The following is a 55,067-nucleotide window of genomic DNA, read 5'->3' as shown; positions in this document are numbered from 1 at the left end:
TGAGCGCGTGCACAGCGCCCGGCCAGGCAGCGTCGCCCCCACCAACCGTCCTTGAGGAGGAAGCGTGAAGCGCTCCCCTGCCCTTGTCGTGTCCGTTCTCGCCCTGGTCTCCGGTACGGCCGTGGCCGCCAACGCGGCCGGCACGCTGCACAGCGGCCCGGCCGCCGCTCCCCCACGGCACGCGTTGTCCGCGGATGCGGCCTGGTGCGCGCAGCAGGGCGGCAAGGCGGAGACCCGCGTCCCCTATTACACCGGCACCGGCGAGAAGATCACCCCGCTGGGCGGTGCGCGCGACATGTGCCTCTTCACCGCAGGCGACGGCAGCCAGATCATGATCGCCGCGGACACGCTGGCCGCGGACAAGCCGACCCTGGCGGCGCTCGCCTACGTCCGCAAGCCCAGCGGCCCGAGCAGCCCCGGCAATCCGTCCATCGCCTACTGCCAGGGCATCAACGGCACCGCCATGTTCGGCAACAAGCCCACGGACGGCGGCGGCTGGGGCCCCAAGAACGAGACCGACCCGTCGAAGGCGATCTCCGCCTGCATGTTCGCCGACGGCTCGGTGATCGACGCCTGGGGGCTGAAGTACCACGAGGGCGGGGTGATCCGCGGCGCCGATCTGACGAAGAAGTTCCGCGCCGCCATCCCGGGCGCCTGACGGCGAGCCGAGCCGCACCGGGCGACGGCGGCGCGGGAGTGGCGTACCGGGCGGGCTCGCTCGCAGGGCCCGCCCGGACCCGCCAAACAGGCGGAATACCACGGGCGGCACTCCGCCCCGCCGGATGAGATCCGGCCGGGCGGAGTGCGCCGACCGCGGGCGGTTCAGTGGCCCAGCGCCCTCAACACCGCTTGGGCCATGGCGTGTTCACCGGTGGCGTTGGGGTGCAGCGGCGCGGCCGGTGAGGTCGGTACGAGCCCCTCGATCCAGGGGGACGCGGAACAGCTGTCGTGGTCCTTGGTCGGTCCGAGGGTGTCGACGTACGCGGCGCCCGCCGCGGTGGCGGCCCTGGCCACCTTGTCGTTGAGCTCGCCGATGACGGAGCGCAGGAAGCGGAGGTCGCCGGTCGTGACGGGCATCTTGCCGAAGCACTTCTTCGGGTCGTCGGGGAGCACCGAAGGGTAGCCGACGACCACCACCTTGGCCTTGGGGGCCTTGGCGGACAGTTTGCGGAGGCCGTCGGTCAGCCGCGCCGTCCCCGCGTCGAGCCGCCTGCCGAGCGTGTCGCCGTAGAAGTTCCGGCAGGGCGCGCCGAAGGGATCGGTCACGGCCAGGGCCGTGCAGGCGACCACGACGTCCACGAAGCCGACGTCGGAGGTGCCGAGGTCGTTGCCGCCGAGGGTGAGGGTGACCAGGGACGTGTCGGGCGTGACGGCGTCGAGTTGGGGGCCGTTGACGACGATCCCGGCGTCGGTCTGGGGCGTGGTGAGCGCGCTCACCTTGGCGCCGGCGCAGGTCTTGTCCACGTACGAGGACGGGGCGAGCGCGGCGGCGACGAGGTGGCCGTAGTTGCGGTCGGACCGCAGGCACAGTCCGGCGGATTGCCGGGGGACGCCCGCCCCGGCGGCGTAGGAGTCCCCGAGGGCCACGTACTTCCCGGTCCCGGCCGGGGCCGGGGCGTGCGCGGCGGCGGGGGTGGTGGCCATCGTGAGGGCGGACGCGAGGAGCGCCGCGCCGGTCAGTACGGACGCGCACCTCCCGGTGCCTGTGATGCGCACGGCGTCGGCGGTCCCGGCAGTGCTTGCGGTGCGGGTTGTCGCGGCTCTGGGCACGGTTCCTCCTGGGGCGGCAGGACGAGGGAAGACGGTTCGATACCGGCCGGTAACGTCCTCGTATCGTGGCGTTCGGGCACCACACGGGCCATGTGCCGACGCACAACACCTCACCTGCCCCTGTTGTCCCGGCGCACAATTCGCCCGCGCCGCCACCGGCCCTTTGTAACCTGCGGGTATGAGCCGCACGCCCCAGGCACCTGCCGAAATCGCCCCCATAGCGGCTTCGTTGCTGACCCGCAGCGAGGAACTGGGCACCCGGATGGCCCGTCGTATCCGCGCCCAGGTGACGTACTACCGAGGTGACGAGCACGTCCCCTTCGAGGAGTTGGCCGCATCGTACCGACGCAACTGCGAGCAGGTGCTCCGGCAGCTGGTCGACGGACGCGGCGGGGACATGGCACCGGCGCAGGAGACCGGCCGCGAACGAGCGCGCCGGGGAACCCCGTTGGCCGAGCTGCTGCACGCCTACCGCGTCGGGTCCGAGGTCCTGTGGTCCGCAATCGCCGCCGAAGCCCGTTCCGCCCAGGGCCTCACCACCGAAACGATCATGTCTCTGGCCGCCTGGTGGGTGAACGGAGGTCTCGCGGCGGCGGCCAGCGATGCGTACCGCGAGGAGGTCTCCGAACTCGTGCTGCAACGCGAGCGGGAACGGTCGGCCCTGGTCGAGGCGCTGTTCACCGGCCTGCTCACCGACCGTACGACGCTCTGGGAAGCCGGCGACGTCCTGGGCCTGCCGACCGGCGGACCCTATGTCGTGGTCGCCGCCGAGGTCCCCGGCCCCGGCCGGGAGGCGCTGCCCGGCATCGAGGCACGCCTCCATGCCGAAGGACTGCGGTCGGCCTGGCGCCTCCTGCCGGACCTGCACGTCGGCGTGGTCGCCGTCCAGCATCCGGAATCCGACGAGGCGGTGCTGCGCGTCCTGGAGCGCTCGCTCGCCGTCCGGGTGGGCGTCAGCCCCGCATACCACGACCTACGGGAGACCCCCAGGGCCCTCCGGCTCGCGCGGCTGGCGCTCACCGGTGCACGCGGTCGCCCCACGGGCATCGCGCGCTTCGACAACAGCCCGGCCGCCCTGCTGGTGGCGGCGGCTCCGGACGAGGCGGGGCGGATCGCCCGCGCCGTCCTCGACGGGGTACTGCGACTGCCGGCCGGCGAGCGGGACCGCCTGCTGGAGACCCTGGAGTGCTGGTTCGCCGCGGCCGGCTCGGCGGCCGCGGCGGCGCGGCTCCTGTACTGCCACCGCAACACCGTCCGCTACCGGCTGCACAGACTGGAGGAGTTGACGGGGCGCTCGCTGCGCGATCCCCGGGCGGTCGCCGACCTCGCGGTCTCCTTGCATGCGCTGCGACTGACGCCCGGCGAGTAGGACGTCACCGCCCCCTCCCCCACAGGCGGTGGTGCGTACGGATGCGGGGGATCACGTCCGACGGCGAGTGGCGCGCAGTGCGATCCGCGGCGCCAACAGCGTCTCGGGGCGACGGTTGAGCGAGAGCACCGCGAAGAACGCTTCGGACACCACCGGGTCGGTATTGGCCGCAGCCACCACCCGGGCCATGTAGTCCTGCTGCATCCTGCCGAACGTGCCTGGCTTCGGACCGTCCGTGCCCGGATACCGGGAATCCTCTCCCGTCGCGATCGCCCAGGCTGCCTGTGGGCACTTCGCCACGGCCTTCTGCATCTCCCGCGCCCGGGCGGCGATCTCCACCGGCTCGCGCACCGCGATCTGCTCGGCGAGCACCTGGGCCTGCAGCGCCGCAACCGTCATGCCGTGCCCGTAGACCGGGTTGAACCGGCACAGCGCGTCCCCGATCACGAGGAACCCACGCGGCCACCGCTTCGCGCGCTCGAAGTGTGTCCACTCGTTCGCCGTCGCCCGGAAGGCCACCGCGTCCGTCAACGGCTCGGCGTCCGTGAGCGCCTCCGACAGCTCATCGGAACGCAGTGACGAGGCGAAGGCCAGCCAGTCCTTCTCCTCGACCGGCGGCTGGTGTTCGCCCTGCCCGATGAGCGTGACCAACCACCGCCCGCCCTCGATCGGCACGATCACCCCGCCGCGCGGCACGTCCGGGTTGCCCTGCACGTACATCGCCTTCCAGCGGCCCTCGGCGGCCGGGCGGCGGTAGTACCGGGAGGAGTAGCCGAGATGCGCGTCGAACCGGTCCGTGGCCGGCGTCGGGTAGCCGAGCCGCTGCAGCCAGTCAGCGGCGCGGGAGCTGCGGCCGGTGGCGACCACCACCAGCCCCGCGTCCACCGTGATCTCCCGCCCGTCCCTGCCCCGCTCGCGCAGCCGTACGCCCCGCACCGCCCTGTCGCCCTGCCCCGCAACGAGTCCGGTCATCTCGTGCCGGGCCAGGAACGTGATCGTGGACCGTTCGGCGATCCTGCGGCGCAGAGTCGACTCCAGCACCTCGCGCGAGGCGGAGAGGAAGTGCGTTCCCGGCACGCCGGTGAACCACTGTGCGGGCGAGAGCCAACGCATCTGCTCCGGAGCCTCGATGACGACCGCTCCGGCCCCTTCGAGGTCCGTGACGACGCCCGGCAGCAGCGCGTCCAACGCCGCCAGACCGCGCGACCACAGCACGTGCACATGCCGCGACTGCGGAACCCCGCCCCGGAACGCGGCCGCCCCCTCGGCGAATTCGTCCCGCTCGACCACCGTCACGCGCTCGAAACGCCTCGCCAGCACCTCGGCGGCGAGCAGACCGGACACCCCGGCTCCCACCACCACCGCATTCCCCATCGCATCGACCGTCAACGCGCACCCCACCCTCTGTTGATTGCGTTCCGCATCATCCCGCACACCAGGAGTGAGCAACAGGGTGCACCGTCACGAAGCGGTGCCGGCGCCGGGCGACCGTCGATTCGGCATTGCCGGATCGATGCCGTAGAGTTCAGCGTGCCGACGCGGGGTGGAGCAGCTCGGTAGCTCGCTGGGCTCATAACCCAGAGGTCGCAGGTTCAAATCCTGTCCCCGCTACTCGAAAGTGAAGGCCCGGTTTCCACCGGGCCTTCACTGTGTTTGAGGGCCTTTTCCGGGCCCGCCCCGCGGCCCCTGCCCGGAGCGGCAGCGAAGCGAGGGGCGCCCTAGAAGTGCTTCGCCCCCTCCGCGATGGCCTCGCGGATGCGGTGGTAGGTGCCGCAGCGGCAGACGTTGCGGATCTCGTCCAGGTCGGCCTCGGTGATCTCGTGGCCGGCGGCACGGGCCTGCTTGACCTTGGCGACCGCGGCCATGATCTGGCCGGGCTGGCAGTATCCGCACTGCGCGACGTCGTACTCCAGCCAGGCTTCCTGCATGGGGTGGAGGTCCTTGCCGACGGTGGCGGGCAGTCCCTCGATGGTGGTGATCTCGTCGTCCGGTCGGACGTTCTTCACCGGTACGGAACAGGGGTTGAACGCCTTGCCGTTGATGTGGCTGGTGCATGCCTGGCAGACGCCCAGGCCGCAGCCGTACTTCGGCCCGGTGACGCCCAGGACGTCGCGCAGCACCCACAGCAGCCGCACATCGTCCTCGACGTCCGCCGTGACGGGCTTGCCGTTGAGGATGAAGGTGTGTTCGGGCACGGTTGCTCCTTGCGCTCCTGGTGGGCCACTTCCAACGGGCCGCTTCTAGTAGGCGCGGTCCAGGCCGTCGGTCGGCGATTGCGGGATCGGGGGGACGGCCGGCAGCGGCTCGAAGCCGAGCGGGCCGGAGTGGTTGAGGGGGAACGTCGTCGGCATGGTGCCGGTGGCCGCGCCGTACGCGCAGGCGACCGCGGCCGCGGCGGCGCCGACCGCCAACTCCCCCGCGCCGCCGGGCTCACCGCTGGTCGGCGGCATGACCACGATCTCCAGCTCGGGCGGGGCGTTCCACTGGCGGGTGTAGAAGTAGTTGTCCCAGCTGCCCTCCAGGAACTTCCCGTCCTTGAGGTGCAGACCCGAGGTGAGCGTGATGGCGATGCCGTCCATGATGCCGCCCATCATCTGGGCCTGGAGGCCCTTCGGATTGACGGCCAGGCCGACGTCGACGGCGCAGACGACCTTGGTGACGCGTGGCCCGGTGTAGGCGTCGGGGATGTGCCGTCCCGTGGTCTCCGGGCGGCAGTCGATCTCGGCGAGTACGGCGACGACCCCGTGGTATTCGGGGTGTACGGCGATGCCCTGCGCCACACCGGCCGGCAACTGCCGTCCCCAGTCACCGAGTTCCGCGACCTTGTCCAGTACGGCCCTGGCCCGGTCGCCCTTGACGAGCTGCCGGCGGAAGTGGAGGCGGTCCTTGCCCATCTCGTCCGCGAGCCGGTCGATGATGAGTTCCTGCGCACAGCGGACGTTGGGCGAGTAGATGTTCCGCATGCTGCCGGTGTTGAAGCCCTTGTCGACCTCGTTGAGGAGCTGGGTGGTAAGGCCGAGGTCGTAGGGCGACTGCTGGGTGAGCGTGAACATGGTCTCGGAGAAGGTGAGGTCGCCGACCGGCAGCTTGGCGGCCGACGCGGTGATGATCTCTCCCAGGCCGTGGCCGAAGTCGGTGGACACGGAGGTGTGCCGCTGTTCGTAGGTGAGCACCTTGCCCAGGGCGTACGTCGCCCGTACGCGCGAGGTGGCCATCGGATGCGTACGCCCCTGCCGGAACTCATCGGTGCGGTGCCACATGAGCTTGACCGGCTTGCCCATCGCCTTGGAGATCTCGGCGGCTTCGAGTGCGGCATCGGAGAAGAGCTTGCGGCCGAACGAGCCGCCGCCTTCGGTGACATGCACCGTGACCGCACCCGGCAGCAGGCCCAGCTTCGCCGCGATGGCCTCCTGGGCGACGATCGGTGACTTCAGCGCCGCCCAGATCTCGGCCCGGCCCGGCCGCACGTCGGCCACCGCGCAGTTGGGCTCCAGCGCACTGTTGCTGGCGAAGTGGAAGGTGAAGGAGCCTTCGACGGTCTTGGCCAGCGGGCCCAACTTCGGTACGACCAGGGGGATTTCGGCCGCCTTCAACTCCCGCAGGACGGTGTCGTCGGACGCCCGCTCCGCCGTCCCCGGGCCCCAGTCCACCTTGAGCGCGCGCACCGCGTCGATGCACTGCCCGAAGGTCCGGGCGCGTACCGCCACGCCGGTCGAGATGGTCGCGACGTCGGTGACGCCCGGCATCGCCCGTACCGCCGCGAGGTTCTCCACGGACCGCACCGTGCCGTTGATCGTGGGCGGCCGGCACACCATGGCCGGCGAGGCGCCCGGCACATGCAGGTCCATCGCGAACTGCTTGCGGCCCGTCACGCTCGCCAGGGCGTCGACGCGGTTGCGCGCGGTGCCGATGACCGTGAAGTCGGAGCGCGGTTTGAGGTCGGCGGCCACCCGTACCGTCGTCCGGCTCGCGGCCTTCTCCGCGAGCGAACCGTAGGTCGCGGTGCGGCCGTTCGGGGCGGTGATCACACCGGCCTTGCTGGTCAGCGTGGTTATCTCGGCGCCGAGAAGTTCTGCCGCGGCCTCCAGGAGGCGCTTCCTGGCGATCGCGGCGGCGACGCGGATCGGCGTGTAGGTGGAGATGGTGGTGTTGGAACCGCCGGTGAGCTGGTTGAAGAGCAGCTCCGGGCGGGCGTCCGCGAGGGTGACGCGGACCTTCTCCAGCGGCAGGTCCAGTTCCTCCGCGATCAGCATCGCGGTGGAGGTGGTGATGCCCTGGCCCACCTCGGCGCGCGGCAGTGCGAACGAGGCCGTGCCGTCGGCGTTCACGTGGATGGTGATGAGCGCGGCCGTCGGCAGCGCCGCGGCGGTGAGCATGTCGTTGAGGTCGAACAGCTCGGTCAGTTCGGGGAGCGAGCCGGCCGCGGCGTGCGCCGGAGTGGGGCCGACCGCCGCTTCGCCCAGTTGCGCGGCGACCGCCAGGGTCGGCGCCGCCAGGATGTAGCCGAGAAACCTCCGGCGGCCGACGCCGGCCTGGGCGCCCTGCTCGTCCGAGGGGTCCTGGGTGCCTGGGGCAGCGACCTCGGCGTGCTCCTGTGCCAGACGATCGTGAACGTCCATCATCTGTCCTCTCGCGGAGCATCATTGACCGGCCTACCGGATGGTAGCGAAGGCATGCGCACGACAAAACCGCGGGGCCGCAGGCCGATCTGGAACGCTACGCCGAGCCCGACAAGGGAGGGGAGGACCGCGCCGCGGACCTCCCCTCGCAGAGTGCCCGGGTCGCCGAACGCCGGCGCGCCGAGGCCGAAGTCGCCCACCGCGGGCACTGGGGCCCGCGCAGCTGACAGAACCGGCTGTCAGCCGTCCCCGCTCTCGCCCTCACCCTCGCCGAACAGCAGGCGCAGGGCCACCGCGCGATAGTGGCGGACGTGGCGCAGCGACGCGTCGGCCGCCGCCTCGACGTCCCGGGACGCGATCGCCTCGGTGAGGGCACGGTGCTCCTCGTACAGGGCGCCCGGGTCGTCGATCTGCTGGAAGAGCCAACGCAGGCGCCCCTCAAGGGACTCCAGCGTGGCGGCGAGCAGTTCGTTGCCCGCGAGTTCCACGATCTGGTGGTGGTAGGCGAGGTTGGCCCGGTTGATGCGGTCGGCCCGGCCGGTCGAGGTGGCCCTGTGGGCCGACTCCAGCAGCCGGGCGAGTTGGTCGAGCCCTGCCGGTGAGGCGCGTTCGGCCGCGCGCCGGGTGGCGAGCACCTCCAGGGCCTCGCGCATGTCGAAGAGGTTCTCCACGTCGCGTCGGGACATCTCCTTGACGACGATGCGGCGTGGCGAAAGGGCCTCCAGTACGCCCTCGTTGAGCAGAATGCGGATCGCCTCGCGGACCGGCACGCGGGAGACCCCGAAGCCGTCGGCCAGATCCCGTTCCACCAACCGGTCGCCCGGCTTGAACCGCCCGGTGGCGATCCCGTCGCGTAGCCCTTCCAGGACCTGATCGCGCAACCACATCGGGCTGGTGGGCACGGCGTCCGTCCTCTGCGCCCCCGATTCGGTCCGGTCCACATTCCCTCCAGGTCTGCGGTGCCGCCATGTTGCGGAAGCATCACGGTATACCAAACCCTTGACGCGCCCCTGAGGCGTCCGCATTCTTTGGTATACCAAAACGCGGAGCCGTTGCCTCCGTGTGTGCTGCTCACCCTTCTGACCAGGCGAATCGAGGGCTTGGCATGAGTATGTTCACGGCGCGAAAGGCCGCCACCAGAAGCACCGGACACGATGACTCCCGCCCCACACGGACCCGCTGGGCGATGTTCCTGCTCCTCCTCGGCATCGTGGCCCTCAACTACATCGACCGCGGCTCGGTCTCGGTCGCGCTCCCCCTGATCACCAAGGACCTCGGGCTGTCCAAGGAGACGACCGGCCTGGTCCTCAGTGCGTTCTTCTGGACGTACGCGCTGATGCAGATCCCCGGTGGCTGGCTGATCGACCGCTTCGGCCCACGCGTCATGGTCTCCGCCTCGTGCGTCGGCTGGGGAGCGGCCCAGGCACTGACGGCGGCCGCCACCGGTATGGGCTCGCTGCTCGGCTTCCGGCTGCTGTTGGGCGCGGCCGAGTCACCGGTGATGCCGGCCGGCGGCAAGCTCAACGCGCAGTGGCTGCCTGCCCGGGAGCGCGGCCGGGGCGCGGTACTGCTCGACGGCGGCGCCCCGCTCGGCGCCGCCATCGGCGGCATCACGATCTCCACGCTGATTGCCTGGACCGGGAGTTGGCGGATCAGCTTCCTCGTCGTGGGCGCCGCCACCGTCGCGGTCGGCCTGTACGCCGCCCACTTCATCCGCAACCGCCCCGCCGACCACCCCCGCGTCAACCGCGCCGAGGCCGAGTACGTCGAGCAGGCGCACGCCGAGGAGGACACCACCGCCCCCACCGACCGGCGCACCGGACTGCTGCCGTACCTGCGCCATCGCTCGTTCTGGGCCATGTGCCTGGGCTGGATGGGCTTCAACGGCGTCTTCTACGGACTGCTCACCTGGGGCCCGCTGTACCTCTCGGAGAGCAAGGGCTTCAAGATCCAGACCATTGGCTGGTCCACGCTGGTGATCTTCGGGGCGGGGTTCGTCGGAGAACTCTGCGGTGGCTGGCTCTCGGACCGCTGGCAGGCACGCGGCGGACGGGTCAACACCGTGATGCGCACCCTGATGGGCATCGCCGGATGCGCCGTCGTCGCCGGGATCCTCGGCGTCGTCCTGGTCCCGGACGCGATGACCGCGGTCGCACTGCTCTCCGTGGTGCTGTTCTTCCTGCGCTGGGCCGGCCTCTACTGGTCGCTGCCCTCGATCCTCGCCGGACGGGCCAACGCCGGTGTGGTCGGCGGCGCGATGAACCTCGCCGGGAACATCGCCGGGATCGTCACACCCATCGTGGTCGGCTTCATCGTCGGCGGCACCGGCTCCTACACCTGGGCGCTGCTCTACTTCGTCGGCGCCGGAGTGCTGTTCACGGCCGCCTCCCTGCTCATCGACTACAGCAGGCGACTCGCCGTCTGACACCGAGACCCGGACTCCGAGCCACCGACTCCGAGCCACCGGCACACCGGCACGGAAACCCCGCCGCGCAGACACCGGCACACCGACACACAGACACCGACACCGACACCGACACACAGACAAGCGCCGGAGACACGGAGAACACCCCAGACATGTACCGCATCGGAATGCTCACCCCGTCCTCCAACACCTGCCTCGAACCGGTCACCGCCGCACTGCTGCACGGCAGCGGACTGGCGAGCGCCCACTTCGCCAGGGTCCCGGTCACCCGGATCGCCCTGGACGACGGTTCCGTCGCCCAGTTCGACGCCGAGCCGATGCTCGCCGCCGCGCGGCTGCTCCGCGACGCCGAGGCCGACGTGATCGCCTGGAACGGCACTTCGGGATCCTGGCTCGGCCCCGACCGCGACCGGGCCCTGTGCGCCGCCATCACCGCCGAGACCGGCATCCCCGCCACGACATCCACGCTCGCGCTGCTCGACGCGTGCGCCGCGTACGGGGTGACCCGGCTCGGCCTGGCCCTGCCCTACACCAAGGACGTGGCCGACCGCATCGCCGCCACCTACACCGCCGAAGGTGTGGAATGCCTGGTCGCCGAGCCGCTCGGCATCGACGACAACGCATCCTTCGCCCGCGTCCCACCGGAGCGGGTCGCGCGGCAGATCAAGGCGGCCGCCCAGGACACCCACGCGGTGGCCGTCGTGTGCACCAACGTCCACGGCGCCCACCTCGCCGCGGGCCTCGAAGAAGCCCTCCACCTCCCGGTCCTCGACAGTGTCACCGCGACGCTGTGGAAGACCCTGGACCTGGTCGGTGCCGCGCCCGCCCTGCCCGGTTGGGGCACCCTGCTGCGCACCGGCAGCCTGCGGGCCCGGCTGCAGGAGGCCGTGCGCGAGCTGCTCGCCGCGACCGGTGCGGACCGCACCACACTGCGCCTCGACGTGCCGGAACACGGGCTGCACGTCGACCTCACCGCGGCCGAGGCGCTGCGCCCCGGCGTACGGCCCATCCGTCGCGACGCCTCGCTCGACCAGCGGCGACTCAACACCGTCGAGTGGTTGGAACGGCACCGGACCCCGCTCGTCCAGCCGCACTTCCAGGCGGCCCCGCACCCCCCGCAGGCACTCGTCGACGGGTACGGCGTGCATGCCCAGCTGCTCGGCCCGGTCGTCCGGGGAGAGGCCATGACCGGCTGGTTGTCGGTCCACAGCCTCCACGAGCGCGCGTGGACCGACGGCGACCGGACCGCGCTCGCAGCGGCCACCGCCCGGGTCCACAGCGCCCTGGACACCTCCTCCTGACCTCCCTCCCATCTGCTCTTCGCTCGTCAACGCCCGCTCCCCGCTCGGCGGCGGGGGCTCATCGCGCTACCGAAAGGTCCACCCCATGACCAAGGACATCAAGATCTGCCTCGGCGTCGACGTCGACGCCGTGGCCGGCTGGCTCGGCTCGTACGGCGGTGCGGACTCCCCGAACGACATCCAGCGCGGCGTCTTCGCCGGCGAGGTCGGCATCCCGCGCATGCTCACCCTCTTCAAGCGCTACGGGATCCGCACCAGTTGGTTCATCCCGGGCCACTCGATAGAGACGTTCCCGCAGCAGACCCGGATGATCGTCGAGGCCGGCCACGAGGTCGGCGCGCACGGCTACTCGCACGAGAACCCCATCGCGATGACGCCGCGTCAGGAGGAGGACGTCCTGGCCAAGTGCGTCGAGCTGATCGAGGAGTACACCGGCCGCCGCCCGCGCGGCTACGTGGCGCCGTGGTGGGAGATGTCCCCCCACACCGCGGAGCTGCTGCACAAGTACGGCTTCTCCTACGACCACAGTCAGAACTACCGGGACTTCACGCCCTTCTACGCCCGGGTCGGCGACAGCTGGACGAAGATCGACTACTCGCGGGACGCCAAGGACTGGATGAAGCCGCTCGTCCACGGCAGCGAGGTCGACCTGGTGGAGTTCTGCGGCAACTGGTACGTGGACGACCTCCCTCCGATGATGTTCAACAAGCACGCCCACAACAGCCACGGCTTCGTCAGCCCGCGCGAGCTGGAGCAGACCTGGCGCGACCAGTTCGACTGGGTGCACCGCGAACTCGACTACGCCGTCCTCCCCGTCACCCTCCACCCCGACGTCAGTGGGCGCCCCCAGGTCCTGCTGATGCTGGAGCGCTTCATCGAGTACGTCGGCGCCCACGACGGCGTCACCTTCTGCACACTTGAGGACGCCGCCGACGACTTCCGCCGCCGCTTCCCGTTCGCCGGCACGGAACGCCCGGCCGATATGCGCTGAGCCCCGATGCTCGGGCCCGGCGCCGCCGACGCGCCGGGCCGGAGCCCCCTCCACCCGAACGGCACCGCACTTGGCTTCGGGCCGACCGGACGACAGGCAGTACCCACGCGCCGGCGACGTCACGCACCACGGTTGAATGCTGTTCACCTCGTGGATGACGAGGAACGCGTGCGGGCAGGCCGCACGTCTACGGCGGAGGGTGAGGATTTCGGTGGCACGTACGAGGCTGCGGGACCGGTTACGGTACTGGTTCGACGCCACGATGGACCGGGGGACGCCGGCCCTCATCGGCTGGCTGGGCCTGGCCTCGGTGGTGTTGATCGTCGCGGTGACCGCGCTGGTGACCCTGTTCGCCCGCAAGGACGCCGGGGAGAACGGCGGTTGGCCGGGCATCGCCTGGATGAGTCTGCTGCGGACGCTCGACCCCGGCACGATGGGCGGGGACTCGGGCGGGCCGGTGTTCCTGGCGCTGATGCTCCTGGTGACCATCGGCGGGATCTTCATCGTCAGCGCGCTCATCGGTGTGCTGACGACGGGGCTGGAAGCCCGGATCCAGGAGCTGCGCAAGGGCAGATCACGGCTGATCGAGCGCGGCCACACCATCGTCCTGGGCTGGTCCGAGCAGGTGTTCACGGTGATCGCGGAGCTCGTCGAGGCCAACCAGAGCGAGCGTCGGTCGTGCGTGGTCATCCTCGCCGACCGTGACAAGGTCCAGATGGAGGACGAGATCCGCCGCCGGGTCCCGGACACCGGTCGCACCCGGGTGGTCTGCCGGTCCGGGAGCCCCCTCCAGCGGGCGGATCTGGAGTTGACGAGCCTGGATTCGGCGAAGTCGGTCATGGTGCTGCCGCCGGTCGGGGACGACAGCGACACCGACGTCATCAAGGTGCTGCTGCTCCTCAACAGCCGTTCCTGGAAGGGCACCCGGCGGCCGCATGTCGTCGCCGCGGTGCAGAACTCCCCCAACCTGGCCGCGGCCCGGCTGGCGGCGGGCGACACCGCGCTGGTGATCGACGCCGACGACATCGCCGTACGGCTCATCGTGCAGTCGCACCGCCAGTCCGGCCTGTCCACGGTCTTCGACGAAATCCTCAGCTTCACCGGCAACGAGATCTATCCCTTCGCCGCCAAGGCACTGCACGGCACCACTTACGGGGAGGCGCTCAACAGGTTCGACCTCGGCGCTCCGGTGGGGTTGCGCACGGCCGCCGGCGACACCCTGGTCAACCCACCGATGGACACGGTCATCGGCCCCGGCGACCAGGTGCTGGTGCTCGCCGAGGACGACCTCGTCATCCGGTTGGCGAACGCCCGGCCCGCGTTGACCGAGTCGGCGATCACCTCGACTCCGGGCCGCTCGCCGAAATCGGACCGCACCCTGGTGATCGGCTGGAACTCCCGCGGGGCGAAGATCATCACGCTGCTGGACCGCCTGGTGGAGCCGGGCTCGCTGGTCGACATCGCCGCCCCGCGCCGCCCCGCCGAGGACTTCCGGGACGCCGGCGTGCAGAACCTCACGGTGGGTTTCAAACCCTGTGAGCCGACGCTCCGCCCGTCCCTGGAGGCATTGGACCTGGGCGGCTACCGGCACATCATCGTCCTGACCGACGACGACATCCACCCCGAACGGTCGGACGACCGCACATTGGTGACGCTGCTTCACCTACGGGACATCGCCACCCGGTCCGACTGCCCCTATTCGATCGTCACCGAGATGAACAGCGACGCCAACCGTGAGATCGCCCAGGTGACCAAGGCGGACGACTTCATCGTCAGCACCAAGATCATCAGCCTCCTGCTGACCCAGCTGACCGAGGACCGGGAACTGTACGCCGTCTTCAGCGACCTCTTCGACCCGGCAGGTTCGGAGATCTACCTCAAGCCGGCCGTCAGTTACGTCGTGCCCGGCGCGACGGTGAACTTCGCGACGGTCGTCGAGGCCGCCCGGCAGCGCGGCGAGACCGCCCTCGGCTACCGGCTCGCCGGCCAGAGCGACGTTCCGCCGCGGTACGGAGTCGTCCTCAACCCGTCCAAGACCGCACCCCTGTCGCTGAGCGACGGCGACTCCATCGTGGTACTCGCCGAGGACGGTCGGGTGCACCCCGGTCTCCCGGAAGCCAGGCACGCCCCCGACGTGGAGCACGCGGGACCGGACGCGGCGGCACTCTCGTAGGGCATGCGTCCCCCGCCCCCGCACCGACGCCGAAGAGGACGCCACCCTCCGCCGTCGGCGTCCGTCACCCCTCGCGGCCGGAACGGCGGGCCAGGGCCCGGCCCGCGCCCTGGTCGGCAACGAGGGCGCGCAGAAAGCCCCGGACGGCGTCGAGGTCGTGGCCGGCGGCCCCCGGCCACGCCCGGGTCAAGGTGCTGGCCGCGGGCGTCGGCCTGACCGACCTGATGGCCCGCTCCGGCGACTACCTGCTGCAGCGCAGGACCCCGTTCACCCCCGGGTACGAACTCGCCGGCGAGGTCCTGGACTTCGCGACCGCGGACACGCCCGCGCCCTCCTGGCTGCGGCCCGGTGCCCGGGTGGCAGCCGCGCTGACCCGGATGGGCGGCTACGCCGAGTACGTCACCCTGCCGCTGTGGCAGCTGGTCCCCCTACCCGACGGCCTGGACCCCCACACAGCCGCCGCCGTCCCCCTGGACCAACTGACGGCGCTCAGTCTGCTCGACACCCACGGCCGCCTCCGCCCCGGCGACACCGTCCTGATCCAGGGCGCGAGCGGCGGCGTGGGCCGGGCGGTCGGCGCGCTGGGGGCGGCGCGCGGCCTGCGGATGTACGGCACGGCCTCCGCGCCGGGCGCCCGGGAGGCACTGGCCCGAAACGGCGTGGAGTTCATCGACTACCGGCGCGAGGACTTCGAGGCCGTCCTCAACGAACGCGAACCGGGCGGCGTCCAGGCCGTCTTCGACCACATCGGCGGCCCGACGCTGCGCAAGGGCTACCGCGTGCTGGCCCCCGGCGGGGTGCTGGTGAGCTACGCGGCCAGCGGCCGGCCCGGCCGGATGGTCGCCGACACACTGCGGGCGGCGGCCCGGGTGACTCTGATGAACCTGCGGGCGGCGGCCCGGGTGACTCTGATGAACCTGCGCCCGGGCCGCCGCACCGCGCTGGCGATGGTTCCGCGGGAGATCCGCGCCGACCACGCCCGCTATCGCGCCGCGCTGACCGAGCTCCTCGCCCTGGCGCACGCCGGCACGACCGCGCCGCAGATCACCACTGCGCCACTGGCCGAGGCCGCGGCTGTCCACGCCGACCTCGAACGCCGCGCCCTCACCGGCAAGGCGGTCCTCACGGCAGGCGGCTGAGCTCGGGGGGCCGCCCGCGACCGCGACTCAGACGGTGGTCCGGGGGTGTGCCGGGTCGAGGTACTGCACGGCGGTCCGTTCGGCGTGCGGGGTGAGGAGGGCCTGGAGTTCCTCCGCCGCGGTCGTGAGGAGATGGCCGTCGCGGGTGGCGTGGAGGGTTTCGAGGACGAACGTGACGTGGGTGGAGTCCTCGGTGACGCGGGTGCGGTGGGCGTCGCGGTGGTTCCAGTGGCGGGTCAGGACATCGGTGGTGTCCGCGTAGATGATCTCGCCGGGCTTGGGGTTCTCGACGGTGCCGGGTTCGCCGAGCGGGGTGAAGGACTCGGTGCCGTCCGCGTGGCGGATGACGATGTCGCCGGTGACGTGGTCCAGGTCGAAGGCGCCGGCAGGCAGGCCGTGACGGACGGAGACGGCGTTGTAGGCGTCGACGGCCGGGTTGATGCGCGGCAGGGTGCCCTTCTTGGCGAGGCGGCGGCCGAGCGCGTCGACGCTGGGGCGGATGCGGCGGGGGTTGGTGCCGAAGGAGCGGTAGGCGGCGTGCCAGGCATCGATGCGGGGGTCCGTCTCGTCGGCGGGACTCCAGCTTCCGTCGGCGAGCCGCCGCTCCAGTTCCTCCAGGGCGACGGCGGCGTGCGGCCAGGATTCGTGGCCGCGCAGGCCGGTGGCGGTGACCAGGGCGATGCGGGCGTCGGGGAAGGCGTCCGCAACGGCGGGCGTGAGGTGGAAGGCAGGCATGGGCGGCGTTCCGTTTCCTGTGTTCGGGCGGGCGGCGCGGCCTTGAGGGGCCGAGGCGGCATCTTTCGTGGGCAAGGAGGTGGGGCCCGTCGTGGGTGACGTGGCGGTGGCCGTCGCGGGTGACGCGGAGGGGGACGGCGAGGGGCGGGCGGCCGGGCAGGCCGTTGCCGCGGGCTTGCTCAGGTCAGGGCGAGGAGGCTGACCGCGACGGCGGCGGTGCCCAGGCCGACGAGCTGGCCGCGGTGGATGCGTTCGGCGAGTACGCCGCGGGCGAGCAGGACCGTGCCGGCCGGGTAGAGGGCGGTGATCACCGCGACGACGGTGAGGTCCCCGCTGCGAGCGGCGAGCAGGAAGAGCAGGTTGGCCACGGAGTCCAGCGCACCGGCGGCTGCCGAGATGCCGTACGCGGGCCGCTCGGAGCCCAGTCTGCGGCGCATCAGTCCCGCCGCGGCCAGGATGACGGCGGAGGAGACCGCCCGGCCCACGATCAGCGGAGCCACCCCGCTGTCGGACGGTGCCTGGTGCAGGCAGACCAGCTGAAGGGCGATGGCGGCGCCGGCACCGAACGCCATCAGCAGCGCGGCGCGGGAGGGACGCGCCGAACCCGCGCCGTGTCCGGCGCTGACCAGCACCACCGCCACCAGCGCGAGCGGCAGTCCTACCAGTCCGGCGGCGGCCAGATGCTCGCCCTGGAGCAGCCCCACGCCGACGGGCAGTGCGGCGGACACCAGCGCGGTCACCGGCGACAGCACGTTCATCGGACCGATCGCCAGGGTGCGGTAGAGCAGGGCGAACGCGGCGGCCGAGGCGACCCCCGAGGCGGCGCCCCATCCGAGGGCCCCGGCGCTGAACGACGCGCCGAGCACCGGCCACAACAGCAGCTCCACCGTGAGACTGGCCGGCGCCGCGACCATCACGGTGCGCAGCACATGGGCCTTGCGGGAGCCGAGGCCGCCGAGGAAGTCGGCGCACCCGTAGGCGAGTGAGCTGCCGAGGGCAAGCAGCAGAGCGATCACGGCACATCCCTTGCTATTCATTGGAGCGACCACACCGTACAATGGAACGACCGGGCGATGTCAACCAAACGACCGGGCGGTGCATTCAAATGATCCAGCTCGAAGGATGGTGACCTGGTGGCCGAGACAGCCGCAGCCCTGCGGGCGGTCGCGCACAACGTCAAGGCGGCCCGCCTCCGCGCGGGCCTGTCCCTGGACGAGCTCGGCAGGCGCGCCCAGGTCAGCAAGGGCGCGCTCGTGGGACTGGAGAAAGCCCAGGGCAACCCCAACCTGGCCACCCTGGTACGGCTGGCCGACACCCTGGGCATCTCGGTATCCACCCTGATGCAGGGGCCACCCGAAGGCCGCGTCCGGATCACGGCCGCCGACGCCGTGGCGCCCCTGTGGACCGGAGCGCGGGGCAGCCAGGCCCGGCTCATGCTGACGACCTCGGGCCCGGCCCCCGTCGAGGTCTGGCGCTGGCAGCTGGAGCCGGACGAGGAATACCCCAGCCACCCCCACCAGGCCGGAGTCGTGGAAACCGTCAGCGTCACCTCCGGCCGGATGACCCTGGTCGTCGACGGCATCGAGCACACCGTCGAAGCCGGCCAGACCGCCACGTTCGACGGCGACGCCCCGCACGCCTACCGCGGCTCGGGCACCGGAACCTGCGACCTGATCATGACGGTCCACCTGCCGCCCAACCCCGCCTCCGCGAACTGACCCCCGCGGAACGCCCGGAGGTCGCGCCAGGGCGACGGCGGCCGCCGCCCTGGGGCCGCACCGCGCCACCATCAGCCCTCTTTGCCCGACAGTTCATTTTTGTCTGAAATTTCACATAAAATCCTTGTTAGTGGTATGCGCCCGACGTAGTGTCGATAGCGTCGCGGCCGCAGCGCACGCCGGCACAACCCCCGAGGGGCCGCCCCGACGAGCGCGCCGTATCGCCATCGATCCGGGGAAGCCGCGGCGCAACTCCACGCACAGGAGGCGAAGATGACCTTCAAGGTGTTCTTCCCCCGCAGCCGCAGAAGCGACCGGGCCCGTCACGGCCGCGACTACGGAGACTGGGGTGACTACGGAGACTGGGGTGACTACGGATACGGCTACCGCGGTCGGGGCCGTGGCAACGTCGTCATCATCTTCGGATAACGGCCTGACCCGTTGGGATCGCGTCGCATCGCATCGCGTCGCATCCCCTCTCTGACAGGTCTCTGCGGCAAGTCTCCACTGCCCGTTCGAGGGACCTGACGCCCGACCCGAGGCGGACTCGCAGATGCCACGCGAGCCCGCCTCACGGCTGCTCGCGGCAGCGGTCGCCCGGGGCGGATTCAGCATGGTGCGTCAAGACCGTGGCAGTGACGCGACAACACACGGTAGGTTTCCTGACGGAGTGCCGGGAAGTCTGGTCGGCGGCGGTTCAGCGACACCGAAGCCACCGGAGACGAGCCCGTGACCGACCTTACTGCCCTGCTCCTTCTCGTCGTGTTCGCCACGTTGGTGGCCACCGGCGCTCGCCACTGGCGCATCCCCGCTCCCTCGTTGCTCGTCGTCGGCGGCCTCCTCATCGGCGTACTGCCCGGGATACCGGCCGTCCGGGTCGCGCCCGAAACGATCAGTGTGCTCGTGCTGCCGCCCCTGCTGTTCGCCTCCGCCGAGGAGATCCCGTGGCGCGAACTGCGGCTGGTGTGGCGGCCGGTGACGGTCCTCGCCTTCGGCCTGGTACTGGCCACCGCGGCCGCCGTCGGTGCCGTGGCCGCCGCACTGACCCCGCTCTCCCCCACCATGGCGTTCGTCCTGGGTGCGGTGCTGGCAAGTACCGACCCGGTCGCGGTCACCGCCCTCGGCCGCAAGATCGCGCTACCGCCGCGCATTCAGGTGCTGGTCCAATCCGAGAGCCTCTTCAACGACGCCACCAGCCTGGTGCTGTTCAAGGTCGCGGCGGGCACCGCCATAGCCGCCCATGCGGTCAGCCTGCCCGCGGCCGGCAGTCAGTTCCTGCTCCTGGGCGGCGGTGGGGCGCTGGTCGGCGGCGCCGTCGCGACCGTGGTGGCGCTGATCCGGCGGCGCACCGAGGACCCGATCCTGGAAACGGTGATCGCCCTGGTCACCCCGTACGCGTCGTACGTCCTCGCCGAGGATCTGCACACCTCGGGCGTCACCGCGGTGGTGGTCGCGGGGGTGGTGCTGGGCAGCACCGGGCACAGGCTCACCAACGCCGCCATCCGCCTCCAGGTGCATGCCGTCTACGGCACGGTGGTCTTCCTCCTGGAGAGCGTCGTCTTCGCCCTTATCGGCCTGGAACTCCCCGCGCTCGTCGGCCAGTTGACTGCTGACGAGGACACCTGGCCGTTGGGTGTGCTGGCGGTGGCCGGCACCGTGATCGCCGTCCGGCTCCTCGGGGTCCTTCCGCTCTCCGCCGTCATGCAGCGCCGCCGCGGCAACGGGGCGGTCACCTGGCGCATCCCCACGGTGGTCTCATGGGCCGGTACCCGCGGCGTGATGCCGCTGGCCGCCGCGCTGTCCATCCCCCTGGCCGCGCACGACGGCAGTCCGCTGCCGCACCGTTCGCTGATCCTCGTCCTCACCACCGGCGTGGTCGTCTTCACCCTCGTCCTCCAGGGCTTCACGCTCGCCCCGGTCGTCCGCTGGTCGAAGATCGCCCTGGAACCGGAGCACACCGCCCGCGAAGAGGCCCGGGCCCGCGCCGGTCTCGCCACGGCGGGACTGGCCTGCCTGGACGAACTCGAAGCCGCCGAGGCCGCACCCACTCCCCTCCTCGACCAGCTGCGCCGGGGGCTGTTGGCCCGCCTGGACCAGGCCGACGCCGACCAGGACGACGGCACCGCCTCCTCCCCCTGGGCGCCGGCGACCACCTACCGGGCCCTGCGCCGCACCGTGATAGCCGCCGAATCCGCCCAGCTGCAACGGCTGTACGCGGAGAACCACATCAGCGACACCACCCGGCGCCGTCTGCAACGCGGTCTGGATCTGGAGGAGGCCGGGCTCGGCGAGGAGTGACCCGTTACGTACCGGCGAGATACGGCACGTGTTCAAAGTCGGCCGGACGCCGGGGTGTTCGCGGGGCCGCCCGCCGACGTCCCCGGCGGGCGCACCATGAAGACGTCGATCGGGTCCTGGGACTCCACTACGAAACCGTGGCGCTCGTAGAGCCGACGGGCGGCGCTGCCCTGCAGGACGTTCAGGCTCACGGTCATGCCCTGCGCGTCGGTCCGTTCAAGTACGTGGCGCAGGACGGCGGATCCCAGTCCTCGGCCCTGACGGTGCGGAGCAAGGTAGAAGTGCTCCAGCCACTGTCCGCCGTCGGCGGGCCGGATCGTGACGCACCCGCTGAGTTCGCGGTCGATCATGATGACCGACGTGTGCCGTGGGGAGAACGAGTCCCGCAGCCGCTGCCGTACCCGGTGCTCGTCGTAGCGCCCGAGGCGTTCCAGGTCCGCACGCATGACGGTGGCCCACAACTCCGCGATCACCTCGACGTCCGCCGGCACCGCCGAACGCAACAGCCGGCCTGCGGCCCGCGCGGGCACCGCCCCGTCCGGTCGCGTACCGCTGCCCGTCGTCCCCGCATCCATGGGCGGAGTATCTCAATCCGCCTCCTGTGAGCGGACGATCGGGACCTGGTACGGCCGACGGCCGGGGAGCGCGGGCCGGTGTCTGCGCCTCTGTGGTGGGTGGCGGTGTCATGGAATCGTCAGGGTCTCCCCTCCCCGCGCAAGGGAAGCGCCAACGCCTCGCGATCGCTTCGTCCAAGGCGCTTCGATGGAACGAGGTGATGTGGCACAGGCCGAGGAGTTGACCCCATGAACAGACCTGGCAACCGCGTCGTGGCGGGGGTGAGTGGTTCGCTGGGCAGTCTGACCGCTCTGCATCGGGCCGCTTCCGAGGCACGCGCCACCGGCGCCGCGCTGTGGGCCGTGCTGGCCTGGGAACCGCCGGGCGGCGACATCCCCCATCGCGGCGGGGTCTGCCCGGCGCCCAGGACCGCCTGGCGCAGCATGGCCGTCGACCGTCTCGCCGACGCTCTCGACACCGCTTTCGGAAGTGCCGGGCCCGGGGTACCGGTGGAGCCGCTCGTCGTATACGGCAAGCCGGGCACGGTCCTGCTGGAGGTCGCCGATCGGCCCGAGGATCTGCTGGTGGTGGGGGCCGGCGCCCGTGGACCACTGCGCCGGGCGCTGTGGCCCTCCGTATCCCGGTACTGCCTCGCCCGCGCTTGCTGCCCGGTGCTGGCCGTGCCGCCCTCGCCCCTCCACCGCGCCCTCGACGCCGTGCACCGCCGAAACACCTGGAAACTCCCCCTCACGACCGAGGGATTGGCCGGAAGGCGCTGACACCGGACCGGACCGCCGGAAAACGGCGACGCGTCGTGCGACCAGCGTGCAGTAAGGCGCCTGGACGTCGTCGCGCAGACGCAGGCCGAGGCAGGTCGCGGTCCTGCCTCGGCCGTCCTCCTCGGTGGGCAACCACACCGGGTGTCCGACGTTCCCCACCGGGACACGCTCCGCAAGGGACCGGATGGCCCTCCCCTCGCTACCCCGTCCGGACCTTGGCCCGGGGTGCCCGTTGCCCCGACGATGGCATGTACGCGGAATGGTCCTCCGCTGCCGGAGCGGGCGTCCTCCAGGACGGCCGCCCCGGCTTCTCGGGCGGCGAGGTGGTCGGGCGCAGCGGGCCGTGGCCGATTCGCGCTTCGGGGCTCACGACGTGATCGTCAGGACCTCGTCCACCGGTCGGCGCGGTGTGCGCGGCCCGTCGGGGCCGTAGCCGAGGCGGAGGATCATCTGTACGCAGCCGGTGCCGGAGAGCGGGTCGCGCAGCAGCCAGCGCAGGTCGGGCCATTCCAGGGCCTGGGTGGCGAAGGAGCTGGCGAGTCCCTGGCGGGTGGCCAGCAGCAGGACGCGTTCCAGCGCCTGGCCCGCGCGGAGCCAGTCCGCAGGATCGTCGTGGGCGGTGCTGAGGGAGGCCAGTTGCGGCCGTTTCTCGAAGTCGGCGTAGGCGCGTCCGGGGACCGTGCGCCGACCGGCGAAGTCCCGTACGGGCGCCGTGCCGCCGCGTTTCGCCGGACCGAAGGCGTACTCCGGGATGCCGTCCGCGGGGGCTTCGGTGGAGGCGTCGCGGGTCCATCCGCGCTGTTCGGCTTCGCGGCCGTCGTCCATGCGGTCGTAGCCCTCGGCGTGCAGGATGAGGTCGAGTACCGCCTCGCGGTGCGGAGTGGTGAGGAAGGCCAGCCGGGCCCCTTCCCTGGCCGCGGCCTCGACGAGGGCGGCGCGGAGGCTGTCCGGGATGCGCCGCTCGGTGAAGGGGTGGCGGCTGGTGTGCCGGTCGGCGAGGGCCGAGTAGAGGCCGGAGAGCGCCACGTCCAGCGGCTCGTGCGGCACGTCGAGCCGTACGGAGGCCAGGAGCGTCGGGGTGTGGGGAGCCGGCAGCAGGGTGGTCACGGTGCGGTGGCCGGCATGCGCGGCCGCGGCGCGGAGGTTCAGCAGGGCCGCCCCGCAGCCGAGGTGCAGTCCCCGGGTGGTGGGGTCGGCCAGCGGCATCGCGCGGTCCGGGTCGGCGAACAGCAGCATGGTGCGCGACGCCCGGGAGTACTCGAAGTGCCACGGCTGGGCGTTGTGCATCGAGGGCGCGGTGGTGGCTTCGGCGACCAGCGACCTGACGGCCGTGTCGTCGAGGGTGCGGTGGGTGAGCACCGGGGGCCTCCCGGGCGGATCGGACCGCGTCCGATCCGGACGCGGACGGTGGAGTCAGCGGGTTCCTCCAGGGTCGCGGGGCTCCGTCGGCGGCATCAGGGGCCATAGGGCCCCGGCTGGGGGCCGGTCGGCCTGCCGGGGACGGCCGGGCCACGGGGCGGGGCCGAGTGGCTCATAGCGGTCCGTTCGCCGGCCGGGCCACGCTGGGAGTGCGGCCGCGCCGCCGGCCGCCGTGGTGGAAGGAGCCGGAGATGGAGCACCGCACGATTGGTGAGCTGATGACCCGGAAGGTCGTGAGCGTGCAGCTCGACACCCCCTTCAAGGAGATCGCGCAGACGCTCGCCGACCACGCGGTGAGCGCCGTCCCGGTGCTCGACAGCCTCGGCCGGCCGGCCGGCATCGTTTCGGAGGCCGATCTGCTGCGGAAGGCGGCCGACCGGTCCGATCTGTCCGGGCGGACGCCGCTGCCGCACCTGGAGGCGTGGGAGAAGGCGCGGGCGGAGGGCCGTACCGCCGGAGAGCTGATGTCCGCTCCGGCGGTGTGTGCCCACCCGGAATGGACGGTGGTGGAGGCGGCGCGCCTGATGGAGGTGCAGCAGCTCAAGCGGCTTCCCGTGGTCGACGAGGCGGATGCCCTGCTGGGCATCGTCAGCCGCAGCGACCTGCTGCGCGTCTTCCTGCGCAAGGACGAGGCGATCCGGGAGGAGATCACCCGGGAAGTGCTGGGGCGCACGGCGCGGCTCGGTGCGTGGGACGTGACCGCCGACGTCGAACGGGGACAGGTGACCCTGCACGGCAGGGTGACGGACCCGGTGCTCATCCCCGTGCTGGTGCGGATGTCCGCGAGCGTCGACGGCGTGGTGTCGGTCTCCCACGACGTGCGGGGCTCCGATGACCTGAGGGCCGCTCCGGCCACCGGCGGCCGGGCCGGCGGGGCGGACGAAGGACGGTCGGGGCGAAGCCGGTCGCCGTCATGAAGTACCTCGTCACCGTCGGTGTGGACGGGACGTCGCAGGCCCTGGCGGCAGCTCGGTGGGCGGCACACGAGGCGCGGCTGCGGCAGTCCCGGCTGCGGATCCTGACCGCCTGGCCGCCCCTCGCCGCAGGGCCGCGCGGCGCACCGCGGTCGTCGGAGCCGCCGCACTGGCCGGACCGGATCATCGAGGAGGCCAGGTCGACGGTCGAGTCGACGGAGCCGGGGGTGCCCGTTGACGTGGCTCTGGTGCGCGAGCAGCCGCTGGAGGCCCTGGTCGAGGCCGCCGCGCAGGCTGATCTGCTGGTCCTGGGGTCGCGGGGGCTGGGCCCGGCGGCGCGTTTCGCGCTGGGCGAGACCGGCCTGGACCTGGTGCCGCGGATCACGATCCCGGTCGTCCTGGTCCGCTCCCGGCAGGACAGCCCCGCGGCCGAGAGCAGCAGCAGCGTCGCGGTCGGTGTCAGCCTGCACGCGCCCTGCGAAGGGCTGTTGGCCTTCGCCTTCGAGACCGCCGCCCGGCGAGCCGTCCCGCTCTGCGCCGTACACGGCAGGAACCTCCCCGCCGTTCGCCTACGACCGCGGCGGTGGCGCGGAGCGGGACGCGGCGGACGACGCCGCCCGGATCGCCCGCGAGGAGCTGTCCGAGGCGCTGCGCCCGTGGCGGGAGAAGTTCCGGGACGTGCGGGTGGAGGAGCAGGTGGTCATGGAGAGTCCGGCGCCCGCCCTGCTGCACGGCGCGGCGGGCGCGCAGCTGCTGATCGTCGGCCGTCGGCATCTCGGCCGTGCGGTCCCGCGCATCGGCCATGTCGTCCACGCGGCCGTCCACCACGCGCCCTGCCCCGTGGCGATCGTGCCGCACGGGTGACCGCTCCGCACGGGTGGCGACTGCGCACGGGTGGCGACTGCGCACGGACACGCCGGCCCCGCCGGCAGAAAGGACGTGTACGCGATGACAACCGACCGAGCAACGGGATCCGGCGCCGAGCCGGCACGGGACCGCAGCGACCTGGGCCGACGCGCCGCACTGCGCCGGCAGCAACTGGGGCTGACCCGCGAGGAGGTCGCGTCCCGGGCCGCCGCCTCGCCCGGCTACCTCCAGTACGTCGAGGAGCACGGGGCCGAACCGAGCATCGGGTTCCTGCTACGTCTGGCCGGTGCGCTCGACACCACGGTCGCCGAACTCACGGGCGGTACCGCCGACCTTCCGCCGGGCCTCGGCAAGGCCGGCGCGCACCCCGAGGTGTTGGCGCTCGGCCCGGACGAATGCCGGGAACTGCTTGCCACGCACGGTGTCGGCAGGGTGGCCGTCACGCTCGACGAGGCCCCCGCTGTGTTTCCGGTCAACTACACCGTCGTCGACGACGTGATCGCCTACCGCACCCAGGCGGGCTCCGGTCCCGCCGCGGCCGCCGGGCACGAGGTCGCGCTGGAGGTGGACCGCATCGACGAGGCGTTCAGCCAGGGGTGGAGTGTGCTGGCCGTGGGGCCCGCCGAGGTCGTCACCGGCTTCTACGCGTCCCGCAAGTTCGAGGAGCAGGCGTACTCGGCTCCCTGGGTGGGTGGTGGCCGGTATCAGTGGATCGCCATCCGGCCGACCCGTCTGAGCGGGCGGCGGATCCGCGTGCCGGGGGCGCCGACGCAGCCGACCGGCAGCACCGACCACGGCGCGGGCGCCTGAACGGCCCGGCCCCGCCGCGTGCACCGCAGGGCCGCGTGCACCGCAGGGTCGTTCAAGGCGGTGCGGGCCGGACGCTCGCGCCCGCGCCGCCCAGGTCGATCAGCCGGTGCCGGGTGGCCTGCAGCCGGCGGGCGACGACGTCGAGGACCTGGCGGGTCACCGCCAGCCCCAGCACCGGGTCCGCCTCGCACAGCGCACGCACCGCGGTCGCGTCGAACTCGTGGGCCCGGACGAGGGTGAACGCCTCCGCGCCCATCCGCCAGCGGTACGGCGGCACCAGCCACGACCAGCCCAGCAGGTCCCCGGGGCCGAGCAGATCGACGACCGCCGGCCGCCGGCCCGCCACGTGCACGTCGAGGTTGACCGAACCGGTGCGGAGGATCCAGAACTGGTCGGCGGCCCCGCCCTCCTCGAAGAGGTGGGTGCCTTCCGGGAACGTCACCTCGTGGGCGAAGGCCAGCAGGCGTTCCCGTCCGTTGGGCGGGAGTTGCTGGAGCAGCGGTGTGGTGGCCATGACGGCCCTCCTCGTCACCTTCAGGGAAGCGCGGGGCGACGCCGGGGACGAGTCCCGGTCGGCCCCGTCCCCATGGGCCGAACGACCCTTCAACCAGGCGATTCGCCCCATGCCCCGCCGACGCCGCCGGTGGCAGGTTCGGCACTGGACACCCGTGCGCGAACGAGGTGAGGGCGGTGCAGGCACACCTGGGCGATCAGCTCGTGGTCGGCTGCCCGACCACGGGGACCACCCGGCGGGACGGGGAGGTCGTCGGCCTGCACCACGAGGACGGGACCCCGCCCTACGACGTCCGTTGGTCGGACACCGATCAGATCTGGCTCTTCTTCCCCGGCCCCGGCACCCTCGTCCGCCACACCGCCTGCCTTTCGGGGGCCGCACCGCTGCGGACCGCGACTCCGGCGGAGGTGTGACATGGGCGGCCCGGTCCTGGTCGGGCTGGACGGCACCGGCAACAGCGTCCCCGCGGTGCGCTGGGGCGCCGAGGAGGCGGCCGTCCGCAACCTCCCGCTGCACCTCCTGCACTCCTGGGTCTCCCCGCCCTGGCCGGCGTCCTCCGATGGGGAGGCGGCCGACCGGCGCAGGTACGGCTCCGACATCCTCGACCGGGCCGAGGCCATGGTCGAGGAACTGCACCCCGGTATCCCGGTGAAGGCCGAGCAGGTCGCCGAGGAGGCCGCGGACGCGCTGGCGGAACGCAGCGGGGAGTGCACGCTGCTGGTGCTCGGATCGCGCGGGCACGACAGCATCGCCGGCTTCCTGCTGGGCTCGGTGAGCCTGCGCGTACTGGGCCGCGCGAAGTGCCCCGTGGTCACCGTCCGCGAGGAGGAGTCGTCCGTCGGCCCCGGCCCCGAGATCGTCGTCGGCGTGCAGGAGCCGGGCGCCGAAGGCGACACCGTGCTGGCTTACGCGTTCGCGACGGCTGCGGCCCACCGCACGGGGCTGCGCGCGGTACACGCCTGGCGGTCCGCGACCGTCCTCGGCGCGGACGCCGCCCGTCCGCTGGACGAGGTGGAGTACGCGGCAGGCGAGCGGGAGTTGCTCTCCACACGCCTCGCCCCGTGGCGGGAGGAGTTCCCCGGCGTCGGGGTAATCGAGCAGGTGGCCCGGGGCAGGGCCGTGCCCGTGTTGCTGAGTGCCTGTGCGCGGGCCGGGCTGCTGGTCATCGGGCGCCGGACGCAACGCACCCCGCTGCCCCTCGGGCCGGCCGTGCTCGCCGTGCTGCACCACTCACGGTGCCCGGTGGCGATCGTTCCGCGGGGGTGAGCGCACGACCGGGGCTTCAGGCGGCGTGGGACCGAACGACGCGCGACGGCCGCCAAGGTCCTCGACGTCAGCTCCCAACTTCTCCGACGGCACCAGGAAGGAGCCGCGGACGCCCACGAACGCGGGGAGAACACCCGCCAGTTGGACGTGACCTACCGGACGACCGCAGGCCGGATCGTCGCGGGCGACCGCGCGCCGGACGCCCCGTCACCGGCGCCGACGGCAAGACCGTCCGACTCTTCGACCTCTACCGCGGCCCCCATGCCACCCACCTGACGTTCGGCGCACCGGCCCCGGACCGGCCTCACGCCTACACCGTCCTGCGCCCCGGCCACACCGCGCCCGGCCCGCACATCATCGACACCCACGGCCACGCCTACCGCGCGTACCACGCCTCGGACGGCACCTCCCTCCTCATCCGCCCCGACGGCTACATCGGCCGGCGCCAGGAACAGCCCCGGACGGCCGGAGCACGGGCGGTGCCGCACGGCACACCGCGGGTCGCCCTCGATCGCGGCCCGGTTCCCGGCGATCGGCGCACGGATCGCGCGGGAACTCACAGTCCGTGGCGCGGCGGTGGCGCGCCCCGGCGGCAGCCCGCGGGGGCCGCCGCTCGCGAGGTGCGCTTCGGCTCCTCGCACTACCGTGGGTGGTGTGGCCGGGCCACGGATGCCGGCCGTGGTGGAGGCTTGCCGTGGGCGAGGACTACTGCCGTACGGAGGAGGGAATGCGTCCGCTCCCGCACGGACTGCCGGACGAGCTGGTGGAGCGGCTGCGTGCGGTGGAGAAGGCGAGCAGCCGGTCGCAGCACCTGCTGCTCGAAGCGGTGCTGACGGTGGGCGCGGGGCTGGAGCTGCCGCAGGTGCTGCGCCATATCGTCGAGGCTGCCGTCGTGGTGACGGACGCGACGTACGGCGCGCTCGGCGTGATCGGCGCGGATGGCAGGCTCACGCAGTTCCTGCCCGTCGGGCTGACCGAGGAGCAGTTCAAGGCGATCGGCCCGTTGCCGGCCGGCCACGGGATCCTCGGCGAGTTGATCCGCCACCCCGCGCCGCTGCGGCTGAGCGAGCTGGGCGACCACCCCGCGTCCTACGGATTCCCGCCGAACCACCCGGCGATGCACTCGTTCCTGGGGGTGCCGGTCAGGGTCCGGGACGAGGTGTTCGGAAATCTCTACCTGACCGAGAAGCGCGGTGGCGAGCCGTTCACCGACGACGACGAGACGCTGCTGTCGACGCTGGCGGTGGCCGCCGGGGTGTCCATCGAGCACGCTCGGCTCTTCGAAGAGGCCCGCAACCGCCAGGAATGGCTGGAGGCCAACCACGAGATCGTGGCCGGGCTGCTCCCGGGCGCGGAGGAGCGGGACGTGCTCCCCACGATCGTCGACCACGCCGTGCGGATCCTCTCCGCCGACCTCGGGGTCCTCGCCCTGCCGGCGGAGGGCGACTGCCTGCGCATGGAACTGGCCCGCGGCGTCGACTCCGAAGCACACCGCGGCCTGGTCCTGCCCCGCCTCGGATCGTTCGCCGGCGCCGCGCTGGCCGCCGGACGCCCGCTGATCAGCACGGACGTCGAGCACGACCCCAGGATCACCACCGGCCCGCCCCGCTGGTGGGGGCTGGGGCCGGCCGTGGCGGTGCCCATGGCGACCGGCAAGAAGGTCCGCGGGGTGCTGCTCCTGGCGCGGCTCCGCGGGCGCGCCCCGTTCACCGAACCCGAGACCGCGCCGTTGCTGACGTTCGCGGGGCAGGCCGCGCTCGCCATGGAACTGTCCGAGCAACGAGCGGCCGCGGAGCAGGTGCGGCTGCTCAGGGACCGTGACCGCATCGCCCGCGACCTGCACGACCTGGCCATTCAGCGGCTCTTCGCGANCTTCGCGATCGGCATGACGTTGCAGAGCGCGGTGCGCTTCGTCGATCACCCGGAGGCGAGCGAACGGCTGCTGCGCGCGGTGGACGACCTGGACGAGACCATCAAGATCATCCGGTCCACCATCTTCGGACTGCGCTCCCGCGACGCGTCCCGCGAGCGGCAGGGGCTCCGGGCCCGGACGGTCGCCGCACTCGAAGAAGCGACCCGCACACTGGGATTCACGCCGTCCCTCCACATGGAGGGCCTGCTGGACACGGACGTACCGGAGGCCCTCGCCGAGCACGTCCTGGCGGCGCTCGGGGAGGCGCTCAGCAATGTCGCCCGGCATGCCCGGGCGAGCGCGGCGGACGTGTCCCTGAGCGCCCGTGCCGGTCGACTCACCCTGACCGTGACCGACAACGGCGTGGGGATTCCCGAGGACGGCCGACGCAGCGGTCTGCTCAACCTCGCCAAACGGGCCGAGGGCGCCGGCGGCGGGCTGACCGTCGAGACGCCGGCGGACGGCGGCACCCGCCTGGTGTGGTCGGCCGCGCTGCCCGCCTGACACCGTACGGAGCCGCGGTACGGAGGCGCCGCCGCGCGGAGGGCACTTGCTTCAAGTGCACTTGAAGGCTCTAGCGTGTGCCGCATGACGGTGATCGACAGCTCCCCTACGACGTCGCCCCCGGTGGACGCCTGTGTGTCCGCGGGTCAGACCCACCCGCGACCGGACGGCCAGGACCGCTACACCATCAGCGAGGTCGCGGCGTTCACCGGGCTCAGGGCCCACACGCTGCGCTGGTACGAGCAGATCGGCCTGATGCCGCACGTCGAGCGGTCGCACAACGGCCAGCGCCTCTTCGGCAACAGGGACCTGGACTGGCTGTCCTTCGTGGGCAGGTTGCGGCTGACCGGGATGCCGGTCGCCGACATGGTGCGCTTCGCGGAGCTGGTCCACCAGGGCGAGGTCACCTTCGGCGAACGGCGGGAAATCCTGGAACAGACCCGGCACAAGGTCGCCGCGCACATCGCGGAACTGCAGGACACCCTCACCGTCCTCGACGCCAAGATCAACTTTTACACGGGCGCCCACCGGGCGCCGGAAGGGGCCTGAGCGCCATCATGAGCAACGCCATCGAGCAGATCAGCAAGGTCGAACTGGGCACCGGCGGCCCCCTCGTCGGCGTCCAGGGCTTCGGCGCCATGGGCATCAGCGCCGCCTACGGGGCAACGGACGACGCGGCGGCCCGCGACACCCTGGAGGCCGCCGTCGAGGCGGGCGTCACCCTCGTCGACACCGCCGACATGTACGGCATGGGCGCCAATGAGGAGTTCCTCGCGCCGTTCGTCGCCGCGCACCGCGACGAGATCACCCTGGCCACCAAGTTCGCCTTCGAGTTCCGCGCCGACGACCCGGGCCACCGGGCCATCCGCAACGATCCCGCCTACATCAGGCAGGCCGTCGAGGCGAGCCTGCGCCGCCTGGACGTCGAGGTCATCGACCTCTACTACATGCACCGCCGCGACCCCGACGTGCCGCTCGCCGAGTCCGTCGGCACCATGGCCGAACTCGTGCGGGAGGGCAAGGTCAAGCACCTCGGCCTGAGCGAGGTCACCGGTGCCGAGCTGCGCGAGGCGCACGCCGTCCACCCGATCGCCGCCCTGCAGTCGGAGTGGTCGGTCTTCAGCCGGGACGTCGAGCACAGCGCGGTGGGCGCGGCCGCCGAACTCGGGGTCACCTTCGTGCCGTACTCGCCGCTCGGCCGCGGCCTGCTGACCGGCACCTTCACCGACGCGGGCAAGGAACTCTCCGGCGGCGACTTCCGGCAGCTCCTGCCGCGCTTCACCGGCGACAACGCCAAGGCGAACGCCGCCCTCCTGGCCCCCCTGCACAGGATCGCGGCCGACCACGGCGCCACCACCGCGCAGATCGCCCTGGCCTGGGTGCAGCAGCGGGCCCAGGTGCACGGCCTGACCGTCGTGCCGATCCCCGGGACCCGCAAGCGCAGCCGCCTGCTGGAGAACACCGCGGCCACCCGGATCACGCTGAGCGCCGAGGAGTTGGCGCTGCTGGAGCCGATCGCCGGCCAGGTGGCGGGCGACCGGTACTCGGACATGTCACTCACCTCCATAGGCCGCGAGGCCCAGGGCCCGGCATCGGAGTGAGCTCGGGCACCGTGGCATGCTCCCCCTATGGATGAGGACCTCCGGGGAGAGCCGACACCCGGATTGTGGGGGCGCGTCGCGGGTGCCTGGGCGGTCGCCTTCGGCGTGCTGCACTTCTACTGGGCGCTGGGCGGCAGTTGGGGCCTCGATGTCTCGGCGGGGCCGCTGGCCGAGGACCGCCCCGGATGGTTCGTCGCGGTGGGCCTGTGGGGTGTGGGGATGCTGTGCCTTGCCGGCGGTGTGCTGGGATGGCTCCTCACCAGGCCGCGGTGGCCTGGTGCGGCCGGACGCGCGGTCGCGGCCTTGGCCTGGTGTGCCTGTGCCGTACTGCTGGTGCGCGGGGTCGCCGTCGAGGCGCTGCTGCTGACCGACGCGGCGGGCGGCGAGGTGAACGTGAGCGCGGATCAGCGGTTCTGGACGCTGGTGTTGTGGAACCCCTGGTTCCTGGCCGGTGGTCTCGCCTTCGGCCTGGCCGCTCGGAGGTTCGGCAGAGCGGAGCGCCTGCGGGCAGGGGCCGCCTGACAGTGCGCAAGGCACTGCGGGCCGCCCCTGACGGCAACGCGGGCCGGTGACCGGTCACCTGAACTCCCGCCCACGTCAGGCGCGTCGGGCGAACGAAACCCCTGGTGGGGCAGCAGGTACTGGTGGAGACTTCGGTCATGGAGTTCTTCTGCTACCACCGCGACCGACCGGGCTCCTTGGCGCTGCGCGAGGCGCTGCTGGAGGAGCACTGGTCCTACATGGACCGGTACGGGGCGGAGATGATCGCCCGTGGCCCGACCTTCGCCCGCGACGACGGCCCCCCGACCGGCAGCGTGCACATCCTCGACCTGCCCGATCCCGCCACCGCTCGCGCGTTCGCCTTCGACGAGCCCGGCTACCAGGCAGGCGCGTACCGGGACGTGCTGCTGCGCCGATGGCACAACACGCTGGGGCGCACCATGTGGGACTTCCCCGGCGGTCGGACAGGCGGCAACCGCTACCTGGTGCTCGGCCTCGGCACGGGACCGGCAGCCGACGTCACCGCACCGCCCGACCAGGACGAACTGATCGCGTACGGCCCGCTGTCGTCCGACGACGGCGCCACCTGGCTGGGCACCGCGGCCCTGGTCCGGGCGCCGGACCCGGACGCGGCACGCGCCGTCCTGACGGCGGACCGGTACGCCGACATCGAGGTCCACGACTGGCAGTTCGGCGGGCGCCCGTCCTGAAGGGAGGCGGCGCCCGCCCGCCGCGTCCGCTTTCGCCTGCGCCGCTTGCAGCATCCGGTCGAACCTTCCGTCGCCGGCGAATGCCGCGGAGGCTCCTGGCCCATCCGCACGCCCCCGTGAGCTGAAGGCCGACTGAACAGGCTGTTTGCACCTGACGGGCACATGGTCCTTGACCCGGCGGGCTGATTGGTCCCGGCTGCCTCACACATCCGAGGCAGCCGGGATCGCTGTTCGGGAGCTGCTTCCTCGAAACGCAGAAAGTGCCCGCCGCCTGAGCCCGAATCCGATCGCGCAGGCCGGGCTGGTCCCGGTGATGCGGCTGGCCGAGCCGGGTCAGCCCCAGAACTCCCGCAGGGCGGCGTTGACGGCGGCGGGCTCCTGGGTGTGCGGGTAGTACCCGGGCACCCGCAGCAGGCGACCCCCGAGGGAGTCCGTGAGGGACTCGGCCACGGCCATGAGAGGGAGCCCCACGTGCTCGCGGTACGCGGCCGGCGCGCGCTCCCAGGTTCCGCAGATCACCAGAATCGGCAGGGCGGCGTCCCGGATCGCCTCCAGCGGGATCTCCGCCTCCCAGATGGGCCGCTCCCTCATGGAGGTGGCAACGGCACGGAGCCGGCGCGACGTGGGCTCGGGCATGACCATCCCCAACCCCTCGGTGGAAGCACGCAGATACTGCTCCGGCGTGACGCTGTCCGGGATGCCCGGGGCACCGTCGCGCACCCGGTCGAGGAGGTCGGCGACGACCGGATGGTGCGCGGCGGCGGTGAAGGCGGAGGGCTGGATGAGGGCGAGGGAGCGGACGAGGTCGGGGCGGCGCGCGGCGGCGATGAGCGCGGCGACGGCGCCGTTCCCATGCCCCACGAGGTGGGCGCCGCCGGGCCCCACGGCGGAGGCCCCGTCGCCGAGAACCTCCACGACATCCTCGGCGTCGACGTCGAAGTCGCTGCGCGCGGTGTCCGGGCTGTCGCCGTACCCCCGGCGATCCAGCAGGAGGAGCCGCCGGCTGTCCGCGAGGGTCCGCTGCCCGGCAAACCCGTACGTGGAGTCGCTGCCCCAGGTGAAGATGTTGTGGATGAAGAGGGCGGGGGCAGCAGCGGCCGCCGGGGTCACCGGGGCCCTCGAAGCTGTCGGGGCCCGGCCTCCTCCGCCCGGATCGCGGTCATCCCACACGGTCACGTGCACGGCTGACATAGGCCACCCTCCCGAAGCTGAGGAACTCAACTCCCGTGAGACTAAACCTCGATCCACGGCCGATGCCCATGGATGCCCCTTGTTTATCGACATCGACATCGACATCGAACGGGGCATACTCCGAACAGGACATACTTCATCGCACCTGGGCCGCCGGGTTCACCGATCACGAGTCGATCACGTCACCAGGCCTGACCAGGCGGTTTGCGGGACAATCCCTAGCCGGCCCGTTGTGGGCCGGTCCGTGCGTCGTGCTCCGTGGCCAGCACCGCCGCCTGGATGCGGCGTTCGACGCCCAGTTTGGCCAGGAGGCGGGAGATGTGGTTCTTGACGGTTTTCTCGGACAGGTAGAGCCGGGCACCGATCTGACGGTTCGTCAGCCCTTCGCCGATCAGTTCGAGGATCTCCCGCTCCCGGGCCGACAACCCGGACAGGGCGTCCTCCTCGGGCCGGGTGTCGTCCTCCTCGCCCCGCAGGCGGCGCATCAGCCGCGCCGTCGTCGCCGGGTCGAGCATCGAACGCCCGGTCGCGACGGTGCGCACCGCGGCGACCAGGTCGGCTCCCTTGATCTCCTTGAGGACGTAGCCGGAGGCGCCGGCCATGATCGCGTCGAGCAACGCGTCGTCGTCGTCGAACGAGGTGAGGATCAGGCAGGCCACCCCGTGCAGCCGCGAGCGCAGCTCACGGCAGACCGAGACGCCGTCGCCGTCCGGAAGGCGGACGTCGAGCACTGCCACGTCGGGCCGCAGCGCCGGTCCCCGGGCCAGCGCGTGATCGGCCGTCCCGGCGTCGCCCACCACCTCGATGTCCGGCTCCGCGTCGAGCAGGTCCTGTACGCCGCGTCGGACGACCTCGTGGTCGTCGACCAGGAACACCCGGATCGGCCGCCGCGGCGAGAAGGCAGCCGGCTCGCTCATGAGGCCCTCCGTCCGTGAAACCGGGCCCCTGCTCCATCGTGGCTCCACCCGGGGTGGTGTGCCAGGGCCGAACGGCCCGGCCCGGTTCCGCCGAACGCACACCGGCCCTCGCTCCGGGACCGTTCGGCCCTCTCCCGCCGCTGCCCGGGGTGGCAGGCTCGGGGCAGCAGTCGAAAGGGGTGCGCGATGCCTCTGCCGAAGCCTCACCCGCCGTGGCGGCACGACTCCATGCGGCGGGGCACGGACGTGGCGCAGTCCTGGATGACGCTGATCGCCGGGCTGCTGATCGTCCTGGGAGCGCCGACCGCCGGGGTGGCGGCCGGACGTGCCGTCGCGACGGCGGCCCAACAGCAGCGCGCCGAGTGGCACCAGGTCACCGCCGTGGTGACCCGGCAGCCGCCTGCCCGCGTCGGTTTCGACACCGGGGGCGGCGCTGGTGGCCGGGTGCACACGACGGTGCGGTGGGTGGCCCCGGACCACACGGCGCGGACGGGTGAAGCGGCCGTGTCGCCCGGTGTGCGCGTCGGAGACCGGACGGCGGTGTGGTTGGACCGGAACGGAGCACTGATCCGGGACCCCCATACCCCGGCGGACACCATGGCCATGAGCCTGGCGGCCGGCACCGTGACCGCGTGCGGCGCCGGTCTGCTGGTCTTCGGCGCGGACCGGGCCGGCGGCTACCTGCTGGATCGCAGGCGCTCGGCCCAGTGGGAGCGGGAGTGGGCCGCGCTGGACGCGGAAGGGCGGCACCACCGCCAGTGACCCGGCCCGGGACCGTCGGTGACCGTGCAGAGGCCCGCGGCAGTCACGGCAGCGGGTCGCCGCGGCCCGCGGTCTCCTCGGGTCCCGTATACCTGCCCTCGTAGCGGTGGGTGAGCCGGCTGACGACGGCGGTGACCCCGTCGGTCTGCCGTGTCATCCGCACCAGGACGGCCGCCTGGCCACTGCTGTCCAGGCATCCCGCGAGAGTCACCACACCGTCGCGGACGGCGACGTCGATGCTCCGCGGCCCCAGCCACATCATCCGCACCACGATCTCGTCGACGACCTCGTCCCGGATCTCCTCGTCGGAGCGGGCGAAGAGCCGGAGCACATCGCGCCGGGTGAGCATGCCGACGAGGCGAGCCTCCTCGTCCACGACCGGGAGCCGCTCGATGCCGTACGAGGTCATCAGGCGGGCGGCCCGGACGACCGAGTCGTCGGCGCGGACGGTACGGGCCGGGGCGGACATCAGGGCTTGCGCGCAGCGGCCCGGGGAACTGTCGCCCGCACGCCGCGCCCGTTCCAGGTCCGTCGCGGAGACGACCCCGATCACCTTGTCGTCGGCGTCCACCACCGGCACGCCGTTGATCCCGAACTCGGCCATCCAGCGCCCCAGTTCGGCCGCCGGCGTCCCGCCGTACGCGCGGACGACGTCGCCGGTCATGACCGCCCCGACCCGTCGGCGCTTCATCTCGGTTCCCTTCTCCCTACGGTGTGCCGACCGTCGCCGGTTTCACGGCAGCCGGCGCAGATACGGGTCGCTCGCGCGGCGCGGCAGCAGACGGACCCGGGCGTCCGCGACGGTGCAGCCGTCGGGGCGGGCGATCAGCGGGGCGCACTCGGCCTCGGCCAACTCGGGAAGGTCGTCGGCCATCTGCGACAGACTGGCCAACAGGTCTTTCAAGGAGGCCGAATCGGCCAGGGCGCCTCGGTGGCCGAACAGCAGCGGGGCGCACCGGGGCGCGGTGAGCAGGTCGTGGACGTCGGTGTCGGTGAGGGGGGCGAGGCGGGCCGCGTGGTCGGCCAGCAGTTCGCTGGTGGTGCCGCCCGACCCGAAGACCACCAGGGCTCCGAAGACCTCGTCCTGGACCACCCCGGCCAGCAGTTCCGTGCCCCGCCGCGCCATGGGCCGGACCAGCGCCCCGGTCATCGCCGCGCCGAGTCGGGCGGTCAGCTCGCGGTGGGCGGTCCGCACGGCGCGCTCGCCGCGGAGGTCGAGGTGTACTCCGCCCCGTTCGGGCGTGTGGATCAGGTCGGGGCCCTGCGCCTTGAGCGCCACCGCGCCGGCCCGGCCCGCCAGAAGGGCGGCGGCCTCGGCGGCTTCCCGTTCGGTGGTGACGTACGTCTGCGGCAGCCGGGGAATGCCGTAGCAATCCAGGAGTCGGGCGGTCTGCCGGGCGTCCGGCCATCCGCCGGCCGGGTTCTCGGCGAGGAACTCGGCGATCAGCGTGCGGGCTGCCGCCGGGTCGGTACCGGCCGGCCGCATGGGACGGCCCGGGGGCCTGGCCAGCCAGTGGGCGCGCTCCGCGGCGTGCCGCAGGGCGCGGGCCGCCGACTGTGCTTCGCCGTACGCCGGGACGGCCCGCCCCTCGTCGGTGTGCAGCAGCCGGACGCGTTCCGGCTGGTCGAGCAGGACCGCGACGAGGGGGCAGCGGGCGCGGGCGGGGTGCGCCGAGGAGGTGAGTGCGGAGACCAGGTCCGTGCCCACCGCGGTGGTCAGGGCGGTCGGTACCAGGGCGACCAGGACCGCGTCCACCGCCCCCGACGCCGCGATCCGGTCCACGCCCGCGGCCAGCGTGGCCGCGTCCACCGCCGGCGTGGTGTCGATCGGGTTTCCGGCGCCGGCGCCCGCCGGGAGCATGGCGAGCAGCTCCTCGGTGAGTGCCGTGGGCAGTTCCGGGACGGCCAGTCCGGCGTCCGCGCAGGCGTCGGCGGCCAGTACGCCGACCCCGCCCGCGTTGGAGACCACGGCGACCCGGACGCCGTCGGGCAGCGGCTGGGAGTGCATCAGCGCCGCGGTCTCCAGGAGTTCGCCGAGGGTGTCGGTGGCCGTGATCCCGGCCTGCCGGAACAGTGCCCGCCGGGTCATCGCCGGTGTGGCCGCGGCCGCGGTGTGCGAGGCGGCGGCCCGGCGCCCGGCCGTCGAGCGCCCCGCGTCGACGGTGAGTACCGGCATCTGCCGGGTGACGCGTCGGGCCGTACGGGAGAAGGCGCGCGGGTTGCCGAACGACTCCAGGTGCAGCAGGGCCAGCCCGGTGCGGTCGTCGCACTCCCACCACTGGAGGAGGTCGTTGCCGCTCACATCGCGCTTGTCCCCGAGCGAGACGAAGCTGGAGACGCCGATGCCCAGGCGGGACAGCCCGTCGAGCAGTGCGATCCCGACGCCGCCCGACTGGACGGCGACACCGGCGGTGCCGGGCAGCGGCCGGCCGACGGCGAAGGTCGCGTCGAGCCGGACGTCCGGCTCCGTGTTGGCGATGCCCAGGCAGTTCGGTCCGACCATCCGCATGCCCCAGCGGCGGCAGGCCGCCGTCAGCTGCGCGGTGCGGGCGGCGTCGAGTCCGGAGGCCACCACCGCCAGTGCTTTCACCCCGGCCCGGCCGCACTGTTCGGCGACCCCGGGGACGGCGGCGGCCGGCACCGCCAGGACGGCGAGGTCGGGCGGGTGCGGCAGGTCGCCGACGGACCCGTACGCCGGGAGGCGCAGGACGGCGCGGGCGTGCGGGTTGACCGCGTGGAGGAGTCCGCGGAAGTGTCCCTCGCGGAGGTTGTGCAGGATGGCCCGGCCCACCGACCCGGCCTTGGTTCCGGCTCCGATGACGGCGACCGAGCGGGGCCGCAGCAGTGGCCGCAGGCTCGCGGTCCCGGCGGTGCGCCCCCGGAGGTCCACGGCGGAGCGGTACGTCTCGTCCGGTTCGAGGCGGATGACGCCGTGCACCGTGGTGCCGTCGTACCGCCGGGTGACGCGCAGTCCGAGGTCCGCCAGGACGCGGTGGAGGGGGTGGTTGTCCGCGAGTACGTCGGCGGTGAAGGCGGTGACGCCGTGCTCGCGGGCGATGTGCACGAGGTGCTCCAGCAGGAGGGTGCCCACACCGCGGCGGTGGAAGTCGTCGGCGACGGCCAGGGCGATCTCCGCGGCGGCCGGGTCGTCGCCGGTCTCGTACTCGGCGACGCCGATCGGCCGGTCTCCGTGCAGTGCGATCAGGGTGCGGTGCCCGGGTCCGCCGGGTGTGCAGAGCCGGTCGGCGGCCCGTTCACCGGAGCGGCGGCTCACCATGAAGAACCGGTTCCGCAGGCTGTCGGCGGACATCTCACGGTAGAACCGCAGGACTTGTTCGCGGTCCTCCGGACCTGCCGGACGCAACCGGACCGTGCTCCCGTCGGCGAGCAGCGCGCACACCGTGCGGACCGCGGAGGCCGTTTCCGTCATCGCGCTTCGTCCTTCCCCAGACATCGCCCCACCTCGCGACGGACCGGTCCCGCGCGGCGCGCCGTACGCCGGCGTTCCGCGCACCCGGTGCCGCCGCCTCAGCCGGCCACCGTGCGCCGCTCCGCCGCCGGAGCGACGCGGACGTCGAAGGTCACGTCGACCACGCCCTCCACCGCCCGCACCAGGCGGGCCGCGACGGGCAGCAGCGCACTGTCGCGGACCGCTCCGTGCAGGGTCACCACGCCGTCCCTGACGCTCACTTCGACTTTCGGGTGCGTTCCGGTGAAGAGCCGGTCGACGATCTCCGTCCGCACCTCCGCCGCAAGTTCCTCGTCGGAGCGCAGGAAGACCTTCAGCAGGTCCGCGCGGCTGACGATGCCCTCCAGCATTCCGCGGCCGTCGACCACGGGCAGTCGTTTGACGGACTTGCGCACCATCGTCCGCGCCGCCTGGGCGAGGGTGTCGTCGGCGTGCACGGTCATTGCCGGGGCGCTCATCACGTCAGCGGCGGTCAGTCCGCCTGCCTTGCGCAGGTCGTCCAGCCGCCGCCGCTGCTCCACCCGTTCCGGTGCCGCGTCCCGAAACTCCTCCTTGGGCAGCAGGTCGGCCTCGGAGACCACGCCGATCACCCGCCCCTCCCCCGCGAGCACCGGCAGGGCACTGACCTTCCACCGCTCCATGGTCGCGACGATCTCCTTGAAGCGGGCTCCCTGGCCGACGGCGACCACCGTCCGGGTCATCACCTCGCCGACGGTGTGCGGGTTGTGCGTCATGACGCCTCCTCCCCACGGCTGCGGTTGTCCCAGGGCCGTGACACCTTCAGCGTGCGGTCGCCCACCGGCCCCCGGCAGGGGCCGTCCGGCCCTGCCTCCCGCCGATCGGCCGCGGTCGGAAAGGTCTGAGAGTTCACGGAAGCGAGCCTTCCGTCGGTGGGACGACAGGTACCGACGCACCGCCCGTCACGTCGTACTCCACATCGACCACCCCCTCGATGCTGCGCACCAGACGCGCCACCACGGGCACCAACGACCGGTCCCGCAAGTGCCCGCTCAGTGTGACCACGCCGTCCGCGACCACGACGTGCAGGTCCTTCGCCGGTACCGCGAAGAGCTTTGCGAGCACCCCCCGCACCTCCTGCGCGAGGTCGTCGTCGTGCCGCAGGAACACCTTCAGCAGATCGGAGCGGCTGACGATGCCCACCAGCAGTCCGCCGCCGTCCACGACCGGCAGCCGCTTGACCGATGCCCGCGCCATCGTGCGCGCCGCCTGGGCCAGCGTGGCATCGCGGTGCACCGTCACCGCGGGGCTGGTCATCAGCTCCCCGGCGGTCACGGCCTCCGCCCGGCGTACGTCGTCGACCAACCGCAGACGTTCGAGGGTGTCCGCGTCCGCCTCCCGGAACCCCTCCTTGGGCAGCAGATCGGCCTCGGACACCACGCCGACCACCCGCCGCTCGGCCGAGACCACCGGCAGGGCGCTCACCTGCCATCGCCGCAGGGTCTCGACGATCTCCTTGAAGCCGGCCGCCCGGTCGACGGCCGCCACGGGCTGGGTCATCACGTCGCCGACGCGGTGCGGGGTGTTCGGCATGGTGGCGGGCCTCCTCGGGAGCAGCTCCGCGCCGCACGGTCGTCGTGGGGCCGTACGGCGCGCCCGGTCGGACAGCACTCCTCAGCCTGCGTCCCGGCCCGCCGATCGGAAAGGGCCGTCCGGCCCCCATCGGGTGAGGCCGCCGCCCCGTCTGCGCCCCCATTCGGCCCCCACGCCCGCCCGGACGGGTCCCGGACTCCGTACCGTCGACGCATGGCGGACGACCACGAAGGCAGGAGCCGGGAGCCCGGGAAACTGCCGAAGGCACGGTACGAGCGCGAGCTGTACCGACTGCAGACGGAGCTGGTGAAGCTCCAGGAGTGGGTCCGCGCCGAGGGCGCCCGGCTCGTCGTGGTCTTCGAAGGGCGCGACGCGGCCGGCAAGGGCAGCACCATCAAGCGCGTCACCGCCCTCCTCAACCCCAGGGTGGCGCGGATCGTCGCGCTCCCCCGGCCCACCGAACGCGAGCGCACCCAGTGGTACTTCCAACGCTATGTGGAGCACCTGCCGGCGGCGGGCGAGATCGTGCTGTTCGACCGCAGCTGGTACAACCGGGCCGGTGTCGAGCGGGTGATGGGATTCTGCACGCCCGCCGAGTACCAGCGCTTCCTCCACCAGTGCCCGGTCGTCGAGCGGATGCTGGTCGAGGACGGCATCCTGCTGCGCAAATACTGGTTCTCGGTCAGCGACGACGTCCAGGAACTGCGCTTCCGGCAGCGGCTGGACGACCCCACGCGCCGCTGGAAACTCTCCCCGGTCGACCTCGAATCACTGACCCGTTGGGAGGACTATTCACGGGCCAAGGACACTATGTTCGTCCACACCGACATCCCCGAGGCACCGTGGTACGTCGTCGAGAGCGACGACAAACGCCGGGCCCGCCTCAACATGATCGCCCACCTGCTGTCGACGGTGCCGTACCACGACGTCACCCCGCCCGTTCTCGAAGTGCCGCCCCGGCCACCGGGCACCGGCTACCGCCGGCCACCCCGTGACCTGCAGACCTACGTTCCCGACCATTCCGCCGGGCTGGAGGGGTGAAGCGGGGCGAGCGAGCGGCGGAACCGAACAACCTCACAGAGAATTTCGAGAGCTTCACATAAAGTGTGTGATCTCTTAGGGTGAGGGCGCGACGGAAGACCGCCGCGAAGACGAACGGGGGTGCCCACGATGCGGGCGAGTCGCGGCTCCGAGGCCGAGGTGGAGGAGCGCCGGCAGGCGGTCCTGCGCCACGTCGCCGAGGAAGGCGAGATCCGTATCACCGATCTCGCCGAGCGGATGCGGGTCAGCGTGATGACCATGCACCGGGACCTGGACAACCTCCACGAGCGGCAGTTGCTGCGCAAGGGCCGCGGAGTGGCGACGGCCTTCTCCGACGTCACCATGGAGAGCGCCCTTCGCTTCCGGGAGAACGCCAACGCCGCGCTCAAGACCGCCCTCGCCGACGCGCTCGCGGAAGAGGTCTCCCCCGGCGACACGGTGCTGCTCGACTGCGGCTCCACACTCTTCCCGCTCGCCCGCCGGCTCACCTCCGTCGAAGGGCTCCGCGTGATCACCAACTCGCTGCGGGTCACCGCCCTCATGGCCGGCTCCGCGGCCGAGGTCACGCTGCTCGGCGACCGCTACTACGAGGACTTCGAGTCCTGCGCCGGTCCGCAGTCCCGCCGCCAACTGCAGGACATCCGGGCCACCGTCGCCTTCGTCACCGCCACCTCGGTCCGCGACGGCCGCCTCTACCACCCGGTACGCGAATACGCCGAGACCAAGCGGGCGTACCTCCAGGCCGCCGACCGCGCCGTACTCGCCGTCGACCACAGCAAGTTCGGCCGCACCGCCACCTACCCGTACGGCGACGTCGGCGGCTACGACCTGCTCGTCACCGACTCCGACACCCCGGAGCGCGAACTGAAGCCCGTCCGGGACCTCGGCGTCGAGGTCCGCACCGTGGACGTGCGCACCGACGCCTCCCAGAGCTGACCCGATTCGAGCCGAGGCCCACCCCGCCCCGGCGCATCCCCCGAGAGAGGCCCCGGCCATGCGTGCTGTCGTCATCCACACCCCCGGGCACTACGAGGTCACCAACGTCGAGGACCCCGCCCCCGGCCCCGGCGAGGTCGTCGTCGCGCCCGCCGCGGTCGGCATCTGCGGCACCGATGTGCACATCGTCCAGGGGGAGTTCGCCCCCACCCCGTACCCGATCGTCCCCGGCCACGAGTTCACCGGCGAGGTCGTCGCACTGGGCGCGGGCGTGACCGGGCTGCGCACCGGGGAGCAGGTCGCCGTCGACCCGTCGCTGTTCTGCGGGGCCTGCCACTACTGCGCGAACGGCCACGGCAACCTCTGCGAGAACTGGGGCGCGATCGGGGACACCGTGGACGGCGCGATGGCGGAGTACGTCAAGGTGCCGGCCGCCAACTGCTACCGGCTGCCGGAGAGCGTCGACGTCGCCCAGGGCACCCTGATCGAGCCGCTGTCGTGCGCGGTGCGCGGATTCGACGTCCTGCCGCGCCGCCTCGGCGACCACTACCTCATCTACGGCGCCGGCACCATGGGCCTGATGATGCTCCAGCTCGCCAAGGCCGCCGGCGCGGCGTCCCTCTCGGTCGTCGACATCAACCGGGACCGGCTGGAGATCGCCGAACGGCTGGGCGCGGACGCCACCGCCACGGACGCCCCCGCCCTGAACCGGCCGCAGGGCTGGGAGACCGTCATCGACTGCACCGGCGTCATCCCCGTCATCGAGGACGGGCTCACCCGGGTCCGACGCGGCGGCACCTTCCAGCAGTTCGGCGTCGCGCCGTCCGCCGCCAAGGCGTCCTTCTCGCCGTTCCGGGTCTACAACGACGAGATCACCATCGTCGGGTCGATGGCCGTCCTGCACAGCTTCGGCCGCGCCGTGGACCTGATGGCCAAGGGCGTCATCGACGCCGACACGATGATCACCCACCGCTACCCCCTGGACGACTTCGGCACCGCCCTGCAGACGTTCCGCGACGGCTCCGGCCGCAAGATCCAGCTCTGTCCGCAGTCCTGAACTCACCCGAGCCACCCGAACGGCCTGCCCAGCGCCCGCCTGCGTGTCATACCCACCGCACCTCACGCCGATCCGAACAACCACCTGCTGCCCCCCGGCATCAAAGCGGGTGGACGACAGCGAGCTCAAACAACCGATCGACCGCGACAGCACAACCTTTCGTTGTGTCGCTACCATGGGCGGCGTGGATCTTGATGCTGTGCGCACCTTCGTGGCTGCCGCGGACGCCGGGCGGTTCCAGGACGCTGCCGCCGAACTGTCGATCACCCAGCAAGCCGTCTCCAAACGCATCGCCACGCTGGAGAAGATCCTCGGCGTGCGACTGTTCACCCGTGCCCCGCGCGGGGCGAAGCTCACCATCGACGGACAGGCGTTCCTGCCGCACGCCCGCGACCTCCTGCAGACCGAAGCGCGGGCGGTCGCCTCCGTGTCCCCCGGCACCCGCGCGCTGCGCGTCGACGTGATCGGCCGGCGGCTCGCTCCGGCCGCCCTGATGCGCGACTTCCATCGCGCGCACCCCGAGGTCGAGCTCGATGTCGTGACCCTCTTCGATGCCGACGCGGCCGTCGGCGCCATCCGGTCCGGCACCATCGACGCGTCCTTCCGCGCCGTCACCATGCCCGGCCGCCAACTCCCCGACGACATCGAGGCCACCCGGGTCTTCGACGAGCCCATCCAGCTGCTCACCGGACCGGCGCACCCGTTCGCCGCCGCTCGCGCGGTCACGCCCGCCCAACTCGTCGGGCACCGGATCTGGATGCCCGGCATCGTTCCCGGAACCGAGTGGGCCGCCTACTACGGTGACTTCGCCGCCGAGTTCTCGCTCACCATCGAGAGCACCGGCCCCGACTTCGGCACCGAGCCCCTTCTGGACACCATCGCCGACTCCCGGTCGCTGGCGACCTTCGTCGGCGAGCAGACCCGCCTCGTCTGGCCCGCCGACCACGGCCTGCGACGCATCGCGGTGCGCGACCCGGCACCGGTCTACCCGCACTCGCTGCTGTGGCACCGCGACAATCCGCACCCGACGCTCGCCGCACTCCGCGACCACCTCCGCGCCGAGCGGGGCAACCACTCCGACGCCGGGACGTGGGCACCGGCCTGGGCCTAGGTCGTGTCCGGCGCTGACCGAAGTCGGGCCGTCGGGACGCGCAACGGCCCTGGCCGGGACGCCGCTCCGGGCCCGGCCGGCTATTTGCCGGCGTGGCTGCCGACGTAGAACAGCAGCGCCAGGAAGCCCAGCAGGAGGTGGCTTCCGGCGATGTAGATGAACACCCGCCAGGACGCGCCGCGCTCCTTCCGCTCCTCGGACATCCCGCCCCCGAAGGACGGGGTGGGCGGCGACTGGTTGCCGGCCGGGGCGTCAGGCACGACTGCACTCCTCGGAGCTTCTGGTATCCGGTGTCCGGTCTCGATCGTCTGGTGGGCGGGGCAGAGGCGGAACGGCGCCCGGCCCGACCGGCTCAGTCGACCGGCGCGGTGTTGTCTGTTGCGGCATCTGGCGAATTAAAGAACTTTGCAAGTCTAGGGGGCGCCGGACCGCGCACGGGACGCTGCGCGATGCAGTGCGCGCGAGGGCGTCAGCGGTCCGCGGCAGGAAACCCCACGTGGGGGGGCGTCCCGGCAGCTCCCGGATGCTGAATTGCAAAATTTCGCAATTGGCTAGATGCTGTTGCCGTTGCGACTGTGTCCGCACAGCGCCGCGGGCACCGTCTTGCGCGTGCGTCCCGGGCGGGGTGCAGTCAGGGAAGCCTGAGGGGTTATGTCCGTTCCGCTGTACCAGGCCAAGGCCGAGTTCTTCCGGATGCTCGGGCACCCCGTGCGCATACGGGTCCTGGAGCTGCTCCAGGACGGACCGAAGCCGGTACGGGACCTGCTCGCGGAGATCGAGGTGGAGCCCTCCGGCCTGTCCCAGCAACTGGCCGTGTTGCGCCGCTCCGGGATCGTCACCTCGACGCGGGAGGGCTCCACGGTCGTCTACGAGTTGGCCGGCGGGGACGTCGCCGACCTGCTGAAGGCCGCGCGCCGGATTCTCACCGAGATGCTGGCCGGGCGGAACGAACTGCTCGCCGCGTTGCGGGATGCCGGGGGCGCGGCGCGATGACCGCTCACTGCCACCGCGCGCCCACCGGTACGGAGGCGTGATGCTCGCACCGTTGGAAGCGCTGCCCTACCGGCACGTGCTCACGCTGCCCAGCGAACCGTCCGCCGTCCGGGTAGCGCGCGAGACCGCCGAACTGGTGCTGACCGGATGGGGCATCTCGCTGCGCCATCCCACGGTGGACCCGGCACTGCTGATCCTGAGCGAACTGGTCACCAACAGCATCCGGCACGCCGCCGCGCTTTCCCCGCAGGTCACAGTGATCTACGCGGCCGGCCGGGACTGTCTGGTATTCGCCGTCCACGACTCCCACCCCCATCAGCCCTCGCTGTACGGGTCGCGCGCCGGAACCGGGGGCGGCGGGCTCGCCACGGTCATGGAACTCGTCCTCGATTTGGGCGGCACGGCGGTGGTACGTGCGGATTCCACCGCCGGTGGGAAGGGTATCTGGATCACTCTCCCGCTCTGACCCCGACAGAGCGTCCGGACAAAGGAGTTCACCGTGACCATCGAATGGCGTTACACCGTCGAGGAAGACCTCGGCATCCTCTCGGTCGCCGGACATCTGGGCCCGGACGCAGCCCGTCGATTCACCGGCGCGGTCGGCTGGGTGCTGGCCCGGGGCACCGGCCCGGTCATCGTCGACCTGAGCGAACTGCGCGGTTGGTCGGGTGAGGGACAGCTGGCCCTCACCGACGCCGCACGCCGCCTCACCGAGGCGGGCCGCCGCATGGAACTGGCGGCGGTCCCCGCCGACGGCTCCCTCGCCCCGGCCGGCGGCTGCCCGCCCATTCCGGTCCACGCCGACCTCGACACCGCGCTCGCCACCCACGGTGCGCCGCAACGCAACGGGCACGGGGCCGAACGCCACGAGTGGCGCACCAGCGGGTGGCCGACGGATCAGCAGGCGTAGCCGCAGGTGGAGGGGGGTGAAGGGCAGCGGTCGCGGCCGTCCAGGGCGACGGCCGGGCAGCGGCGCACGGCGGGCACAGGCAGCCTGCGACCCGGGGGGACGCCGCCACCGCACCGCCAGGTGACGCCTGTTACCCGACACCTGCGCGATCTTCCTCCCCTCACACGTCCAGTCAGTGCCCCCGTACGCAACTGCCGGGGCCTTCAGTGCTGGACGCAGCGGCGCGGTTCGCCGGTGCGGATTCGGTTCGACCCGGTTGCGCAGGCGAGGATGGTCCGCATGTTCTTGACGAGTGGGTGGACGCGAGGCGCCGGGATCCGGGCGGTGGGGCTGTGCTGCCGTATCGGGGAGGCGACGGCACGATGAGTACGCCGCTGTACCGCCTGAAGGCCGAGTTCTTCAAAACGCTCGGCCACCCCGTGCGCATCCGGGTCCTGGAGCTGCTGAGCGAGCGCGAGCACGCGGTGGCCGAGATGCTGCCGGAAGTGGGCGTCGAACCAGCCAACCTCTCCCAGCAGTTGGCCGTGCTCCGCAGGATGAACCTGGTCACGACCCGCAAACAGGGCTCGACCGTGTACTACTCGCTGACCAGCCCGCACGTCGCCGAGCTGCTGAGGGTGGCCCGCACCATCCTGTCGGGAGTCCTGGCCGGACAGGCCGAGCTCCTCGCCGACCTGCAGGCCGCGCAGGAGGAGGGGAAGACGCCGTCCTGACACCGCCGAGGCCCAACGGGGTTACGCGCAGGCTGCCGTTACCTCGTAGGGACTGTGCATCGTGAGGTACCGGATCTCCAGGTCGCGCTCCAGGTAGTCCATGCGGCGCTCCCAGAAGTCCCGGAGGTGCGGGAGGGCCAGATGGGCGTCCAGGTCGTCCCGGCTCCGCCATGCCTCGTAGAAGACGAACACGCCTGGTTCGTCGCGGTCCTCGTGGAAGTGGTATTCGAGGCAGCCGGGCTCCTGTCGCGTCGGTTCGACGAACGAGAGCAGCAGCTGCCGCAGGTCCTCGGCGCGCTCGGGCTTGGGTCGGGCGGTGCCGACGAGGGTGAACGGCTGGTGCATCAGTGGCTTCCCTTCCATAGGTATGACGTGCGTCGTACCTATGGAACGCTAACGGCACACCAAGGTACGATGCAAGCCGTACCTTGGAGGTGGTGCTGATGCCCGACGACGAGGGGCACCCCGAACGTGCGGAGATCGAGCTCGGCACCGTGCTGTCCGCGCTGGCCGACCCGCTGCGGAGGCGCGTCGTGCGGGAACTGGCGGCCGGGCCCGACGGCGAGGAACGCACCTGCAGTTCCTTCGCGCTGCCGGTCGGCAAGGCGACGGTCACCCACCACTTCCGCACGCTCCGCGAGGCGGGCCTGATCCGCCAGGTCAACCGCGGCAACAGCCGGATGGCGACGCTCCGCCGAGCCGACATCGAGCGCCGGTTCCCCGGCCTGCTGGCGCTGCTGACGGCCGAGGACACCCAGGACGCCTGACCGCGTAGGGCCCGCCCGTGCGGTTGTCCGGTAGTGGCGGACGAGTACGGCGCCCGTATCGGCAACTCGCCCGCGACTACGCGATCGTCTACCGAACCGTCGGTATCAGCCGTGCCGGCGAACCCGGGCGGGCCCTCGTGTCACTTCCGCCAGAACAGATGGTGCGCCACGCCGCTCGGGCTGGGCACGACCTCCAGGTGGAACCGGTCGAGCAGTTCGTCGGGGGACTCCCAGAGCCGCACCCCGGACCCGAGCTTCACCGGCGAGACCGCCACATGCAGGGTGTCGACGAGGTCGGCGTCCAGGAACTGCCGGATGGTGGTCGCCCCGCCGCCGAGCCGGACGTCCTTGCCCTGCGCCGCCTCCCGCGCCTGCTCCAGGACCGTCGCGGGATCGCCGTCGACGAAGTGGAACGTGGTGTCGGAGAGCGTGAACGAAGGACGCTTGTGGTGGGTCATCACGAACACCGGGGTGCGGAACGGGGGCTCCTCACCCCACCAGCCGCGCCACTCCTCGTTGAGCCAGGGGCCGCGCTGGGGCCCGAACTTGTTGCGGCCCATGATCTCGGCGCCGATGTTGCGTGCGTAGTCCCGCGTGAGGTAGTCGTCGAGACCCCGGCTCCCACCGGGGGCGGTGCGCATGGGCCAACTCGCCGTGGCGCCCGCCCAGGCGAACAGCCTCTCGGGATCGACGTGACCGAACGGCCTCTCGAAGCTCTGGTCCTCACCGGCACCGATTCCGTCAATCGAGACATTGAAATTCTGGACTCTCAGTAGCTGCGTCACGTGTTCCTCCTGTGTTGTCGGTGACGGTGGTGAGACTCTCCGGGCCGGGAAAACTCATCGCTCCGTCCAGGATCGGTTCAGAAAGCCGGACGGCACGACCTGCGGGCCGGACCCGGAGGAGGTCCGGATCCGGCCCGTCGATCCGTCCTTACAGATCGAGCTGGTACATGAGCGCCTCGTGCGTCGGCGTGTAGCCGAGGCCGTCGTTGATGTGCCTCATGTGCGTGTTGTTGTCCGCGGTGTCGGTCAGGAGGCCGGCGAGGTCCGGATAGCGGGTGCGGGCCTGGCTGATGGACTCCGCCTTCATCCACAGTCCGAGGCCGTGGCCGCGGTGCTCGGGCAGCACGGCGGTGCCGTAGTGCTGCCCGTCGCCCTTGCCCTTGCCAGGCACGACCAGTTCGGTGAACCCGGCGATCGAACCGTCGGACGTGTCGACGGCGACGACCGTGTGCAGGTGGTCTCCGCGCTCCTCGACGGCACGGGAAACGGCCCGGACCCGGTCCACGTCCCAGGTCATGGTGCCGTAGTCGGTGTCGTCCATCGGCATGTCGTCCATCGCACGGCGCGAGGCGGCGAACGTCTCGGCGAGTCCGTCCGGGACGGTGCCGTGCCACGACTCCAGCCGGTAGCCGGGACGCGCCCGCCCAACGATCCGCGCGAGCGCGGCGACGTCCACGTCGGCCAGCGCCAGGCGGGTGTACCGGAAGGTGAGGACTGTGCGGAAGCCCCGGGCCGACAGGAACGATGCGCCGGGCGCGCCGGCCTCGGTCTGCACGATGACGGCGCGTCGGGCGTCGTCCCGGGCCGCCGCCACGGCGACGTCGAGCAGCCGGGAGCCGATGCCGCCCCGCCGCTCCACCGGGTGTACGTGGACGGCCAGTTCGGCAAGGTGGTCCTGTCCACCATCGGTGAACAGACGCAGGAAAGCCGTCCCGACAGGGCTGCCGGCGGCGTCGGACGCCAGCCAGGCAAGGCGCCGGCTGTACGGGCCGCTGTCGGGGTCGGTCAGTGGGGTGATGCGCAGGGACAAGGTGTCTCCGTGGTGAGGAGGTGCAAGCGGTCAGTGGTCGAGATCAGTCGCTGGACAGTCCTGCGCATGCGCTCTACACCTCCTTGTCGACGACGCCGGGCGGGAGCCACCCGGCGGCCGAGAACGTAACGGTTCCGCCGGCCCTTCGCAACGGGTTATCGGGGGCCTGCTCCCACCTCGCAGTCACAGCCCGACCGGGCACCCTTCGGAGAGCGTCAGCTCCTCGCACCACGGGCGATGCGGTACAGCACGTTGGGACGTAGCGGCCCCTCGGGCGCGGCGGGGTCGTCGAAGTCGTCGGCCGGGTCCCGGGTCATGCCGATCCGGCGCATCACCGCCTGGGAACGGAGGTTGGTGGCCGTGGTGACGGCGAGGATCTCGGAAAGCCCAAGGGTGTCGAAGCCGTAGGCCAGGACGGTCAGCGCGGCCTCGGTGGCATAGCCCCGGCCCCAGGCCGAACGGGCGAGCCGCCAGCCGATCTCCACTCCGGTGAACGGCATGTCGTCATCCACCCGGTCCAAGCCCGCGAAGCCGATGAACTCGCCGGTGGCCTGCACCTCGACCGCCCACCACCCGTAGCCTCGCTGGTCGAACTCGGCCTGGAAATACGCCACGGAGGCATCGCTCTGTTCACGGGTGAGCAAGTCGCCCAAGTGCTCCCGGACTTCGGGGTCGGCGTTCATCGCCGCCCATGGTTCGAGGTCGGAGTCACGCCATCGGCGGAGGGTGAGGCGATCGGTATGCAGTTCGGTCATGCCGCCCAGCCAACGTGACCTCCGATCTCGGCGCAATCTCTTTCCCGGCGGCACCGTCAGGACTTCCGCAGGTCGGTCCGTTCGCCCTGGTTCCGCACCGTTGTGGCCGCCGGTCGCTGCTGAGGGCTCATACCGCGCGTCAGCTGGTGGCGCAGCACGCGACCGAGGGGGCCGTCGACCACGTAGTGGATGGCTGCCGAAAGCAGCAGGGAGAACACTGCCGCCACGGCCATCGAGGGGAGGACGCCGAGCACCGGGACCTTCTGCAGCAGCCCCTTGGCCACGGGTATCCCGATGCTCTGGTGCACCAGGTAGAAGGGGTAGGTGAGGGCGCCGGCGGTCACCAGCCACCGCCACCGGAGCCGGGCCAGCGGACCGAATCCCGCGAGCGCGAGGACGGCGAGGAAGAAGGTCAGCACCGCGGCGCAGACGGCCCAGGAGAGCGCGCCCCCTTCAGCGGGCCGCACGGCGTGGGCGGCCACCCGGTCGTCGAGCACCGTGAGTTCGTAGCACCAGGCGAATCCGGCCAGCAGCCACAGGACGAGGTTCTGCCCGAAGCGGTGCATCAGGTAGAGCGCCATTCCCGTGACGAAGAGGCCCGTGTACTGGCTGACGAAGACCTCGTCGAGTACGGCCGAGTCGAGTTCGCGGGCGACGATCGCGAGGGTGAGCCAGGTCCCGCAGAAGGCGATCATGCGGCGATAGGTGAGCCCGAAGAACAGCATGACCGCCATCAGCAGGTAGAAGCGGGCCTCCACCCAGAGCGTCCAGGCGACGCCTTCGATCAACTGGAGGCCCAGCGGCCCCGGGACCATCGTCAGGTTCCCCAGGACCGTTCGGAGGTCGATCGGTGTGGCGGCCCGAAAATGGCCGAGTCGGGCGATCAGGACCAGGCCGACGACCAACAGCACGGCGCACCAGTACGACGGGAACAGCCGGGAGACCCGGGAGACGACGAACTGCACGGGGGTACGTCCCCAGCAGCTCATGCAGATGACGAATCCGCTGATCATGAAGAAGAACTCCACGCCCAACCAGCCGTAGCGGCTGATCTCGTGCAGCACCGGAGCGAATTGCCTCGGGTCGTTCTCGCCCCAGAAGTGCGGGGTCGTCGTGCCCACGTAGTGGAAGGCGGCCACCGCGACGGCGGCCACCAGGCGCAGTCCGTCGATGGCGGCCAACCGGGTCCGCCCGACCGGCCCGCTCGGCTTCCGCTTGCGCTCACCGCTCCGACCTGCGGGAACCTCGTCGAGGCCGGGTCTCGGTCGGACGGCGAGCGTCGAACTGTCTTTGCGCACGGTGGATTCTCCAGACCGGATGGCAAGGGTCGCCGAGCAACGGACCCGCCGACTATGATCTGTATGTATACATGCAACGTATAGTGGGATGGCAAGCCGGGCCCTCGGCTCAGCGCGCCACCTCCGCCGTCGGCCGCGAGCGACACGAGCAAACCGGGTGCGCTCCGGCAGCCGATCATGACAGGGTCCACATATGCCGATCGTCGACGTGTCGCCCGGAGTGTCCATCGCCTACGAGAGCTTCGGCGACCCCGGCGACCCACCGGTTCTGCTCGTGATGGGATTCGGCGCTCAACTGCTCTCCTGGCACGAGGACTTCTGCCGGGCGCTGGCAGCTCGTGGCCGCTTTGTGATCCGCTACGACAACCGCGACTGCGGGCTGTCCACCAAGTTCGACGACCACCCCGTCGACATGGGCCGGTTCATCACCGCCGTGAGCTCGGGAGACCTGCCCTCCGCCCTCGCGATGGTGCCTTACGGGCTGCCGGACATGGCCGCCGACGGCCTGGGCCTGCTCAGCGCGATCGGTATCGAACGAGCCCATGTGGTCGGAGCCTCGATGGGCGGAATGATCGCCCAGACGATGGCCATCACCCACCCGGAGCGGGTGCTGACCCTGACGTCGATGATGTCCTCGACCGGCGAGACCGCATACGGCCAGTCCACCCCCGAGGCCCAGGCGGTGCTGTTCGCCCCGAAGCCGGCCGACCGCGCAGGGTACATCGCGGCGGCGGACCGGGACCTGGTCTGGGCCTCCAAGCGCTACGGCGACACCGCGCTCCTTCGGGAACTGGCCGCTCGCAGCTACGACCGCGCCTACTACCCGGCCGGGGTCGGGCGTCAACTCGGAGCGATGATCCTCAACGGCTCACGCGCGGACGCGCTCCGAGAGCTCCGGGTACCGACCCTGGTCATCCACGGCCTGGACGACACGCTGATCGACCCCAGCGGAGGGCAGCGCACCGCGGACCTGGTGCCCGGAGCCAAGCTGCTGCTGATCCCCGACATGGGGCACGACCGGCCGCGCGAGCTCTGGCCCGAGATCATCGATGCCATGGAGGCCCACACCGGCTGAACACCCACGGCGGGCAGACGCGCCTCACCCAAAGCCGCCCCCCGACCTCCCTTTTGGGGTCCGCTCACCGCGCCCATCCGCCCGTGGACGCACCACCGCTACGTCACCGTTCGTCGACCGGTGTCCAAGCCGTCCGCGTCGCCGCCATGCCGGTGTCGCCTGCGGCGCGCTGGAAACCGAGATAGGTCCAGGCCACTCCCGGGCGTCCGTGCGGGTCCTCGCGCTCCGCGACATGGACGGCGTCCAACCCGCACCGCGCGGCGAGGTCGGTGGTCTCCCGCGCCGATACGGGAAACATGCGGCGGCCGGCCGGCACCGGACCGTGGCGCAGGGAGAGGATCAAGCGCCCCGCAGGATCCAGCAGACCGACCAGGCGGGCCATGGCCGAGGCGCGCTGCCGTTCGTCGAGGTGCATCCAGACCGCGGTCAACAGGATGAGGTCGAAGCGACGCCGCCGTGCGCTCAGGACCGGCAGCTCGGGGAGCGCGTCATCGACCCACTCGATCTCCTGGTCGGCATGGAGAAGTGCCCCAACGAGCGGAGTTCGGTGGTGGGTTCGGCGGCGACGACCCGGTGCCCCTGGAGGGCCAGGGCCGCCGCGTCGCGCCCGCTGCCCGCGCCGATGTCCAGGACCGAGCTCGATCGGGAGGGGAACAGATGCAGGACCTCGCGGTGCACCTCGGCGAAGGTGACGCTCTCGTACTGGTCGACCAGGGCCTCGGCCGCCGCACCGTATCCGTCGGTACCGGCCGGTGCGCGGAGCCGTCCGCCAACCGTTTCACTGTTCACGACACGGCACCCTACGACTTGGCGGCCATGGGGTAAACGGGGAAACAGCGGCCTTCGGAGGGGCGGTCGGGTCGGCCCCGACGTCGGTCCGGAAGCTCCCGGACCAACGCCGTACACGACCGTGCGCACATCCCTTGTCAGTGCCGTGCGCTTCACTGTCCGCCATGGAACTCACGCAAGCGAACGTCAACGACCTGGTGGCCCGTCTCGGCCCGCGGGACGGCCACACGCACCTGCCCGACGACCTGGACCCGCAGGCCCTGACCGACCTGCTCCACGACAGGTACGGCGCCTCGCGCACCCTCGTCCTCGACGGCTTCACCGATCCGACGGTCGACGAGTCCGGGGGTGCGGCTCTCCTGGTCCCCTTCGAGGGCCGGGCCGTGACGATACGGGCCTGGGCGTACGGCGATCAGTGGATCGGCGCGGGTACCGCGCGGGACGCCGAGGGGGCCGAGCGGCCGGTGTTGACGGTAGCTCACCGGCAGGTGCCGGAACCGTCGGCGGTCGCTCCGGACGAGGACGTCGACTGGATGGAGCGGCTCAGACAGATCACCGGCTGGACGTGGCCCGCCCGGCGGCCGGACGTGGACTGGACGGAGGTGGAGTCGCGCCTGGGCACCGCGCTGCCGAGCGACTATAAGCGGATGGTCGAGACGTTCGGCGCGGGCGCCTTCGACGGATATCTGGACCTGGACCAGGAGCCCTGGCCGGGGCGCAGGGCGGACGGTCTGCTCATCTGGGCGGGCACCGAGCACGAGGACCTGTACTGCTGGCGGGTCGACGGCGACGAACCCGACCGCTGGCCCGTGGTGGTCCGGTCCTTCGACAACAGGGACACCTCCTTCGACTGCCAGGCCGCGGAGTTCGTCTGCCGGATCCTCGTCGACCCGCACCACCCGTACACGATGGCCCGCTATTTCGACACCCACTGGTTCATGAACTACCGGGAGCGCAGCTGACCGAGCCCGCCGTCATCGGCATTCGTTACCTGGCCGGTCGATCGGTCCTAGAAGGCTCATGAAGA

The 55,067-nt window shown here is 71.9% G+C and carries 57 protein-coding genes, 1 tRNA gene and 1 pseudogene; 35 read left to right on the top strand and 24 right to left on the bottom strand.

All coding sequences use genetic code 11. From position 1 onward, the window contains the following. Positions 1 to 64: 64 nt before the first annotated feature. Complete coding sequence (locus CG747_RS13470; RefSeq protein ID WP_100601956.1) at positions 65 to 658, top strand: hypothetical protein; 594 nt, start codon at positions 65 to 67, stop codon at positions 656 to 658. Between the two features lie 164 nt (positions 659 to 822). Here CG747_RS13470 and CG747_RS13465 read toward each other — a convergent pair whose 3' ends face one another. Beyond that, the gene (locus tag CG747_RS13465) at positions 823 to 1,770 is read right to left on the bottom strand and encodes an SGNH/GDSL hydrolase family protein (protein ID WP_100601955.1); all 948 of its coding nucleotides are present in this window, start codon (positions 1,768 to 1,770) and stop codon (positions 823 to 825) included. A 178-nt stretch (positions 1,771 to 1,948) separates the two neighbouring features. On the opposite strand from CG747_RS13465, the gene CG747_RS13460 reads away from it, so the two are divergent. Beyond that, positions 1,949 to 3,139 carry a CdaR family transcriptional regulator gene (locus CG747_RS13460; RefSeq protein WP_180985516.1) on the top strand — a complete coding sequence of 397 codons (1,191 nt, stop codon included), beginning with the start codon at positions 1,949 to 1,951 and terminating at the stop codon, positions 3,137 to 3,139. 51 nt (positions 3,140 to 3,190) lie between these two features. Here the strand turns inward: CG747_RS13460 and CG747_RS13455 are convergent, their stop codons facing one another. Next, entirely contained in the window at positions 3,191 to 4,513 is a 1,323-nt protein-coding gene (locus CG747_RS13455) for an NAD(P)/FAD-dependent oxidoreductase (RefSeq protein ID WP_257980393.1), read from the bottom strand. Between the two features lie 163 nt (positions 4,514 to 4,676). Here CG747_RS13455 and CG747_RS13450 point away from each other — a divergent pair. Continuing rightward, positions 4,677 to 4,750 (top strand) — tRNA-Met (locus CG747_RS13450). Positions 4,751 to 4,857: 107 nt separating this feature from the next. Here the strand turns inward: CG747_RS13450 and CG747_RS13445 are convergent. The 3 genes from CG747_RS13445 to CG747_RS13435 all read right to left on the bottom strand — a co-directional run bounded on the left by CG747_RS13445 (position 4,858) and on the right by CG747_RS13435 (position 8,660). Then, positions 4,858 to 5,334 (bottom strand): (2Fe-2S)-binding protein, encoded by a 477-nt coding sequence (locus tag CG747_RS13445; RefSeq protein ID WP_100601953.1) that lies wholly within the window; start codon positions 5,332 to 5,334, stop codon positions 4,858 to 4,860. 45 nt (positions 5,335 to 5,379) lie between these two features. After that, positions 5,380 to 7,761 carry a molybdopterin cofactor-binding domain-containing protein gene (locus CG747_RS13440; protein ID WP_100601952.1) on the bottom strand — a complete coding sequence of 794 codons (2,382 nt, stop codon included), beginning with the start codon at positions 7,759 to 7,761 and terminating at the stop codon, positions 5,380 to 5,382. 236 nt (positions 7,762 to 7,997) lie between these two features. Continuing rightward, positions 7,998 to 8,660 (bottom strand): GntR family transcriptional regulator, encoded by a 663-nt coding sequence (locus CG747_RS13435; RefSeq protein ID WP_257980392.1) that lies wholly within the window; start codon positions 8,658 to 8,660, stop codon positions 7,998 to 8,000. Between the two features lie 203 nt (positions 8,661 to 8,863). Here CG747_RS13435 and CG747_RS13430 point away from each other — a divergent pair, with 203 nt between their 5' ends. From CG747_RS13430 to CG747_RS49320, 5 genes are all read left to right on the top strand, one after another. Then, on the top strand, positions 8,864 to 10,183 hold the full coding sequence (locus CG747_RS13430) for an MFS transporter (RefSeq protein ID WP_100601951.1): 1,320 nt from the start codon (positions 8,864 to 8,866) through the stop codon (positions 10,181 to 10,183). Positions 10,184 to 10,335: 152 nt separating this feature from the next. After that, positions 10,336 to 11,484, top strand: coding sequence for a GAF domain-containing protein (locus CG747_RS13425; RefSeq protein WP_100601950.1), 1,149 nt, complete (start codon positions 10,336 to 10,338; stop codon positions 11,482 to 11,484). An 85-nt stretch (positions 11,485 to 11,569) separates the two neighbouring features. Then, complete coding sequence (locus CG747_RS13420; protein WP_100601949.1) at positions 11,570 to 12,475, top strand: polysaccharide deacetylase; 906 nt, start codon at positions 11,570 to 11,572, stop codon at positions 12,473 to 12,475. Between the two features lie 211 nt (positions 12,476 to 12,686). Further along, positions 12,687 to 14,648: a potassium transporter TrkA gene (locus tag CG747_RS13415; RefSeq protein ID WP_257980391.1), complete on the top strand. Its 1,962-nt coding sequence runs from the start codon at positions 12,687 to 12,689 to the stop codon at positions 14,646 to 14,648. 191 nt (positions 14,649 to 14,839) lie between these two features. Continuing rightward, positions 14,840 to 15,787, top strand: coding sequence for a zinc-binding alcohol dehydrogenase family protein (locus CG747_RS49320; RefSeq protein WP_374701772.1), 948 nt, complete (start codon positions 14,840 to 14,842; stop codon positions 15,785 to 15,787). Positions 15,788 to 15,814: 27 nt separating this feature from the next. On the opposite strand, the gene CG747_RS13400 is transcribed toward CG747_RS49320, so the two are convergent. Continuing rightward, positions 15,815 to 16,522 (bottom strand): B3/4 domain-containing protein, encoded by a 708-nt coding sequence (locus CG747_RS13400; protein ID WP_100601948.1) that lies wholly within the window; start codon positions 16,520 to 16,522, stop codon positions 15,815 to 15,817. Between the two features lie 179 nt (positions 16,523 to 16,701). Beyond that, the gene (locus CG747_RS13395) at positions 16,702 to 17,538 is read right to left on the bottom strand and encodes a DMT family transporter (protein ID WP_100601947.1); all 837 of its coding nucleotides are present in this window, start codon (positions 17,536 to 17,538) and stop codon (positions 16,702 to 16,704) included. Positions 17,539 to 17,655: 117 nt separating this feature from the next. On the opposite strand from CG747_RS13395, the gene CG747_RS13390 reads away from it, so the two are divergent. The 3 genes from CG747_RS13390 (at position 17,656) to CG747_RS13385 (ending at position 20,538) form a co-directional block, all read left to right on the top strand. Further along, positions 17,656 to 18,240, top strand: coding sequence for a helix-turn-helix domain-containing protein (locus CG747_RS13390; RefSeq protein ID WP_100601946.1), 585 nt, complete (start codon positions 17,656 to 17,658; stop codon positions 18,238 to 18,240). 273 nt (positions 18,241 to 18,513) lie between these two features. Further along, positions 18,514 to 18,669, top strand: a complete 156-nt coding sequence (locus CG747_RS47950) for a hypothetical protein (RefSeq protein ID WP_180985515.1) — start codon at positions 18,514 to 18,516, stop codon at positions 18,667 to 18,669. 300 nt (positions 18,670 to 18,969) lie between these two features. After that, positions 18,970 to 20,538, top strand: coding sequence for a Na+/H+ antiporter (locus tag CG747_RS13385; protein ID WP_100601945.1), 1,569 nt, complete (start codon positions 18,970 to 18,972; stop codon positions 20,536 to 20,538). A gap of 32 nt (positions 20,539 to 20,570) precedes the next feature. Here the strand turns inward: CG747_RS13385 and CG747_RS13380 are convergent, their stop codons facing one another. Next, positions 20,571 to 21,113 carry a GNAT family N-acetyltransferase gene (locus tag CG747_RS13380; RefSeq protein ID WP_100601944.1) on the bottom strand — a complete coding sequence of 181 codons (543 nt, stop codon included), beginning with the start codon at positions 21,111 to 21,113 and terminating at the stop codon, positions 20,571 to 20,573. Positions 21,114 to 21,341: 228 nt separating this feature from the next. Here CG747_RS13380 and CG747_RS13375 point away from each other — a divergent pair, with 228 nt between their 5' ends. Beyond that, complete coding sequence (locus CG747_RS13375; RefSeq protein WP_100601943.1) at positions 21,342 to 21,872, top strand: universal stress protein; 531 nt, start codon at positions 21,342 to 21,344, stop codon at positions 21,870 to 21,872. Positions 21,873 to 22,238: 366 nt separating this feature from the next. Here CG747_RS13375 and CG747_RS13370 read toward each other — a convergent pair whose 3' ends face one another. Further along, positions 22,239 to 23,231: a nitroreductase gene (locus CG747_RS13370; RefSeq protein WP_100601942.1), complete on the bottom strand. Its 993-nt coding sequence runs from the start codon at positions 23,229 to 23,231 to the stop codon at positions 22,239 to 22,241. A 251-nt stretch (positions 23,232 to 23,482) separates the two neighbouring features. On the opposite strand from CG747_RS13370, the gene CG747_RS13365 reads away from it, so the two are divergent. The 4 genes and pseudogenes from CG747_RS13365 (at position 23,483) to CG747_RS13355 (ending at position 25,882) form a co-directional block, all read left to right on the top strand. Continuing rightward, a complete protein-coding gene (locus CG747_RS13365; protein ID WP_100601941.1) occupies positions 23,483 to 24,208 on the top strand; it encodes a CBS domain-containing protein in 726 nt (241 codons plus the stop codon). After that, positions 24,205 to 24,552, top strand: a pseudogene (locus CG747_RS49315) (universal stress protein); the annotation flags it as partial. The gene CG747_RS13365 and the pseudogene CG747_RS49315, both read left to right, overlap by 4 nt. A 109-nt stretch (positions 24,553 to 24,661) precedes the next feature. Continuing rightward, positions 24,662 to 25,069, top strand: a complete 408-nt coding sequence (locus CG747_RS49310; protein ID WP_257980390.1) for a universal stress protein — start codon at positions 24,662 to 24,664, stop codon at positions 25,067 to 25,069. Positions 25,070 to 25,153: 84 nt separating this feature from the next. Then, on the top strand, positions 25,154 to 25,882 hold the full coding sequence (locus tag CG747_RS13355) for a pyridoxamine 5'-phosphate oxidase family protein (RefSeq protein WP_100601940.1): 729 nt from the start codon (positions 25,154 to 25,156) through the stop codon (positions 25,880 to 25,882). A gap of 52 nt (positions 25,883 to 25,934) precedes the next feature. Here CG747_RS13355 and CG747_RS13350 read toward each other — a convergent pair whose 3' ends face one another. Then, the gene (locus tag CG747_RS13350; RefSeq protein ID WP_100601939.1) at positions 25,935 to 26,396 is read right to left on the bottom strand and encodes a Crp/Fnr family transcriptional regulator; all 462 of its coding nucleotides are present in this window, start codon (positions 26,394 to 26,396) and stop codon (positions 25,935 to 25,937) included. 176 nt (positions 26,397 to 26,572) lie between these two features. Between CG747_RS13350 and CG747_RS13345 the strand changes: the two genes are divergently transcribed. The 7 genes from CG747_RS13345 to CG747_RS13310 all read left to right on the top strand — a co-directional run bounded on the left by CG747_RS13345 (position 26,573) and on the right by CG747_RS13310 (position 32,890). Continuing rightward, positions 26,573 to 26,809, top strand: coding sequence for a DUF1918 domain-containing protein (locus tag CG747_RS13345; protein WP_100601938.1), 237 nt, complete (start codon positions 26,573 to 26,575; stop codon positions 26,807 to 26,809). Position 26,810: 1 nt separating this feature from the next. Next, the gene (locus CG747_RS13340; RefSeq protein ID WP_100601937.1) at positions 26,811 to 27,662 is read left to right on the top strand and encodes a universal stress protein; all 852 of its coding nucleotides are present in this window, start codon (positions 26,811 to 26,813) and stop codon (positions 27,660 to 27,662) included. 727 nt (positions 27,663 to 28,389) lie between these two features. Further along, on the top strand, positions 28,390 to 30,078 hold the full coding sequence (locus CG747_RS13330; protein ID WP_100601936.1) for a GAF domain-containing protein: 1,689 nt from the start codon (positions 28,390 to 28,392) through the stop codon (positions 30,076 to 30,078). Between the two features lie 84 nt (positions 30,079 to 30,162). After that, positions 30,163 to 30,627: a MerR family transcriptional regulator gene (locus CG747_RS13325; protein ID WP_100601935.1), complete on the top strand. Its 465-nt coding sequence runs from the start codon at positions 30,163 to 30,165 to the stop codon at positions 30,625 to 30,627. Positions 30,628 to 30,635: 8 nt separating this feature from the next. Next, positions 30,636 to 31,679, top strand: coding sequence for an aldo/keto reductase (locus CG747_RS13320; RefSeq protein ID WP_100601934.1), 1,044 nt, complete (start codon positions 30,636 to 30,638; stop codon positions 31,677 to 31,679). A gap of 27 nt (positions 31,680 to 31,706) precedes the next feature. After that, on the top strand, positions 31,707 to 32,201 hold the full coding sequence (locus CG747_RS13315; protein ID WP_100601933.1) for a DUF3995 domain-containing protein: 495 nt from the start codon (positions 31,707 to 31,709) through the stop codon (positions 32,199 to 32,201). A 137-nt stretch (positions 32,202 to 32,338) separates the two neighbouring features. Further along, positions 32,339 to 32,890, top strand: a complete 552-nt coding sequence (locus CG747_RS13310) for a YciI family protein (protein WP_100602154.1) — start codon at positions 32,339 to 32,341, stop codon at positions 32,888 to 32,890. A 333-nt stretch (positions 32,891 to 33,223) separates the two neighbouring features. On the opposite strand, the gene CG747_RS13305 is transcribed toward CG747_RS13310, so the two are convergent. Next, positions 33,224 to 34,081: an alpha/beta fold hydrolase gene (locus CG747_RS13305; RefSeq protein ID WP_100601932.1), complete on the bottom strand. Its 858-nt coding sequence runs from the start codon at positions 34,079 to 34,081 to the stop codon at positions 33,224 to 33,226. 218 nt (positions 34,082 to 34,299) lie between these two features. Beyond that, positions 34,300 to 34,998: a response regulator transcription factor gene (locus tag CG747_RS13300; RefSeq protein ID WP_100601931.1), complete on the bottom strand. Its 699-nt coding sequence runs from the start codon at positions 34,996 to 34,998 to the stop codon at positions 34,300 to 34,302. A gap of 186 nt (positions 34,999 to 35,184) precedes the next feature. Between CG747_RS13300 and CG747_RS13295 the strand changes: the two genes are divergently transcribed. Continuing rightward, positions 35,185 to 35,760: a hypothetical protein gene (locus CG747_RS13295; protein ID WP_257980389.1), complete on the top strand. Its 576-nt coding sequence runs from the start codon at positions 35,185 to 35,187 to the stop codon at positions 35,758 to 35,760. Positions 35,761 to 35,803: 43 nt separating this feature from the next. On the opposite strand, the gene CG747_RS13290 is transcribed toward CG747_RS13295, so the two are convergent. The 4 genes from CG747_RS13290 to CG747_RS13275 all read right to left on the bottom strand — a co-directional run bounded on the left by CG747_RS13290 (position 35,804) and on the right by CG747_RS13275 (position 40,780). Next, positions 35,804 to 36,451, bottom strand: coding sequence for a CBS domain-containing protein (locus tag CG747_RS13290; RefSeq protein WP_100601930.1), 648 nt, complete (start codon positions 36,449 to 36,451; stop codon positions 35,804 to 35,806). 42 nt (positions 36,452 to 36,493) lie between these two features. Further along, a complete protein-coding gene (locus CG747_RS13285) occupies positions 36,494 to 39,190 on the bottom strand; it encodes a bifunctional GNAT family N-acetyltransferase/acetate--CoA ligase family protein (protein ID WP_100601929.1) in 2,697 nt (898 codons plus the stop codon). Between the two features lie 98 nt (positions 39,191 to 39,288). Further along, positions 39,289 to 39,963 carry a CBS domain-containing protein gene (locus tag CG747_RS13280; RefSeq protein ID WP_100601928.1) on the bottom strand — a complete coding sequence of 225 codons (675 nt, stop codon included), beginning with the start codon at positions 39,961 to 39,963 and terminating at the stop codon, positions 39,289 to 39,291. 133 nt (positions 39,964 to 40,096) lie between these two features. Then, positions 40,097 to 40,780, bottom strand: a complete 684-nt coding sequence (locus tag CG747_RS13275) for a CBS domain-containing protein (protein WP_100601927.1) — start codon at positions 40,778 to 40,780, stop codon at positions 40,097 to 40,099. Between the two features lie 213 nt (positions 40,781 to 40,993). Here CG747_RS13275 and ppk2 point away from each other — a divergent pair, with 213 nt between their 5' ends. The 4 genes from ppk2 to CG747_RS13255 all read left to right on the top strand — a co-directional run bounded on the left by ppk2 (position 40,994) and on the right by CG747_RS13255 (position 44,925). Further along, entirely contained in the window at positions 40,994 to 41,821 is an 828-nt protein-coding gene (ppk2, locus tag CG747_RS13270; protein ID WP_100601926.1) for a polyphosphate kinase 2, read from the top strand. 129 nt (positions 41,822 to 41,950) lie between these two features. Next, the gene (locus CG747_RS13265; RefSeq protein WP_100601925.1) at positions 41,951 to 42,757 is read left to right on the top strand and encodes a DeoR/GlpR family DNA-binding transcription regulator; all 807 of its coding nucleotides are present in this window, start codon (positions 41,951 to 41,953) and stop codon (positions 42,755 to 42,757) included. 58 nt (positions 42,758 to 42,815) lie between these two features. Continuing rightward, positions 42,816 to 43,814: a zinc-dependent alcohol dehydrogenase family protein gene (locus CG747_RS13260; RefSeq protein ID WP_100601924.1), complete on the top strand. Its 999-nt coding sequence runs from the start codon at positions 42,816 to 42,818 to the stop codon at positions 43,812 to 43,814. Between the two features lie 184 nt (positions 43,815 to 43,998). Continuing rightward, complete coding sequence (locus CG747_RS13255; protein ID WP_257980388.1) at positions 43,999 to 44,925, top strand: LysR family transcriptional regulator; 927 nt, start codon at positions 43,999 to 44,001, stop codon at positions 44,923 to 44,925. A gap of 80 nt (positions 44,926 to 45,005) precedes the next feature. Here the strand turns inward: CG747_RS13255 and CG747_RS13250 are convergent, their stop codons facing one another. After that, positions 45,006 to 45,185 carry a DUF6126 family protein gene (locus tag CG747_RS13250; RefSeq protein ID WP_100601922.1) on the bottom strand — a complete coding sequence of 60 codons (180 nt, stop codon included), beginning with the start codon at positions 45,183 to 45,185 and terminating at the stop codon, positions 45,006 to 45,008. A 391-nt stretch (positions 45,186 to 45,576) separates the two neighbouring features. On the opposite strand from CG747_RS13250, the gene CG747_RS13245 reads away from it, so the two are divergent. The 4 genes from CG747_RS13245 (at position 45,577) to CG747_RS13230 (ending at position 47,541) form a co-directional block, all read left to right on the top strand. Then, a complete protein-coding gene (locus CG747_RS13245) occupies positions 45,577 to 45,918 on the top strand; it encodes a metalloregulator ArsR/SmtB family transcription factor (RefSeq protein WP_100601921.1) in 342 nt (113 codons plus the stop codon). Between the two features lie 40 nt (positions 45,919 to 45,958). Then, positions 45,959 to 46,384 carry an ATP-binding protein gene (locus CG747_RS13240; RefSeq protein WP_100602152.1) on the top strand — a complete coding sequence of 142 codons (426 nt, stop codon included), beginning with the start codon at positions 45,959 to 45,961 and terminating at the stop codon, positions 46,382 to 46,384. Between the two features lie 33 nt (positions 46,385 to 46,417). After that, positions 46,418 to 46,828 (top strand): STAS domain-containing protein, encoded by a 411-nt coding sequence (locus tag CG747_RS13235; protein ID WP_100601920.1) that lies wholly within the window; start codon positions 46,418 to 46,420, stop codon positions 46,826 to 46,828. A gap of 362 nt (positions 46,829 to 47,190) precedes the next feature. Then, positions 47,191 to 47,541, top strand: a complete 351-nt coding sequence (locus tag CG747_RS13230; protein ID WP_100601919.1) for a metalloregulator ArsR/SmtB family transcription factor — start codon at positions 47,191 to 47,193, stop codon at positions 47,539 to 47,541. Positions 47,542 to 47,562: 21 nt separating this feature from the next. On the opposite strand, the gene CG747_RS13225 is transcribed toward CG747_RS13230, so the two are convergent. Beyond that, on the bottom strand, positions 47,563 to 47,886 hold the full coding sequence (locus CG747_RS13225; protein ID WP_100601918.1) for a putative quinol monooxygenase: 324 nt from the start codon (positions 47,884 to 47,886) through the stop codon (positions 47,563 to 47,565). 98 nt (positions 47,887 to 47,984) lie between these two features. Between CG747_RS13225 and CG747_RS13220 the strand changes: the two genes are divergently transcribed. Beyond that, positions 47,985 to 48,308, top strand: coding sequence for a helix-turn-helix transcriptional regulator (locus tag CG747_RS13220; RefSeq protein WP_100602151.1), 324 nt, complete (start codon positions 47,985 to 47,987; stop codon positions 48,306 to 48,308). A 140-nt stretch (positions 48,309 to 48,448) separates the two neighbouring features. Here CG747_RS13220 and CG747_RS13215 read toward each other — a convergent pair whose 3' ends face one another. The 4 genes from CG747_RS13215 to CG747_RS13195 form a co-directional block, all read right to left on the bottom strand. After that, positions 48,449 to 49,093, bottom strand: coding sequence for a dihydrofolate reductase family protein (locus tag CG747_RS13215; protein ID WP_100601917.1), 645 nt, complete (start codon positions 49,091 to 49,093; stop codon positions 48,449 to 48,451). A 148-nt stretch (positions 49,094 to 49,241) separates the two neighbouring features. Continuing rightward, positions 49,242 to 50,123 carry a GNAT family N-acetyltransferase gene (locus tag CG747_RS13205; protein WP_100601916.1) on the bottom strand — a complete coding sequence of 294 codons (882 nt, stop codon included), beginning with the start codon at positions 50,121 to 50,123 and terminating at the stop codon, positions 49,242 to 49,244. Positions 50,124 to 50,338: 215 nt separating this feature from the next. Continuing rightward, positions 50,339 to 50,878, bottom strand: coding sequence for a GNAT family N-acetyltransferase (locus CG747_RS13200; RefSeq protein ID WP_100601915.1), 540 nt, complete (start codon positions 50,876 to 50,878; stop codon positions 50,339 to 50,341). Between the two features lie 56 nt (positions 50,879 to 50,934). Then, positions 50,935 to 52,176, bottom strand: coding sequence for an acyltransferase (locus tag CG747_RS13195; RefSeq protein WP_257980387.1), 1,242 nt, complete (start codon positions 52,174 to 52,176; stop codon positions 50,935 to 50,937). A gap of 193 nt (positions 52,177 to 52,369) precedes the next feature. Here CG747_RS13195 and CG747_RS13190 point away from each other — a divergent pair, with 193 nt between their 5' ends. Continuing rightward, positions 52,370 to 53,251, top strand: a complete 882-nt coding sequence (locus tag CG747_RS13190; protein ID WP_100601913.1) for an alpha/beta fold hydrolase — start codon at positions 52,370 to 52,372, stop codon at positions 53,249 to 53,251. 103 nt (positions 53,252 to 53,354) lie between these two features. Here CG747_RS13190 and CG747_RS49305 read toward each other — a convergent pair whose 3' ends face one another. Continuing rightward, complete coding sequence (locus CG747_RS49305) at positions 53,355 to 53,681, bottom strand: hypothetical protein (protein ID WP_257980386.1); 327 nt, start codon at positions 53,679 to 53,681, stop codon at positions 53,355 to 53,357. 32 nt (positions 53,682 to 53,713) lie between these two features. Next, the gene (locus CG747_RS49300; RefSeq protein ID WP_257980385.1) at positions 53,714 to 54,040 is read right to left on the bottom strand and encodes a hypothetical protein; all 327 of its coding nucleotides are present in this window, start codon (positions 54,038 to 54,040) and stop codon (positions 53,714 to 53,716) included. A gap of 164 nt (positions 54,041 to 54,204) precedes the next feature. Here CG747_RS49300 and CG747_RS13180 point away from each other — a divergent pair, with 164 nt between their 5' ends. Next, positions 54,205 to 55,002, top strand: coding sequence for a hypothetical protein (locus CG747_RS13180; RefSeq protein WP_100601912.1), 798 nt, complete (start codon positions 54,205 to 54,207; stop codon positions 55,000 to 55,002). Positions 55,003 to 55,067: the final 65 nt, after the last annotated feature.

The organism is Streptomyces sp. CB02959 (assembly GCF_002803155.1).
GTDB lineage: Bacteria > Actinomycetota > Actinomycetes > Streptomycetales > Streptomycetaceae > Streptomyces.
Note: the sequence above shows the minus strand (reverse complement) of the source record. Positions and strands in the feature narration are given on the sequence as shown.

What these genes read in the sequence shown, in the direction of transcription:
- CG747_RS13260 (WP_100601924.1), top strand. Translation starts at nt 42,816, where the DNA reads ATGCGTGCTGTCGTCATCCACACCCCCGGGCACTACGAGGTCACCAAC.
- CG747_RS13285 (WP_100601929.1), bottom strand. Translation starts at nt 39,190, where the DNA reads ATGACGGAAACGGCCTCCGCGGTCCGCACGGTGTGCGCGCTGCTCGCC.
- CG747_RS13290 (WP_100601930.1), bottom strand. Translation starts at nt 36,451, where the DNA reads ATGAAGCGCCGACGGGTCGGGGCGGTCATGACCGGCGACGTCGTCCGC.
- CG747_RS13190 (WP_100601913.1), top strand. Translation starts at nt 52,370, where the DNA reads ATGCCGATCGTCGACGTGTCGCCCGGAGTGTCCATCGCCTACGAGAGC.
- CG747_RS13295 (WP_257980389.1), top strand. Translation starts at nt 35,185, where the DNA reads ATGCCTCTGCCGAAGCCTCACCCGCCGTGGCGGCACGACTCCATGCGG.
- CG747_RS13350 (WP_100601939.1), bottom strand. Translation starts at nt 26,396, where the DNA reads ATGGCCACCACACCGCTGCTCCAGCAACTCCCGCCCAACGGACGGGAA.
- CG747_RS13430 (WP_100601951.1), top strand. Translation starts at nt 8,864, where the DNA reads ATGAGTATGTTCACGGCGCGAAAGGCCGCCACCAGAAGCACCGGACAC.
- CG747_RS13320 (WP_100601934.1), top strand. Translation starts at nt 30,636, where the DNA reads ATGAGCAACGCCATCGAGCAGATCAGCAAGGTCGAACTGGGCACCGGC.
- CG747_RS47950 (WP_180985515.1), top strand. Translation starts at nt 18,514, where the DNA reads ATGACCTTCAAGGTGTTCTTCCCCCGCAGCCGCAGAAGCGACCGGGCC.
- CG747_RS13280 (WP_100601928.1), bottom strand. Translation starts at nt 39,963, where the DNA reads ATGACGCACAACCCGCACACCGTCGGCGAGGTGATGACCCGGACGGTG.
- CG747_RS13275 (WP_100601927.1), bottom strand. Translation starts at nt 40,780, where the DNA reads ATGCCGAACACCCCGCACCGCGTCGGCGACGTGATGACCCAGCCCGTG.
- CG747_RS13240 (WP_100602152.1), top strand. Translation starts at nt 45,959, where the DNA reads ATGCTCGCACCGTTGGAAGCGCTGCCCTACCGGCACGTGCTCACGCTG.
- CG747_RS13400 (WP_100601948.1), bottom strand. Translation starts at nt 16,522, where the DNA reads ATGCCTGCCTTCCACCTCACGCCCGCCGTTGCGGACGCCTTCCCCGAC.
- CG747_RS13420 (WP_100601949.1), top strand. Translation starts at nt 11,570, where the DNA reads ATGACCAAGGACATCAAGATCTGCCTCGGCGTCGACGTCGACGCCGTG.
- CG747_RS13375 (WP_100601943.1), top strand. Translation starts at nt 21,342, where the DNA reads ATGAACAGACCTGGCAACCGCGTCGTGGCGGGGGTGAGTGGTTCGCTG.
- CG747_RS13315 (WP_100601933.1), top strand. Translation starts at nt 31,707, where the DNA reads ATGGATGAGGACCTCCGGGGAGAGCCGACACCCGGATTGTGGGGGCGC.
- CG747_RS13230 (WP_100601919.1), top strand. Translation starts at nt 47,191, where the DNA reads ATGAGTACGCCGCTGTACCGCCTGAAGGCCGAGTTCTTCAAAACGCTC.
- CG747_RS13325 (WP_100601935.1), top strand. Translation starts at nt 30,163, where the DNA reads ATGACGGTGATCGACAGCTCCCCTACGACGTCGCCCCCGGTGGACGCC.
- CG747_RS13425 (WP_100601950.1), top strand. Translation starts at nt 10,336, where the DNA reads ATGTACCGCATCGGAATGCTCACCCCGTCCTCCAACACCTGCCTCGAA.
- CG747_RS13460 (WP_180985516.1), top strand. Translation starts at nt 1,949, where the DNA reads ATGAGCCGCACGCCCCAGGCACCTGCCGAAATCGCCCCCATAGCGGCT.
- CG747_RS13310 (WP_100602154.1), top strand. Translation starts at nt 32,339, where the DNA reads ATGGAGTTCTTCTGCTACCACCGCGACCGACCGGGCTCCTTGGCGCTG.
- ppk2 (WP_100601926.1), top strand. Translation starts at nt 40,994, where the DNA reads ATGGCGGACGACCACGAAGGCAGGAGCCGGGAGCCCGGGAAACTGCCG.
- CG747_RS13305 (WP_100601932.1), bottom strand. Translation starts at nt 34,081, where the DNA reads ATGTCAGCCGTGCACGTGACCGTGTGGGATGACCGCGATCCGGGCGGA.
- CG747_RS13365 (WP_100601941.1), top strand. Translation starts at nt 23,483, where the DNA reads ATGGAGCACCGCACGATTGGTGAGCTGATGACCCGGAAGGTCGTGAGC.
- CG747_RS13300 (WP_100601931.1), bottom strand. Translation starts at nt 34,998, where the DNA reads ATGAGCGAGCCGGCTGCCTTCTCGCCGCGGCGGCCGATCCGGGTGTTC.
- CG747_RS13440 (WP_100601952.1), bottom strand. Translation starts at nt 7,761, where the DNA reads ATGATGGACGTTCACGATCGTCTGGCACAGGAGCACGCCGAGGTCGCT.
- CG747_RS13220 (WP_100602151.1), top strand. Translation starts at nt 47,985, where the DNA reads ATGCCCGACGACGAGGGGCACCCCGAACGTGCGGAGATCGAGCTCGGC.
- CG747_RS13455 (WP_257980393.1), bottom strand. Translation starts at nt 4,513, where the DNA reads ATGGGGAATGCGGTGGTGGTGGGAGCCGGGGTGTCCGGTCTGCTCGCC.
- CG747_RS13225 (WP_100601918.1), bottom strand. Translation starts at nt 47,886, where the DNA reads ATGCACCAGCCGTTCACCCTCGTCGGCACCGCCCGACCCAAGCCCGAG.
- CG747_RS13200 (WP_100601915.1), bottom strand. Translation starts at nt 50,878, where the DNA reads ATGACCGAACTGCATACCGATCGCCTCACCCTCCGCCGATGGCGTGAC.
- CG747_RS13380 (WP_100601944.1), bottom strand. Translation starts at nt 21,113, where the DNA reads ATGGATGCGGGGACGACGGGCAGCGGTACGCGACCGGACGGGGCGGTG.
- CG747_RS13265 (WP_100601925.1), top strand. Translation starts at nt 41,951, where the DNA reads ATGCGGGCGAGTCGCGGCTCCGAGGCCGAGGTGGAGGAGCGCCGGCAG.
- CG747_RS13340 (WP_100601937.1), top strand. Translation starts at nt 26,811, where the DNA reads ATGGGCGGCCCGGTCCTGGTCGGGCTGGACGGCACCGGCAACAGCGTC.
- CG747_RS13245 (WP_100601921.1), top strand. Translation starts at nt 45,577, where the DNA reads ATGTCCGTTCCGCTGTACCAGGCCAAGGCCGAGTTCTTCCGGATGCTC.
- CG747_RS13180 (WP_100601912.1), top strand. Translation starts at nt 54,205, where the DNA reads ATGGAACTCACGCAAGCGAACGTCAACGACCTGGTGGCCCGTCTCGGC.
- CG747_RS13355 (WP_100601940.1), top strand. Translation starts at nt 25,154, where the DNA reads ATGACAACCGACCGAGCAACGGGATCCGGCGCCGAGCCGGCACGGGAC.